Genomic DNA, 43,238 nt, shown 5'->3' on the forward strand with positions numbered 1-43,238 from the left:
GTACCGGCGTCATCGCCGGCGGTCCCGTGCGCGCCGTCCTGGAGTGCGCCGGTATCCACGACATCCTGAGCAAGTCGCTCGGGTCGTCCAACCCGCTGAACATCGTGCACGCCACGGTCGCCGCTCTCAAGGGCCTCAACCAGCCCGAGGAGATCGCCGCCCGTCGTGGCCTGCCGATCGAGGACGTCGCCCCGGCCGCCATGCTGCGCGCTCGCGCTGAGGCGAAGGCAGGAGCCTGACCATGGCCAAGCTCAAGATCACGCAGACCCGTTCCAAGATCGGCGGCAAGAAGAAGCAGCACGCTGCTCTCCAGTCGCTCGGCCTTGGCCGGATCGGCAAGTCCACCGTCCGTGAGGACCGTCCCGAGGTGCGCGGCCAGCTCACGATCGTCTCGCACCTGGTCACTGTCGAGGAGGTCGCGGAATGAGCGACTACAACCCCGACGAGCTGCTCAAGCTGCACCACCTGCGGCCCGCCCCGGGCGCCAACAAGGCCAAGATCCGCAAGGGTCGCGGCGAGGCGTCCAAGGGCAAGACCGCCGGTCGCGGCACCAAGGGCACCAAGGCTCGTAACACCGTCCGTCCCGGCTTCGAGGGCGGGCAGATGCCCCTCATCCGCCGGGTCCCCAAGCTCAAGGGCTTCAGCAACGCCCGGTTCAGGAAGACCTACCAGGTCGTCAACCTGGACCGCCTGAGCGAGCTGTTCCCCGAGGGCGGCGAGGTCACCGTGCAGACGCTGGTGGCCAAGGGCGCCGTTCGCAAGAACGAGCTCGTCAAGGTGCTGGGCACCGGTGAGATCACCGTCGCCGTGCAGGTGAGCGTTGACGCGTTCTCCGCCTCGGCGAAGGAGAAGATCACCGCGGCCGGTGGCACCGTCACCGAGCTGTAGGGGTCAACCCGCATGCGCACACAGGGGCGCCCGTCCGGGCCGATCGGCGAACGATCGGACCGGCGGGCGCCCCGCGTGCTTGCGAGTGGTGATCGTTATGACTCACGAACTCAATAGCACGGTGATGGCTGTTACAGTGCCATCTGTTTGACCTCACCGCTTGACGTAGTGTGAGTACTTCCGAGCACCGGGCCACCGCCCGGGGCTGCCGTTCAACGACGATTCAGGATCGGCCGCGATGTCTGGAATCCGTTCCGCCGCCGAAGCCGCGCAGGAGGAGACGTGCTAGGTGCGTTCGTTCGTGCATTCCGCACGCCCGACCTGCGTAACAAGTTGCTGTTCACACTGTTCATCCTGACGCTGTTCCGTCTGGGTTCGGTGATCCCCGCGCCGGGTATCGACTCGGCCGCGATCCGGGACCAGATGGAGATCATCACGTCGGGCGACCAGTCCGGTGTGTACGCGCTCGTCAACCTGTTCAGTGGTGGCGCCCTCCTGCAACTGGCGGTGTTCGCGCTCGGTGTGATGCCCTATATCACCGCGAGCATCATCATCAACCTGCTGACGGTGGTCATTCCCCGCCTGGAGGCCCTCAAGAAGGAGGGCCAGGCCGGGCAGAGCAAGATCACCCAGTACACCCGTTACCTGACGCTGATGCTCGCGGTCCTCCAGGCCACCAGCATCGTCGCCATGGCCCGGACGGGCGCCCTGTTCCAGGGGGCCATCCCGGTCAGCTCCTACATGCCCAACCAGGACATCCTCACCCTGGTGACGATCGTCTTCGTGATGACCGCCGGCACCTGCATCATCATGTGGTTCGGTGAGCTCATCACCGAGCGCGGCGTGGGCAACGGCATGTCGCTCCTGATCTTCACCCAGGTCGTCGCGATGTTCCCCGCCTCGATCATGAGCCTCTTCCAGGAGCGCTCGATCTGGATCTTCACGGTCATCTGCATCGCCGGCCTGGCCCTGATCGCCGCCGTGGTGTTCATGGAGCAGGCCCAGCGCCGCATCCCGGTCCAGTACGCCAAGCGCATGGTGGGCCGCCGGATGTACGGGGGCAGCTCGACCTACATCCCGCTCAAGGTGAACCAGGCGGGCATCATCCCCGTCATCTTCGCCTCCTCGCTGCTGTACCTCCCCCAGCTCCTGGTCGGCCTCCTGGGCCAGGACTCGGACAACCGCGTGGTGAACTTCGTCTCCACGTACTTCCTCACGGGTACGCACCCCGTGTACATGGTCACCTTCTTCGTGATGATCGTCGGTTTCGCGTTCTTCTACGTCGCGATTACCTTCAACCCCACTGAAGTGGCCGACAACATGAAGAAGTACGGTGGTTTCATCCCGGGTATCCGACCAGGGCGTCCGACCGCCGAGTACCTCGACTTCGTGCTCACCCGGCTGACGACTCCCGGATCTCTGTACCTGGGTGTGATCGCTCTGCTGCCGATGGTCGCCCTGGGCGCCACCGGCGCCGCCAGCGCGAACTTCCCGTTCGGCGGTACGAGCATCCTGATCATGGTCGGTGTCGGGCTGGACACGGTGAAGCAGATCGAGAGTCACCTCCAGCAGAGGAACTACGAAGGTTTTCTGCGATAAATGCGCGCTGTATTGGTGGGGCCGCCTGGGGCCGGCAAGGGCACCCAGGCCCAGATCCTCGCGGCCGAGCTGTCGATCCCGAAGGTGTCCACCGGTGACATCTTCCGGGCCAACGTCAGCGGTGGCACGGAACTCGGCAAGAAGGCCAAGGAGTACATGGACCGCGGTGACCTCGTCCCCGACGAGGTCACCAACGCCATGGTCAAGGACCGCCTCGCCCAGGAGGACGCGGTCGGTGGGTTCCTGCTCGACGGGTTCCCCCGCAACGTCCCCCAGGCGGAGACGCTCAAGGGCATGCTCCGCGACCTGGACACCCGGCTCGACGTCGTCCTGGAACTGCGGGTCGACGAGGACGAGGTCGTCCGCCGGCTCTCGGGCCGCCGCTCGTGTCCGCAGTGCGGCCGCGTCTACCACGTCGAGTACGACCCCCCCAAGGCGGAGGGCCGCTGCGACGACGACGGCGCCGCGCTGTACCAGCGCGACGACGACCGCGAGGAGACCATCCGCCACCGGCTGAAGGTCTACCGGGAGCAGACCGCCCCGCTCGTGGAGTACTACGAGAAGGAGGGCCTGCTGGCCACCATCGCGGCCACGGGTCCCGTGGCCGAGGTGTCCGGCCGGGCCATGGCCGCCATCGAGGGCAAGGCCGGGGCCGGGTCCTGATGTTCGGCAAGGCGAACGGCGTGCAGGTCAAGACGCCGGAGCAGATCGCCCTGATGCGGGAGGCGGGCCGGGTCGTGGCCCGCGCGCTGGACACCCTCCGGGCCGCGGTGCGGCCCGGGGTGTCCACCCTCGACCTCGACGCGATGGCCGAGAAGGTCATCCGCGACGCGGGTGCGACCCCCTCGTTCAAGGGCTACCACGGCTTCACCGGCTCCATCTGCGCCTCGGTCAACGAGGAGGTCGTCCACGGCATCCCCCGGGCCGACCGGGTGCTGGCCGAGGGCGACGTCGTCTCCATCGACTGCGGCGCCGTCCTGAACGGCTGGCACGGCGACTCCGCGATCACCGTCGCGGTCGGCGAGGCCCGCCCCGAGGACCTGCGGATGATGGAGGTCTGCGAGGAGTCGATGTGGCGGGGCATCGCCGAGCTGCGGCCCGGCAGGCGCCTGGGCGACATCGGCCACGCGATCGACCACTACATCTCCTCCAACGGCGGCTACGGCAACGTGCGCGAGTACGGGGGCCACGGCATCGGCACCGAGATGCACATGGAGCCGCACGTCCTCAACCACGGGCGCCGGGGCAAGGGCCTGCGGCTCGTGGAGGGCATGTGCCTGGCCATCGAGCCCATGGCCACCCTGGGCCGCGAGGACGTCGTCCAGCTCGACGACGGCTGGACGGTCGTGACCCGGGACGGCAAGCGGGCCGCGCATTTCGAACATTCCGTGGCGATCACCGCGGAGGGGCCGCTCGTGCTCACCGCGCGCGAATCGGACCGGGATAAGATCTCCAGCATGGGGTTCGTCCAGCCCGACCGGTAGGCCGGGCCCGGCTTCCGCCGCACGGCGCGGGGGACGGCAGCACTCACGGGATGCGAGGTGCGCAGTGTCCGACCCGGTTCCGTCGACCCGTACGTCCGACGCCGACCGCGATCGTGTCGCGCAGCTCCTCCAGGAGCACTTCGCGCAGGGCCGCCTGGACCACGAGGAGTTCACCGAGCGGCTGGGCCGCGCGTACAAGGCGCGGACCGTGGACGAGCTCCAGGTGGTCACGCGGGACCTCCCCGAGCGCGACCTGGCGGAGGTCCGCGGCGCGGCCCCCCGCCGGGACGAGGGGGCCCCGGTCCCGGTGCTGACCCTGCGCGACCCCGCTCTGATGGTGCCCTGGATGCTCTACGCCGGGGTCAACGTGCTGTGCTTCGTGATCTGGCTCATCCTGTTCCTGACCACCGACTACCAGTACCCGTGGTTCCTGTGGGTCCTGGGGCCCTGGGGGATCGTGATGGGCGTCGCCACCGTCGGCGTGCTGGCCTCGGGCCGGGGCCGCCGGGACGAGCTGGAAGAGGGCTGACCCGGGCCGCGGGCGCCGGGGCCGGAGCGGGCCCGGGGAAGAGAACGGCCGGCCGGGGCGTTGAGCCGGGGGGCCGCGCGGATCGCCGGTCCGGAGTGGTTGCCGCGAGGGGATAGACTGTCCTTGCCCATACGCGGGCTGTTGGGTCAGTCTGCCTTCTTCGCGCCACGTCCCTCCAGAGACGTACCGCTCCTTGCAGTTGGCCCGAACTTCCAGTGTCCTCGGTGTCGGCGACGCGGGTTCCCCCCGTCGTCGGTGCCTTCACGTCGTGTGAAGGGGCACCGGGGTCGCGTCGGGTTGTCATGATCGACCAGTTGATGAGCGAGGCGTGGAGGACATGGCCAAGAAAGACGGCGCCATCGAGATCGAGGGCTCCGTTGTCGAGTCCCTACCCAACGCGATGTTCAAGGTAGAGCTCGACAACGGGCACCAAGTCCTTGCCCACATCAGCGGCAAGATGCGGATGAACTACATCCGCATTCTCCCCGACGACCGCGTCGTCGTGGAGCTGAGCCCGTACGACCTCACGCGCGGGCGCATCGTTTACCGCTACAAGTAGACCGTCCGGGCCTCACGGCCGGGACGGCTCCGAGTTCGGAGTCACCATGAAGGTCAAGCCGAGCGTCAAGAAGATCTGCGCGAAGTGCCGCGTGATCCGTCGCAACCGTCGGATCATGGTCATCTGCGCGGACCCGCGGCACAAGCAGCGCCAGGGCTAACACCCGGCCCGCCGGCCGCGGCGCACGCCGCATGGACCCGATCGGGGGAGTTCTTCCCCGGTGCGGGGCCGAGTTTTCTCAAGTGAACAACCTGCTCCGATCTCCGGGTGCCGCGCGACGCGGCCGGCCCGGGGAGAACCCCCGGTCGGAGGCCGGGGCCTCGTCGATTGGGCGACGAGAGGGTGGAGCGGGTCAGACCTCCGCGAAGGCATGGATGGAGTTTCGCCCACATGGCACGTATTGAAGGCGTCGACCTTCCCCGCGACAAGCGGGTGGAGATCGCTCTCACGTACATCTTCGGGATCGGCCGCACCCGCGCGCTCGAGACCCTGAAGGAAACCGGTGTCGACGGCAACACCCGCGTCTACCAGCTGTCCGAAGAGGACCTGGTCAAGCTGCGCGAGTGGATCGGCGCGAACTACCAGGTCGAGGGTGACCTGCGCCGCGAGGTGCAGGGCGACATCCGTCGCAAGATGGAGATCGGCAGCTACCAGGGCATCCGCCACCGCCGCGGCCTCCCGGTCCGCGGCCAGCGCACCCAGACCAACGCGCGCACCCGCAAGGGCAAGAAGAAGACCGTGGCCGGTAAGAAGAAGGCCGGTAAGAAGTAGTCCGCTCGGACCATTCGACCGCGTCCGAGAAGAACAACGGACCGATGATCTCTGGGAGTTTCGCTCATGCCGCCTAAGGGCCGTCAGGGTGCCGCGCGCAAGGTGCGCCGCAAGGAAAAGAAGAACATTGTCCACGGACACGCTCACATCAAGAGCACGTTCAACAACACGATCGTGAGCATCACGGACCCGACCGGTGCCGTGATCTCGTGGGCCAGCTCCGGCCAGGTGGGCTTCAAGGGTTCGCGCAAGTCGACCCCCTACGCCGCGCAGATGGCCGCCGAGGCCGCCGCCCGCCGCGCGCAGGAGCACGGCGTCCGCAAGGTGGACGTCTTCGTGAAGGGTCCGGGCTCGGGCCGCGAGACCGCCATCCGCTCGCTCCAGGCGACCGGGCTGGAGGTCGGCTCGATCCAGGACGTCACCCCGGTGCCGCACAACGGCTGCCGTCCGCCCAAGCGCCGCCGGGTCTGATCCCGGCCGAGGCGCCCGCGGTCCTATCCGCGCGGGCGCCCCGCCGCGCTTGAACCCGCGCCGGGCCCGGAGATGATCCGGGACCGCGCGGGCCGGGTAGGAATCCGAGTGGGAACACGGGCACCCCGCGGGTGCCCGTCCGGTGGCCGTCAAATAGCGGGCGGCCATGTGGAAGGGAAATACGGACCATGCTGATCGCACAGCGACCCACGCTGACCGAGGAGCCGATCTCCGACCTGCGCTCGAAGTTCGTCATCGAGCCGCTGGAGCCGGGCTTCGGCTACACCATCGGAAACTCTCTGCGCAGGACCCTCCTCTCCTCCATCCCGGGTGCGGCCGTCACCAGCATCCGGATCGAGGGCGTCGAGCACGAGTTCACCACCGTGCCCGGCGTCAAGGAGGACGTCACGGAGATGATCCTCAACCTCAAGGGCCTGGTCGTCAGCTCCGAGCACGACGAGCCGGTGCTGATGTACCTGCGCAAGCAGGGCCCGGGTGTGGTGACCGCCGCGGACATCGCTCCGCCGGCCGGTGTCGAGGTGCACAACCCCGACCTGCACATCGCCACGCTCAACGGCAAGGGCAAGCTGGAGATGGAGCTGACGGTCGAGCGCGGCCGCGGCTACGTCTCGGCGACGCAGAACAAGCAGGCCGGGCAGGAGATCGGTCGGATCCCGATCGACTCCATCTACTCCCCGGTCCTGCGTGTGACCTACAAGGTCGAGGCCACCCGAGTCGAGCAGCGCACCGACTTCGACCGCCTGATCGTCGACATCGAGACCAAGCCCGCCATCCGTCCCCGCGACGCCGTGGCGAGCGCCGGTAAGACGCTGGTGGAGCTGTTCGGTCTGGCCCGCGAGCTCAACGTCGACGCCGAGGGCATCGACATGGGCCCGTCGCCGACGGACGCCGCCCTGGCGGCCGACCTGGCGCTGCCGATCGAGGACCTCAACCTCACGGTCCGTTCCTACAACTGCCTCAAGCGTGAGGGCATCCACAGCGTTGGCGAGCTGGTTGCCCGATCCGAGCAGGACCTGTTGGACATCCGCAACTTCGGTGCCAAGTCCATCGACGAGGTGAAGCAGAAGCTCGTCGACATGGGCCTGTCGCTGAAGGACTCCCCGCCCGGATTCGACCCCGGCACCGCGGCCGACTCCTTCGGCTCCGAGGACGACGAGGGCGAGTCCTTCGTCGAGACGGAGCAGTACTGACCTTCGTCGCCCCATGGTCCCCGGCCGAGTGCGGCCGTGGACCGCATCACTAGGAGAACGACACCATGCCCACGCCTACCAAGGGCGCCCGTCTGGGTTCCGGGCCCGCGCACGAGCGGCACATCCTGGCGAACCTCGCCACCTCGCTGTTCCAGCACGGCCGCATCCGCACCACGGAGGCCAAGGCCAAGCGCCTTCGCCCCTACGCGGAGAAGCTCATCACCCTCGGCAAGCGCGGCGACCTGCACGCCCGCCGCCAGGTGCTGACCAAGATCACGGACAAGTCCGTGGTGCACGAGCTGTTCACCGAGATCGGCCCGCGCTTCGAGAACCGCCCCGGCGGCTACACCCGCATCACCAAGATCGGTCCGCGCAAGGGTGACAACGCCCCGATGGCGGTCATCGAGCTGGTCGACGCCCTGGCCGCCAGGCCGGCCGCCGCTCCGGCCGAGCCGGTCGAGGAGACCAAGGCCGAGGAGACCGAGGTCCAGGAGACCGCGGAGGCCACCGAGGCCGCCGAGGCCCCGGCCGAGGAGAGCTCCGAGAGCAAGTAGGTCGGGCGTGACGCACGCGGGCGCATCCCGGGTGCACACCGACCGGACGAGTGCCCGATCCCGCTGGGGTCGGGCACTCGTGTTCTCTCCCGAGGTGTCGAGGGGACCGAAGTGACGGACGAGATGAACGAGGTGCCGGAGCCGGTGATCCGGATCCGGTTCGACGTGGCCTACGACGGCACGGACTTCTCCGGGTGGGCGGTGCAGCCGACCCGGCGCACCGTGCAGGGGGAGCTGGAGTCGGCGCTGGCCCGGGTGCTGCGCCTGCCCGCGGTCTCCCTGACCTGCGCCGGGCGCACCGACGCCGGGGTGCACGCGCGCGGCCAGGTCGCCCAGGCCGACGTCCCCGCGGGGACGTGGGAGCGCGAGGGGGAGCGGGTGCTGCGGCGCCTGGCCGGGGTGCTGCCGCCGGACGTGCGGGTGTCCGCCGCCCGCCCGGCGCCCCCCGGGTTCGACGCGCGCTTCTCCCCGCTGTTCCGCCGCTACCTGTACCGGGTGAGCGACGCCCCCTACGGAGTGGACCCGCTGCTGCGCCGGGACGTGCTCTGGCACAAGAACCCCCTGGACGCGGACCGCATGAACGAGGCGGCCCGGCTGCTGCGCGGGGAGCACGACTTCGCGGCGTTCTGCAAGAAGCGCGAGGGCGCCACCACCATCCGGGAGCTGCTGCGCCTGGAGTGGGAGCGGGTGGACGACCACCTGCTGCACGGCACGATCCAGGCGGACGCCTTCTGCCACAACATGGTCCGGGCCCTGGTCGGCGCGCTGCTGGCCGTCGGGGACGGCCGCCGCGGGGTCGACTGGCCCGCCCGGGTGCTGGGCGCCGGGGTGCGCGAGCCGGCCGTGCACGTGGTCGGCCCCCAGGGGCTGAGCCTGGAAGAGGTGCGCTACCCGGCCGACGCGGAGCTCGCCGCCCGCGCCTCCGCCACCCGCCGGGTCCGCGAGCTGCCCTGCGCCGGCCACTCGGCCTGAGGGCGGCGCCGCGGGGCCGTGCGGTCGGGTGCTGCCCGGCGCGGCCGAGGAGCCGTCCTGCGGGGGTCGTCCGGTCCGGGGGTCGTCCGGCCGGGGCGCGAGGCCGGGTGCGGCCGTCCGCAGAGCCCGCCCCGGCCGGGGAACGGAGAAGGGGACGTCCGGCCGGACGTCCCCTTCTGCGTGCGTACGGGTCAGCCGCGGTCCTCGGTCAGCCTCGTGTGGGCCTCCTCCAGGAAGCCCTCGCTGACCGGGGCCAGTCCCTCGGCCCCCTCCGCCCCGCCGTCGCTGTTGGTGGCGAGGGAGAAGAGGAGGTAGCGGCCCCACTGGCCGCCGCTGCCGTGGCCGCCCGCGTGGCCCAGGCGCTCGGCGGGGGTGCCCTCCTCGCCGGGCAGCCCGGCGAACCACTGGGCGTCCTCCAGGCTCTGCGCCCCCAGGGCGGCGGCGGCGCCGTCGGCGTCGTCCATCGCGGCGACGCCCACGGTGACGGCCTGCCCCTCGTCCTCGCTGAGGTAGGAGGCGCGGACCAGCTGGCCGCAGCCGTTGTCCGCCAGCACGGCGCCGTAGTCGCCGTGGGCGCCGGCGGCGCAGTCCTCGACGTCGTCGACGGCCACCCGGGTGAACGAGCCCTGGCCCTCGATCTCCAGGGTCTCCGGGAAGAGGGCGTCGGAGGCCAGCGCCCCCGGGTCGTCCTCCTCGCTGGCGACCGTGGCGGCGTTGTCCTGGGAGCCGCCCAGGCCGCCGCTGGCGAAGAGGAAGGTCCCGCCGCCGACGACCACGAGGGCGGCGGCGAAGCCGCCGATCATCAGGGCCCTGCGGCGCTTGCCCTTGGAGTCGTCGTAGCGGTCGTAGTCCTCGTCGTAGCCGCCGTCGTCGTACCCGTCGTAGTCGTTCATCGCCCGGACGTCGAACTGGGCGGTGTCCGCGCCGGCGTCCTCGGGCACCTCGTCCCGGAACATCGGCCGGTTGTCGCCGCGCCCCGCGGGGACGGCGGCGATGTGCTGGGTGGCGCCCATGGCGTCGGGCGGGAACACCGGCTCGGGAGCGGGCGGGGGCAGGGGAGCGCCCGGCATCGGCGCCAGGGGCGGCTGCCCGCCGGTCGGCGCGTTGTAGGGAGGGGCCGGGGGGAGCTGGCCCGGGCCGGGGCCCATCGGCTGCCCCTGGGGGACCTGGGGGCCCTGCGGCCCCGGTGGGCGCGGGGCCATCGACGGCTGGCCGCCGGTGGGCGCGGCGTACGGGGGCGCCGGGGGGAGCTGCTGGGGCTGGTGGCCGGGCGGACGGCCGCCCGGGACCTGGCCGGGCAGGGGGCCGCCCTGGGTCTGGTGGGGCGGCAGCGGGGCGCCCTGCGGCTGGCCGGGCAGCGGTCCGCCCTGGGTCTGGTGCGGCGGCAGCGGGGCGCCCTGCGGATGGCCGGGCAGCGGTCCGCCCTGCGTCTGGCCGGGCGGCTGCGGCGCGCCGGGGGGCAGCGGGCGGGGGGCCCCGCCCGGGAACTGTCCGGGCCGGGCGCCCGGGGGCGCGCCGTACGGGGGCTGGGGCGCCTGGGGGCCCGAGTGCGGGCCGGGGGCTCCGGGCGGCCCCTGCGGCGGCCCCTGCGGCGTCTGCGGGACCGGGGCGGCCTGGTGGCCGGGGAAGCCCTGCTGCGGTCCGCTCGGGGGGTAGGGGGGGTTCTGCGCCTGCGGCCCGGAGGGGGCGGCGTGTCCGGGGAGGGGCCGTCCGCCCTGCGGCGCCTGCGGTCCGGACGGGTAGTGGTGGGGGGAGCCGAGAAGGTCTTGGCCGTCACCGGGCTCCGGACCGTCGGGACCGTACTGAGGCGGGTTCGGATGGGTACTGATGGGAGTCTCCGGAGGCGTTGGGGATGGGACGTGACCAAAGCCCGTGCCCGCGGTGTATCCGCCGGCGTGCCGGGGTGACGGTCATCTCGTCGGCGCCCGTCGTACCGGGCGGATACCGGCCTTTCGGTGCAAGGGTAGCCAACCCCCGGGCACGGAAAGGACGAAGCACTCCGCGCAACGGGCATAATGAAAGGCGGAGAGGTCACGGATGTGACCCCGTGCCGGCGCTTTCCCCGCCGAGCGTGGTCCTGCCGGTCTGCCCCAACCGCTGGCTTTGACCTGCGCGACGGTGGCCAGTAGGATATTCCGTCGTGCGTCTGAGTTGCCGTGGGCCCCGGGATATCCACTGATTCCCGGTGCCGATACACGCACCATCGTCTGCGCACTCACCACCGGATCGTCCTGACGATGTGGCACGGGACGTCCGGTCCAAACGCCCCGCGCCCGCGGGTGTGTTTCGTAATACGAGTCCACCATCCCGAACCAGGGGGATGGGGCAGCCGACTGAAGAGCGAAGGCAAACGATCGTGCGCACCTACAGCCCCAAACCAAACGATGTTCAGCGTCAGTGGCACGTCGTCGACGCCACCGATCTCGTGCTCGGGCGTATGGCGAGCCAGGTTGCCACGCTTCTCCGGGGCAAGCACAAGCCGTACTACGCGCCCCACATCGACACCGGCGACTTCGTGATCGTCGTGAACGCCGACAAGGTCGCCCTGACGGGCAAGAAGCTGGAGCAGAAGCGGGCCTACCGGCACTCCGGCTACCCCGGCGGCCTCCGTTCCGTCGGCTACGCCGAGCTGCTGGAGAAGAACCCCGAGCGGGCCATCGAGAAGGCCGTCAAGGGCATGCTGCCCAAGGGCTCTCTCGGCCGCCAGATGGCCAAGAAGCTGAAGGTGTACTCCGGTTCGGAGCACCCGCACCAGGCCCAGCAGCCGGTTCCGTTCGAAATCAGCAAGATCCAGCAGCCCGCCTAGGCGTTCGCGAGCTTCACAGAAACACGAGGAGAACCGTGGTCGAGCCCACCGGTATCGAAGACATCGAGCAGGAGTACGCCGAGAACCCGGAGGAGTTCCCCTCCGAGTACACGAGCGAGTCCGATGAGACGGTCGCGGCCTACGTGCCGACCGCTTCCGGCCCCAGCGCCGGCACCGGCCGCCGCAAGACGGCCATCGCCCGCGTGCGCATCGCGCCCGGCGCGGGTGAGTGGAAGATCAACGGCAAGCCGCTCGAGGTCTACTTCCCGGACAAGGTCCACCAGCAGACCATCAAGGAGCCCTTCGTCTCGCTCGGGTTCGAGGGCGCCTACGACGTCTTCGCCCGGATGAGCGGCGGCGGCCCCAGCGGCCAGGCCGGCGCCCTGCGCCACGGCATCGCCCGTGCGCTGGCGTCCCTGGACCCGGAGAACAACCGCCCGACCCTGAAGAAGGCCGGCTTCCTCACCCGCGACGCCCGCGAGGTGGAGCGCAAGAAGGCCGGTCTCAAGAAGGCCCGCAAGGCGCCGCAGTTCTCCAAGCGCTAAGGCTCATGCGCCGGCCCGTGCTCGGCTGAGCCCCGACCCGTACGTCGTCCCCGCCACCGGGGGCGTCGTACGGGTCTTTCCTTTTCACGTGGCTTGTCGGTCACACTGATCTTCTCGGCGCCGGACGCGGCGCCACTGCCTGAAGGGGGCTGTCGCCTGTGGGACGGCTGTTCGGTACGGATGGTGTACGCGGGGTCGCCGGGCGCGACCTGACCGCCACGCTCGCCCTGGAGTTGTCCATCGCCGCGGCGAGGGTGCTCGCGGCGGGGATCGAGGGGCGCCGCCCCAAGGCCGTCGTGGGCCGCGACCCGCGCGCCTCGGGGGAGTTCCTGGAGGCCGCCGTGGTGGCCGGGCTCGCGAGCACGGGCGTGGACGTGGTGCGGGTGGGGGTCCTGCCCACCCCGGCGGTGGCCTACCTCACCGGCGAGCTGGGCGCCGACTTCGGCGTGATGCTCTCGGCGAGCCACAACCCGGCTCCCGACAACGGGATCAAGTTCTTCGCCCGGGGCGGCCACAAGCTGGAGGACTCCCTGGAGGACGAGATCGAGGGCCTGCTCGACGTGCCCTCGACCCCGGCGGTCGGCCGGGCCGTGGGCCGGGTCACCGACGCCGACGACGGGGCCGAGCGCTACATCGGCCACGTGCTGGCCTCGGCCCCGCACTCCCTGGCCGGGCTCAAGGTCGTGGTGGACTGCGCCCACGGCGCGTCCTCGCTCGTGGCGCCCGAGGTGCTGCGCCGGGCGGGCGCCGAGGTGGTCGCCATCGGCGACGCGCCCGACGGCCACAACATCAACGAGGGCTGCGGCTCCACCCACCTAGAGGTGCTCCAGGAGGCGGTGCGGCTGCACGGCGCGGACGCGGGCATCGCCAACGACGGCGACGCCGACCGCTGCCTGGCCGTGGACGCCGGGGGAGAGGTGGTCGACGGGGACCACATCCTCGCGATCCTGGCCTCCGAGGCCAAGGAGGCGGGACGCCTGGCCGGGGACACCCTCGTGGTGACGGTCATGTCCAACCTCGGCCTCAAGCTGGCCATGGAGCGGGAGGGCATCACCGTGGCGGAGACCGCCGTCGGCGACCGCTACGTGCTGGAGGAGATGCGGCGCGGCGGGTTCTCCCTGGGCGGGGAGCAGTCCGGGCACGTCATCCTGCTGGACCACGCCACCACCGGCGACGGGGTGCTCACCGGCCTGCACCTGCTGGCCGCGATGGCGCACCGCGGGCAGGGGCTGGCGGAGCTGGCCAAGGTGATGACCCGCCTGCCGCAGGTGCTCATCAACGTCCCCGACGTGGACAAGGCGCGCGCCGGCGACTCCCGGGAGCTGTGGGACGCGGTGCGCGAGGCCGAGAAGGAGCTGGGCGAGACCGGCCGGGTCCTCATCCGGCCCAGCGGCACCGAGCCCAAGGTCCGCGTCATGGTGGAGGCACCCGAGCAGGCGCAGGCGACCGCGGTCGCCGAACGCCTCGCCGGGGTGGTGCGCTCCGCGCTGGGCTGACCGGAGGAACACGGCTTCATGAACCGGGTGCGGTACGGGCACGCCCTGACGGTCGGGGTGGACATCGGCGGGACGAAGGTCGCCGCGGGAGTGGTCACCCCGAGCGGGCGGGTGCTGGCCCGGGTGCGCACGGAGACGCCCGAGCGCAGCAAGAGCCCCGCGGTCGTGGAGGACACGATCGTGTCGGTGGTCGAGGAGCTGCGCGCGGGGTACCCCGTGCGGGCCGTCGGCGTGGGCGCGGCGGGGTTCGTCGACGAGCGCCGCGCCAACGTGCTGTTCGCGCCCCACCTGTCCTGGCGGGAGGAGCCGCTGCGCGAGGCGCTGTCCTCCCGCCTGGGCCTGCCGGTGGTGGTGGAGAACGACGCCAACGCCGCGGCCTGGGCCGAGGTGGGCTTCGGCGCCGCCCAGGGGGTCGACGACGTGGTCGTGGTCAACCTGGGCACCGGGATCGGCGGTGCGATCGTCCTGAACGGGCGCCTGTACCGGGGCCGGTACGGGCTGGCCGGTGAGTTCGGCCACATGGCGGTGGTGCCCGGCGGGCACCGCTGCGAGTGCGGCAACCGCGGCTGCTGGGAGCAGTACGCCAGCGGGAACGCGCTCACCCGCGAGGCCCGCGAGCTGGTGGCCTCGGAGTCCCCGGTGGCCCGCGCCCTGCACCAGGCGGTGGCCGGCGACGCGGCGCGGATCACCGGGCCGCTGGTGAGCGAGCTGGCCCGCAAGGGCGACCGCGCGTGCACGGAGCTGATGCGCGATGCCGGCCAGTGGCTGGGCGCGGGGCTGGCCAACCTGGCGGCGGCCTTCGACCCGGAGCTGTTCGTGGTCGGCGGAGGGGTCTCGGAGGCGGGCGACCTGCTGCTGGGACCCGCCCGGGAGGCGCTCGAACGCGGCCTCACCGGCCGGGGCTACCGTCCCGAGGCCCGTGTGGTGCCGGCGGCCCTGGGCAACGAGGCGGGGCTGGTCGGCGCGGCGGCCCTGGCCAGGGACGCGCTGCCGTCCCGGATGCGGCGTCCGACCCGGCGCCGCTGACCGGGGGAGTGCCGGGGGCGGGAACCGTTCGGCGGTCGTTATATCCGTTGTGTACGGTGCAAACCCACGTGTCCGGTGAATGTGAGAAAGTCACTTCGTGAAACCTCTTCCCACGGACGTGCCCTGGGCCTTCGAGGGGCAGGGGTCCGCGTGGGTGGAATCCCCGCTCCAGTTCCTGTCCGCCGTGGAGGCCTACACGGCGCACCGGCTGTCCACCCAGGGCTGCATCCTGCTCCGCCAGGACGCGCCCGGCCTCCCCGAGGTCCACGCGGCCCTGCGCCGGCTGTTCCCGGCCGCCCCGCCCGCCGCGCTCGCCCGCAGGCCCACGCGCCCCCGCTCCACCGACTTCACCTGGGTCGTCGGCGACGCCTTCTCCGGCCGGGTGCAGCGGATGCTCCTGCGCGCGCCCCGCTGCCGCCTGGTGGTGGTGGACGACGGGCTGGCCGTGTGGCACCTGCTGCGGCTGCTCACCGCCCCCGCCCCCCGGCCGCTGCTGCGCGCCGGGGCGCGGCGCACCCCGGCCCGCCTGGCCCTGGGGAAGGCGGCGGCGCGCGTCCTGCGCCGCGCCGCGCAGGAGGGCCGCCTCACCGTCTTCACCGTGCTGCCGCTGCCCCCGGGGCTGGCGGGGGCGACGGCGGACGCTGGTATCCGGGTGATCCGCCACGGCTTCCCCCTGCTGCGCGCCCTGCCCGCGCAGGACCCGCCCGCCGAGCGGCGGATCCTCCTGGGGACCGCCCTGGTCAACGACGGCCTGGTCCGGCTGCCCGAGTACCTGGGCTGGCTGGACCGGCGGCTGGCCCAGGGCCCGGTGGCCTACCGCCCGCACCGGCGCGAGGACCCCCGGGTCCTGGAGCGGCTGGCGGCCGACCCGCGGGCGCGGCTGGTGCGCACCGGGCTCCCCGCGGAGCTGGAGCTGCGCAGGCTGGGAGCCGGGTACGCCGTGCGCGGCCTCCCCTCCACCGCCCTGGTCTCCCTGGGCCTGCTGGCCCGCGGGGCGTCGGTCGGCGCGGACGCGGTGCCCGCGCACTGGTGGACGGACGCGGCCCCCGCGGGGCTGCGCGAGGACCTCGCGGCGACCGCGGATCTGATCAACGGGGAGGGGCGCGGGGCGGGGGCGTGAGGGCGGTCCCCGGGCCCCTGCCCTGCGCGGGGCTGCGCGAGGACGCCGTGGCGACCGCGGCCCTGGTCGGCGCGGAGGTGCGGGCGGTCCCCCGCGGCCCTGTCCCCAGGGGGCCGCGCGGGGATCTCGCGGCGACCGCGGATCCGGTCGGCGGGAAGGGGTGTGCGGGCCGTTCCCCGCGGTCCGCATCCTGCCGCCGTCGCGGGCCCGGCGGGGCCGGGAACACCGTCCGCGCGATTTACCGAACCCGGTTCTAGTGTGCGGGTCCCTTCGTCTGTAGAGTGCGGCCCATGGATCTGAACGGAATCTCCGCCCTCGTCTCGGGCGGCGCGAGTGGCCTCGGTGAGGCCACCGCAAGGGAACTCGCCTCCGCCGGCGCCACCGTCGTCGTCGCCGACCTCAACGCCGAGCGAGGCGAGGCCGTCGCCAAGGAGATCGGCGGGGTCTTCGTCTCCACCGACGTCTCGGACGAGGAACAGGTCGGGGCCGCCGTCCGGGCCGCCGTCGACACCGGCGCCCCGCTGCGGGTCGCGGTGTCCTGCGCCGGCATCGGCTGGGCCACCCGCACCGTCGACAAGTTCGGCAACCCCCACGACCTGGCCAGCTACCAGAAGGTCATCCAGGTCAACCTCATCGGCACCTTCAACGTGCTGCGCCTGGCCGCGGCCGAGATCGCCAGGACCGAGCCGGTCAACGAGGACGGCGAGCGCGGCTCCATCGTCAACACCGCCTCCCTCGCGGGCATCGAGGGCCAGATCGGCCAGATCGCCTACTCCTCCTCCAAGGGCGGCGTCATCGGCATGACCCTGCCGGCGGCCCGCGACCTGGCCGCCGCGGGCATCACGGTCAACACGATCGCCCCCGGCATCCTGGAGACCCCGATCTACGGCGAGGGCGAGGCGTCCGAGCAGTTCAAGCAGCGCCTGGCCGCCCCGGTGCCCTTCCCCAAGCGCCTGGGCACCGCCGCCGAGTTCGCCAAGCTGGCCCGCACCCTGCTGGAGGTCAGCTACATCAACGGCGAGGTCGTCCGCATCGACGGCGCCCTCCGCATGCCTCCCAAGTAAAGGGGACACCGTGTCCGACGAGGTTCTCTACACGGCCCGGGACGGCGTCGCCGTCATCACCATCAACCGCCCCCGGGCCAGGAACGCGGTGAACGCCGCCGTCGCCCGGGGCATCGCCGAGGCGCTCGACGACCTGGACGCGCGCACGGACCTGGCGGTGGGGATCATCACCGGCGCCGGCGGCACGTTCTGCGCCGGGATGGACCTGAAGGCCTTCATGCAGGGCGAGGTCCCGCTGGTCGAGGGCCGCGGCTTCGGCGGCTTCGCCGAGGCCCCGCCCCGCAAGCCGCTGATCGCCGCCGTCGAGGGCTACGCCCTGGCCGGCGGGTTCGAGGCGGTGCTCGCCTGCGACCTGGTCGTGGCCGCCGAGGACGCCAGGTTCGGCATCCCCGAGGTCAAGCGGGGCCTGGTCGCCGGGGCGGGCGGCCTGATGCGCCTCCAGCACCGCATCCCGCGCAACCTGGCGATGGAGTTCGCCCTCACCGGCGACTTCGTCGAGGCCCCGCGCCTGGCGGAGCTGGGCCTGGTCAACAGGCTCACCGCCCCGGGGGGCGCCCTGGAGGGCGCCGGGGAGCTGGCCGCCCGGGTCGCCGCCAACGGCCCGCTCGCGGTCCGGGTCTCCAAACAGATCATGACCGAGTCGCAGGACTGGTCCACCGCGCAGATGTGGGAGAGACAGAACGAGCTGGCGGGCCCGGTGTTCGTCAGCCGGGACGCCATGGAGGGCGCGGCGGCCTTCGCCGAGAAGCGCGACCCCGTGTGGCGGGGCGAGTAGCCCGGCCGCCGGCACGGCGCCGGGGAGGCCGCCCCGCCCGGGGCGGCCTCCGCCGTGTCAGGCGGTCGGCCCGACCGCCTTCGCCCCCTCCGGCGGCGCGGCGGACCGGTCGCGCACGGTCCACCGGGCGACCGCCTTCGAGGCCGCGGTGACCGGGCGCTCCATCGGCCCGGCGCCCAGGGTGAGCCGCCACACCGTGGCGAACACCAGCGAGAAGGCCACGACCGCCTCCACGGTGTAGGTCTGCGCCCAGGAGGCCCACCCGGGCAGGAGCCCGCCGTACACCGCCCACAGCAGGACCCCGTGCGCGGTGTACAGGGTGAGGGTCATCGCGCCCATGGCCGCCACCGGGTAGAGCAGGACCCGGGCCGGCCGCGTCCCGCACAGCAGCAGGCACAGGCCGACCACCGCCATGGCCGCCCCGGTGTTGCCCACCACCTCGAAGGAGGTGTTGCTGTGCGCGTAGGCCTCCAGCGGCGCCCGCCACGGGGAGAACTCGTCCTCGCCCGGCAGGAACCGGACCAGCGGGCCCCTGAGCAGCCAGGACGTCCCGTACCCGAGGACGGCCAGGCCGGCGCCGCCGCCCACGGTCCACCACCGGGCCCGGCGCCCGCGCAGCCCGGCGCGGGCGACCGCCATCCCCGCCAGGACGTAGGCCGTGAACACCGTCGCCGGGTACAGGCCGAACACCAGCAGGTCCAGCGGGCCCTCCACCGTTTCCGGGGAGAACAGCGCCTCCCCGCCCGCGGGCTCGCCCGCCGTCACGGGGAGCGCGGACCCTCCCGACTCCTCCGCCGCCTCCCAGGAGGCCTCCTTCTCCCGCACCCACTCCGGGTCGCCCCAGGTGGCCTCCCACGCGGCGTCGTCCGCGGACGTCCACCCCGCCTCCTCGACGGAGCCCGCGGCGTGGCCGACCGGCAGGGACTGGGCGGCCAGCGTGGCCTGCGGGCCGATGAGGGCCACAGCGACGGCGAGCGCCGCCAGGTGCCGGGTGCGCAGCCACAGCAGGGGGACCGCCAGCAGGAAGTACACCCCGTAGAAGTGCAGGATGACCGCCAGGGAGCCCAGGGTGGCCAGGGCGTACCCGACGGCGATGAGCAGCAGGGCCCGCACCGCCAGCCGCACCCGGACCCGGTTGCGCTCCACCCGGGTCCCCGGCCGGTCGCTCCCGGCCAGCAGCACCAGGGACACTCCCGCCAGGAAGGCGAACAGCGCCGCCGACCGGCCGCCGACCGCCTCCGACACCAGCTCGGCCAGGGCCGCGCCGTGCCCGGTGGCGCCGCCCCATCCCGTGGGGCCGGGGTCGCCGGTCGCCAGCACGGCCAGCGGCACCCCCATGTGGGCGATGAAGACCCCGAGCAGCGCGACGCCCCGCGCCGCGTCCACCCCGGCGAGGCGCTCGCGCGGCCCCCGGCGCCCCGTCCCCGCGGCACCCGGGTCCGGCGGCGGCTCCCGCCGCCCGTCCCCGGCGGTCCCCAGGCCCTCGGCCACCGCCATGAGCGTCCCCCCGTACGTCGTTCGTTCCTTCGCACAGCGGTCAACGCGGACCGGGCGGGCGGCGGTTCACCGTGGGCCCGATTTCTCCGGGGACGATGATGACCGCTCCGGCGAACAGGCATTACTCCGAAGCGTGTCCGAACGAATACTTTGGGTGTGTAGTCTGGCGGCGTACCCCGAATCCACCGCGGCCCGTCGGCGTTCCCGGTGCCGCGCGGACACCTCAAGGAGGACCGACGTGACCGATCCCGACCTCGGCGGCATGGACCTGACGGTCGTGGCCGTCGCGGACTCCGAGCCCTACGTTCGCCTGTCCGCGGCCATGTTCGACGCCCTGCCCGGCCGGGGTCACACCGTCGGCCTCGCCGTCGTGCGCTCCCCCCTCACCCCGGCGCCCGCCCGGCTGCGCCGTGCCGTGGCCGGGACCGGCCTGGCGGACCGCCGGGTCCCGGTCCTGACCCTGCCGGAGCTGCGCAGGCTGGTCCGCCGCCGGGTGCCCGACGCCGTCATGCTCAACTGCACCGCCCGGGTCGCCGACGCCCTGGCCGACATCCTGCCGACGGGCCGTCGCCGGCCCGTGGTGGTCTCCGCCCTGGCCGGGCCGGCGCTGCCCGCGGGGGAGCACGAGTGGCTGCACCGGGCCCGTGCCGACCTGCTGGTCCTGCACAGCCTGCGCGAGGTCGCCGCGTTCTCCGAACTCGGTGAGAAGGTCGGCGCGGGCTCCGCCGTCGCCCTGGCCGGACTGCCGCTGCCCGCCGCCCGCGAACGCCGCGGGGGGCGTCCGCACCGGGTCGTCTTCGCCGCCCAGGACGGGGTCCCGGGCACCGCCCGCATGCGCGAGCGCGTCCTGGAGGCGCTGGCCGGCCTCGCCGAGAGCCGCCCCGACCTGGAGGTCGTGGTGTGCCCGGGAGAGCGGCGCTCCCCGGCGCCGGGCGGCGACTACGCCGAGCTGTGGCGCGGCCTGGTCGGTGCCGGGCGCGTCCACGACCACACCGTGCTCTTCCGCCCCGGCCCGGTCGCCGACCAGCTGGACCGGGCCCGCGGCCTGGTCACCGTCGGCTCCCCGGCGGCACTGGAGGCCATCGCCCTGGACGTCCCGGTCATCGTCCTGGGCGACGTGGGCGAGGACCCGGGCGCCACGGTGTTCGAGGACGGCGGGATCTTCGGGACCCTCGACGACCTGCGCGCCCTGCGCTTCCGTGCGCCCACCCCGGAGTGGGCGCGGGAGAACCACTTCCACCCGCCGGAGCTGGAGGACTGGACCCGCCGCCTGGCCGCCCTGGTCCGCCGCGCCCGCCGCGGGGACCTGCCGGCCCGGCCCGCCCTGCTCGACGCGGGGGCGCACCGCCGGGCCCGCCGCCGCGTTCTGGCCGATCTGGGCGGTGCTCCGTCGCTGTTGCGCCAGGGGCCGCGTGTGTCCTGGCCCGAGCCCTGAGGCGCGTTATACGGGTTTGTCGGTCGGGCGGAGCGCGACCGGCGGCCGGAACGTGTGCGCGCCGTGCCGGGCCGATCCCGTGGTCCGGGTGATCTCGCCGTTGGCAGCCCCGATCCGGTGGCGGTGTGGCGCTCGGCCCGGGGCGGGGCGGGCGCGACCCGTGTCCCCCCGCCCGGCCCGCGCGGTCCCCGGCCCGCGGCGCCTGCGCCGCCGGGGACCGCCCGTCAGATCCCGTCCGCGCCGGGCTCCCCGGCCGCCTCCCCGCCCCCGATGACGGAGGAGGCGCGGTCGGCCAGGGTGGTGTCCGCGACCGGCGCGTCGGGCAGGGCCTCCAGCAGCAGCGGCTCCAGCAGGACCGACAGCGACGACGAGAACGAGTACGAGAAGTGGTTGTCGTCGTAGTAGGCCAGCTGGTTGCCGATCACCCCGGGGCACTCCTGCTCGCCGCACAGGTACCCCGTGAGGTCCACGGTCCGCACGTTGCCCGGCAGCTCCCCGGCCGCCTCCTCCAGCGGGGAGGCCGCCGCCATGGTGTACCCCCGGTCCTGCGAGCAGCGCCCGCCCCGGTCGACGCAGTCGGCCACGTCGAACGCGAACCGGGGGGTGTCGCGGACCGCGACCACGTCCACCCCGAGCCCGTCCAGCCACCGCCAGTGCTCCACGAACCCGTCGGGCACGTGTTCCAGGCTCCCGTCCCCCTGCTGGGTCAGCGTGCCCAGGCCGAACACCGCGTCCGGCACCATCAGCTCGATCTCCGCGGCGACCTGCGCGTTCCAGGCCGTGCACTCGTCGTACACCTCGCCGCCGAACACCTGCTCCTCGGCGCTGAACTGGCAGGCGTTCTTGGTCATGGTCACCAGCCGCCACCCGTGGTGCTCGGCGATCGGCCGCAGCGCCTGGAACCAGTGCCGCGCGTGCGAGCTGCCGGTGAGGACCAGGGTGTACTCCGAGTCCACGTCGCCGAACTCGCAGGAGATCAGCTCCGTGGACGGGATGGTCACGTTGCACTCGCTGGTCTGCGCGATGGTGTCCCGCTTGACCGTGGTGGTGTCCGGGTACACCGGCAGCGCCGGCAGGTTCGCGGCCAGCTCCGGGCTCAGGTGCACGGCCGCGCCGGGGTAGGCGGTGGGGTCCTGGCTCAGCCGGGCGCGGGTCTCCCGCTGCTGCTCGATGCCCGCGCCCCAGGCCAGGGAGCCGACCAGTACCGGGACCGCGAACAGTACCCCGGCGGCCAGGGACCACGACGGCGTCCGCCGGTCGCGCAGCACCCGGTCGATGCCGCCCTCCAGGAGCCACGAGGTGGCCAGGGCCGCGGCGAAGGAGACGCCCAGGACCAGGAGGCCGCCGGTCAGGGACGGCTCCACCCGGTCGGTGACCTCCAGGTAGAAGACGAGCACCGGCCAGTGCCACAGGAAGAGCGGGAAGGAGTGCCTGCCCAGCCGCACCAGCGGGCGCAGGCCCAGCAGCCGGTTGGCGGACCATTGGCCGGGTTCGCCCTCGGCGCCGGCGACCAGGACGAGGACGGCGGCCAGCACCGGCCACAGCGAGGCGTACCCGGGGTAGGGGAGCGAGTCCCCGATGACCGCGCCGCACGCGACCAGGGCGGCCAGCCCCGCCCAGCCCGCGGCCGGGCGCAGGGCGCGGGGCAGGCGCAGGTACGGCAGGAGCAGGGCGAGCAGGCCGCCCAGGGCGGGTTCCCACAGGCGCGCGCCCGTGTCGAAGTAGGCCCAGGCCGGCTCGGCGGAGGTGATCCACAGCGAGTATCCGAACGACAGGGCGAACACCGCGGCGACGGCGACCGCCGCGGCGGCCCGCACCCGGCGGCCCGCCCCCGCGGCGGCCAGGGCCGCGAGGGTGAGCAGCAGCGGCCACAGCAGGTAGAACTGCCCCTGCACGCCCAGCGACCAGAAGTGCTGCACCGGGCTGGAGGCGGAGTCCCGCGCCATGTAGTCGACCGAGCCCAGGGCCAGGTGCCAGTTGGCGTGGTACAGGGCGGCGGCCTGGACGTCGGCGATGACGGCGGTCCAGGACGACCGGGGCAGGAACGCGAACGCCCCGGCCAGCACCGCGCCCAGCACCACCGCCCCGGCGGGGAAGAGGCGGCGGACGGTACGGCTCCAGAACGCGCCGATACCGATGCGGCCGTCGCGCTCCAGCGTCCGCACCATCGACCCCGTGACGAGGAAGCCGGTGAGCAGCAGGAAGACGTCGACGCCGCCGGAGACCGTGCCGAACCAGATGTGGTAGACGGCGATGAGCACCGCGGCCACCGCCCGGAGCCCTTCGATGTCGTCGCGGCGTCGGGACACGGGCGCGCGCGGCGTGGCGGGCACGGGGCTCGGGACAGGAGGGGGCAAGGGTGCGCCTAGCACTCGGCGAAGGTGGGGGGCAGGGGGCGGCGGCCCGGGACGGGCGCACGGCGGAGCACCGGAGGGATGACGGTACTCGGGGAATGCCCTGCCGTTTCAGTATCCGTGGGGCTTTGTCCTGCTTCCGCGCGCAAGGCGGTGAAGTTGTCCAGTTGAGATGGAATCTGTGTGAAGGCGTAGCCCTGACCTGGGGGGAAGTGGTCGACCTCACACCGGGGGTGCGTGACCGGTTCCGAACATCAGATGTCTTTTGTATGTATATGGGCTATTTATGCCAACGTGTTTGCCCGAAGCGGCGTCCTCACGCGGGATGACCCGATGACAGGGGGAGAGCACGTATGGGGCCGCACTTCGAGGAGGACGAGTACGAGGAGGGCGAGGAGCACTTCTACGACGACGAGGGCACCTTCGGGGTCCTCGCGCCGCTGGAGGCCGAGGAGCACGACGGCGGCTGGTGACCCCGGCGAACGGGGCGGCCCCGGACCCACCGGGTCCGGGGCCGCCCCGTTCGCACCTCAGCCGCGCAGTCCCAGGCGCCGTAGCGCCCGGCCGCCGGACCGGCGCAGCCGGCGGTACGGTGTCTCGGCCGCCGCCCTCTCCAGCCCCTCCAGCCGCTTCGACGTCCGGGCCAGCTCCTCGGCCAGGTCCCGTGTCCGCTTCGCCTCGCCCTCCAGGGCCGCCACCCTGCGGGTCAGCTTCCGGACTTCGGCCTCGGCGGCGGCGGCCCGGGCGCGCCCGCGCTTGTCCGCCTCCCGCAGCCACGCCATCCGGTACCCGAGGTCGCCGTCGTCCCCGCCCCGCCAGGCGCCCACCCCGGGGTGGTGCCGCACCTGTGCCAGCCGGGCCTCGAACGCCAGGCCGCCGTCCCGGTCGGGGCGGTGGACGTGGTCAAGCCCGTGCCGGTCCAGGAAGGAGACGAGCCGGTCGAACCTCTCCCCGTGGCCGTCGGCCATCGCGGAGAAGTCCGCCTCCTCGTACAGCCGGGCCGGCAGCCCGCCGAGGTCCTCCTCCGGGAGGTCGTCGACGATCCGGTGCGGGATGTCGAAGTACCGGCACAGTTCGAGGGTGCGCGAGTCGTGGCACAGGACCACGGCCGGGGTGCCGGCCAGCAGTGCCGCCACGTTGCCGTGGATGCGGGTGCCGAAGGCGAAGTCGCGCTCCCGGAGCGCGTCGACCCACACCGGGCTGTCGTAGTACAGCCGCGTCCGGTCCTCGGAGAGCAGCCGGTGCGTCCGCAGCGAGGGGACCGGGTCGCTCTCCCCGGCCGCCTCCGACACGTCCCCCCAGTAGAGGAGTTCGAGGTCCTTCAGCTCCTGGGCCATGTACACCAGGTCCGGGTACCGGTCCAGGGCGGCGTCCACCAGGCGGTTGATCACCCCGTCGCCGATGGTGCTGCCCGGGATGTTCCCGGACGGGAAGGACACGTTGACCGCGATCCGCGCGGACGCGTCCAGGGTCCCGCCCTTTTTGTGGACGACCAGGTCGCGCCCGTTCATGAACATGGACGGGCAGCCGATGACCTCGACGTCGTTGAAGCCCAGGCCCTTGAGGTACCGCTCGGTGAACTCGCCGCGCACGCCGATGGACGGCGACCGGTCGAGCACGAGGGAGCAGAACCTGCGCACCTCCTCCTCGACCGGGGCCATCGGGGCGGGGTCGTAGTCCACCCCGGACTGGGCACCCACGCCGAAGACCACCACCGGGATGGTGAGCCGCTCGACCAGGTCGCCCAGGTTTTTGAGGTGGCGCCGGAACGAGGGCCGGAAGGCGTTGGCCAGCGGGACGACGAAGACGTCGTACTCGTCGTTGATCCGCTCGGCCTCCCCCGGGTCGACCCGGTACCGGTTGGGCGTGATCTCGGTGCCCGGTGTGGACAGGAACTTCCACACCGCATCGCTGAACAGGAGGTTGCCCGTGTTCGTGGCGATCAGGTTGCGCTGCACGACCTCGCTGGGCGAGGCCGGGGTGAAGGGGCTGCGGCCTGCGCGCAGCAGAACACGGGTCATGGCCGTCCTCGTCGTCTCGGGGGGTTCAGCGGCGCAGGCCGGTCTTGCGCAGGATCCGTCCGACGGGCCTGCGCACCCTGCCCATGAGCGACTGCACCGCGGCCTTCTCGGCCTTGGCCGCCGTCTTCTCGGCGCTCTTCAGGCGCTTCTCCACCGACTGGAACCTGCGCTCGGTCTCCTTCTCCAGGGCCTTCAGCCGCTTGGCCAGGTCCGCGCGGGCGGCCTCGCTCGCCTCGTGCCGGGAGCGCAGCCACCCGATACGGTGGCCCACCCCCGCCTCCGCGCTGGTCCAGGCGTCCACGGCGGGGGGGTAGGCGGTCGCGCGCACGCGCTCCTCGAACGCGGCGCCGCCGTCCTCCCCGGGCTGGTGCACGTGGGCGAGCCCGTTCTTCTCCAGGAAGGCGGTGAAACGGGTGAACCGCTCGGCGTGCCCGGAGTGCATGGCCGAGAAGTCGGCCTCCCGGTACAGGTCGGCGGCGTCCACGTCCGCGGACAGCTCCCTGATCTGCCGGTGCGGGATGTCGAAGTACCGGCACAGTTCGAGGGTGCGCGAGTCGTGGCACAGGACCACGGCCGGGGTGCCGGCCAGCAGCGCGGCGATGTTGCCGTGGATGCGGGTGCCGAAGGAGAAGTCGTACTCGCGCAGGGCGCCGATCCAGGTGGCCGGGTCCAGGTGGACGTTGACCTTGTTCTCCAGGAACAGGGGGTGGGTCCGGTGCACGGGCATGGGGTTGTGCCGGTCCTCCACCGCGGAGGCGTCGCCCCAGTAGAGCAGCGCCAGGTCCTTCGTCTCCTGGGCGAAGTAGCGCATGTTCGGGTAGCGGGCGAAGTTCGAGCTGACGATGCCGCCCACGTCGCCGGCGCCCAGCGCGCTGCGCGAGGCGTTGACGGCCACGGCCGAGTCCGGTCCGAGCCCGTCCGCCTCCCGGGTGGCGGTGAGGCGGTCCCCGTCCATGAACATGGAGGGGCAGCCGATGACCTCGACGTCGTTGAAGCCGAGGCCCCTCAGGTACTTCTCGGTGAACTCGCCGCGTACGCCGATGCTCGCGGACCGGTCCAGGACCGCCGAGACGAAGCGCTGGACGGGCTTGTTCAGCGCCTCCATGCGGTCCATGCCGTAGTCCAGGTCGGACTGGGCCCCCACACCCACGACCACCACCGGGATGGTCAGTTTCTCGATGAGGGCGCTGAGCTTGTTCAGGTGGGGCACGAAGGAGGTGCGGAAGGCGTTGGCCAGCGGGATCACGAACGCGTCGTACTCGTCGTTGATCCGTGCGGCCTCCGAGGCCTCGGCGCGGAAGCCGTTCGCGACGACCTCCGTGCCCGAGGTCTCCAGGGTCTTGTGGGAGGCCTGGCTGAAGATCAGGTTCCCGACGTTGTTGCCGAAGATGTTCTCCTCGATGGCCGCACCCGCGTGGACGATGCGGAACGGGTCCTTGCGGGACCTCAGGAGGATGCGCTTCATGGTCTTCGCCTTCGTCAGGGCCGGTCAGGGGCGGCTGAGTTCGGCGGGGGACTCCCCGCCGAGGGGTGACAGCGGCCGGAGTGCGGCGGCGCGGTCGTAGAGGTCGTCCACGGCCGCGGCGAAGCGGCTCATGGAACTGGTGTCCGACGGGCCCAGCAGGTAGGTGCGCAGCTCGCGGCGCAGGCCGGCGAGCTCGTCGCCCTCGCGCAGGTGCACGGCGGCCAGGGCGGTGTCCAGCCCCTCCCCGTCGGGGAGGAGGAGGTACGCCGCACTCGACGTCGGGTGCTTGACCCGGAACTCCTCGTGCGTGATGCCCTCGCAGTTGGTGATCGCGTAGGGCTTCTCGGTGGCGACGAAGTCGGCCACCACGCTGGAGATGTCGCTGATGAGCAGGTCCGCCTGGTTGAAGCAGGAGTACAGCGAGGGCCGCGGGCCCTGGATCACCAGGTGCGCGGTGTCGGGCCGGCCCTCCCAGTAGACCCGGTGCCACTCCTCGGTGAGGATCGCCACCTCGCGGACGGCCCCGGGGTCGGCGCCGCTCTCCTCACGCGAGTTGTGGGCCTCGTCGGTGGCGCCGCGGTCGTCGTCGAAGGCGGCCAGGCGCCGGTCCAGCGCGGCCAGCGCCGGGTCCTCCCGGTCGCCGTGTCCCGCGGCCCGGTTCGCCTCCTCCAGCAGGGCGACGATGCGCCGGTGGGCCGTGCGCGCCAGGGGCGAGCGCAGCCCGGTGAACGGGTGCGGCTTGTACAGCACGCGCACGCCGGGCCGGGCCTTCAGCAGCTGGGCGATCAGGGTGGGGCCCGCGTCCATCAGGGAGGTGTTGCCGGGCTCGTCGGTCCAGCCCTCCCATGTCGGGGCGTACAGCACGGTCCGCACGGAGTTGGGCGCGGAGTCGGTGCGGATGGAGTCCAGCTGGGGCCGGCCCACCTCGACGATTTCGTCGGGGCGCACGCCCACCTGGGCGCGCACGTACCGGTCCAGCCCGGCCCGGCCCGCGGTCCACACCTCGTCGTAGACCTTGCTGAACGGGTTGACGCTGGCGATCTTGTCGCTGTCGCCGTGTCCGATGAACACGTGCTTGAGCATCGGGTTGCGCAGCATGTGGATGTTCTTGCCGGTGTTGGCCGGGTACAGGGCCACCCGCGCCGGGCCGAAGTCCAGCGCCATCAGGTCGGTGGAGGCCGGGACGCACAGGACGGGAACGGGCGTCGGCGCCAGCTGGGCGGCGATGACGCGCTCGCGCAGGACGATGATCCCGCGGCGCCCGAGCCCGGCCATGGTCTCCAGCCACATGTTCGCCTGGTAGGCGGAGTCGGCCGAGCCGGAGAAGTACAGGACGACCTCGGGCCGGTAGGAGTCCAGCCAGGACTGGGTGAACTCCATGACCCGGTCGGCGGACGGGATGGTCCGGGCGCGCCGGATGTGCCACACCAGCATCAGCAGACCCAGGACGGTGACGCCGACGGTCAGGAGGGCGCCCGCCGCCACGACCCAGGCCGAGCCGAACCACACGTAGCCCACGACGCCGAACACCAGGAAGGCGTCCAGCGGCAGCAGTCGGCTCATCGGCTCGCGCACGAGCGGCATGGGCGGGCTGTCGGGGATGTTCAGCGGTGCCAGGTCGATGTTGCGGGTGACGATCGGCAGCTTGCGCGAGACGCGCAGCATCCGCGCGGCGATGCCCGCCATGAGCTGGAGGCAGAAGAGCAGCAGGAACACCAGCAGGACCATGCCGATGCCGGTGGAGGTCGCGGTGGTCGTGGTGATGAGCAGGCCCAGCACGAGCAGCTGGCGCAGCAGGCCGCGCGGGGTGATCCCCAGGCGGATCTGCTGGATGAGCTTGGCCAGGTTGTGGAGCCGGTGCAGCAGCAGGGCGTCCATGGCGTAGCTGCCCGCCGCGCCGAGGGCGAACACCCACCAGGAGCCCGCGATGACGCCGGCGAGCATCACCAGGTAGGAGAGGGTGAGCAGGGCCGCCCCCAGGAGCGTGGCCCGGCCCAGGCCGCGGAGCTTGGTCACTTGGAGCCCCCCGCCGCGCCGGTGCCGGGCAGGTCCTCGCGGCGGACGTCGACGACGTGTCCGGTGAGGTCGGAGAGCAGCACGTCCAGGGAGGTCGTGGCGACCTTCTCCGCGCTGAGCAGGGTGCCCGCGGGCTCCTCGCCGAAGGCCTTGGTGCGCATCGGCGTCTGGGTGCGCTCGGGGTTGATGCAGTTGATGCGGATGCCGTCCTCGGACCACTCGTCGGCCAGGGCCTGGGTCAGGTTGACGGTCGCCGCCTTGGTGGAGGAGTAGAGGCTGTACTCGCCGCGCCCGCGGGTGTAGGAGCTGGAGGTGTAGAGCAGCAGCTGGCCGCCGGTCTGGGCCAGGTACGGGAACGAGGCGCGGGCGATGTGCACCGGGGCCAGGTAGTTGACCCGCAGGGCCTCCTCGATGACCGTGTCCTCGGTCTGGTCGAGGCGGCCGATGCGCAGGACGCCGGCGGTGTTGACGACGAAGTCGACGCGCCCCGTCGCGGAGTGCGCCTGCTCCAGCGCGGCGGCGATGTCGGCCGGGTTGGCCACGTCGGTGCGGGTGGCGCTGCGCGAGTAGCGGAAGACCCGGGCGCCGTACTTCTCGGCGAGGTCGGCGACCCCGGAGCCGATCCCGTAGCTGCCGCCGAACACCACCACGGTCCTGCCGGTGAGCCGTTCCGTGTAGTCCCCGTCGGTGAACTCGGGGGTGGCGGAGGAGGAGAGCTGGAAGAGCTTGTCGGCGATGAAGATGTCGACCGGCTGGGTCACCTTCATGTTCTGCTCTTCGCCCGCGACCACGTGGATCGGGGTGTCGGGGGAGTAGCGCAGGACGACGGTGCAGTCGTCGGTGGCCTCGAACCCCGGGTCGTTCCACGCCTTGGCGTAGGCGTTGCGGATGGTGGAGAGGCGGAACCCCTGGGGGGTCTGGCCGCGGCGCAGCCGGGAACGGGTGGGGACGTCGGTGATGACGTCGTCGTCGACCTCGATGATCGTGTCGGAGGACGGGATCGCCACGTCGACCGCCTGGAAGGTCTCCAGGGCGGTGACGCAGTCGTCGATGACGCGCTGGGAGAGCAGCGGGCGCACCGCGTCGTGGAAGAGCACGTTGGTGTTCTCCGCCGAGTAGTGCGACAGGGCGTCCAGGGCCAGCTGCGTGGTGGCGTTGCGGGAGGTGCCGCCCGGCAGCACCCGGGTCACCTTGCCGAGCCCCGCCTTGCGCACGATGGCCTCGGCGTCGTTGACGAAACCGGGGTTCATCATCACGATGACCTCGTCCACGCGCGGAGCCTGCTCGAACAGCTCCAAGGTGTGCTCCAGGATCGTCTTCCCGGCGATCTTCAGCAGCTGCTTGGGCGTCGCCAGTCCGATGCGCTGGCCGCTGCCGCCGGCGAGGACCACGGCGACGGTTCGGGTCACGGATCGGGCTACGGGCTCGGTGACATGGCTGGGCAAGACTGGACTCCGAAAAGGGGAGGAAGGGCGGGCCGTACCGCGGGGCAGTGCTCGGGGGGTGGTCGCCGTGCGACCTCACCCTGCTCAACGAGACTTCACCGGGCGGACATGAAGACGTTTTAACAGGATATGAGGTTTACCAGTAGTTTGTGAGTTAGATGACTCACGGTCCGTTTCGGGTGGTGAAGGCGTCAGCGGCCCGGAACCCCGGTACGAAGCGGTGGGGGCCGCGCGCACGGCGCGCGGCCCCCACCGCCCCACGACCCCGGAACGGGTCTCAGCCCGCGTCCTCCGTGCCCGGCACGGTCACCGGGGCCATGCCGTCCGGCCGGTCGTCCGCCCCGTCCTCGCGGAAGGGGTCCGCGGGGACCGGCTCGGCGAAGGTGCCGGGCGGGAAGTCCCGGAGCCCGCGCTCGTACAGGTCGTCCACGGCCGCCGAGAAGCGGCTCTGGGCGTCGGGCTCGTCCGGGCCCAGCAGGTACTCCTTGAGGATCTCCCGGCGCCGCGCCATCGCGTCGTCCTCCGGCCGCCTCGCGGCGGCCAGGACCTCCTCCAGCCCGGCCAGGCCGGGGCGGAGCACGTACCCGGCCCCCGCGGACGGGTACTGGCGCCGGAACTCGTCGTCTCCGGTGTCCCACAGGTCCGCGATGGCGTAGGGCTTGCCGCTGGCGATGAAGTCGGCGACCACGCTGGAGATGTCGCTGACCATCGCGTCCGACTCGTTGAAGCACGAGAACAGCGTCGGGAACGGATCGGTGACCACGTGGTGGCGCAGCGGCCCCGCGGAGGTCCAGTACAGGTCGTGCCACTGCCGCAGCAGGTCCCGGTACCCCTCCAGGTCGGCCCCGGTCAGGTTCCGCTCCGAGGACTCCTCGCGGAACCGCTCGATCCGTCCGCGCAGCTCCGCCAGCCGCCGCTCGGACTCCGGCGGGACGGGCTCCAGCCCGCGGTTGTGCGCGGTGACCGCCTCGACGATCCTGCGGTGCGCCGCGGCGGCGCGCGGGGAGCGCTTGCCCAGCAGCGGGTGCGGCTTGTAGATGAGCCGGACCGGCTCCGCGCCGCCCAGCAGCCGCTCCACCAGCTCCGCGCCGACGGTGTCCGCGGAGGTCAGGTAGTTGTTGTCGTCCACACCCTCCCAGGTGGGCGCGTAGATCACCGTGGGCACCGACCGCTCGGCCGCGGTCCGGGGACCGGAGACCGCGTCCAGCTGGGGGCGGCCCACCTCGACCACGTCGCGGTCGTCGATGGCGTGCCGGACCCGGCGGTAGCGCTCGCGCCCGCCGCGGCCGGCCACCCAGATCTCGTCGAAGATCCGGCTGACGCGGTTGCTGCTGGGCAGCTTGTCGCTGTCGCCGTGCCCGATGAAGACGTGCTTGATCTCGGCGCGCTGCACCAGGTGGATGTTCTTGCCGGCGTTGCCCGGGTACAGGGCCACGCGGACCGTGGACAGGTCCAGGGCGGCCAGGTCGTCGGCGCGCGGCACGCTCACGACCGGCAGCGAGGTCGGCTCCAGGTACGGCAGGTTGGCGTGCTCGCGGAACACCACCAGGGCCCGCCGGTCCAGCCGCTCCATCGCCTCCAGCCACATGTTGGCCTGGTAGACGCCGTTCTGGCTCCCCACGCCGAACGTGAAGTACAGGACCACCTCGGGGCGGTAGGCGCGCAGCCGCTCGCCGACCTCCTCGATGACCTGGGCGTCGGAGGGGAAGCGCAGGTGCGCCAGGAAGGTCGGAACGGAGGCCAGCGCCAGCACCAGCACCGCGCCCGTGCTCAGCGCCGCACCGCCGATCGCGAGCCACTCGGGCCCGCCCGCCAGGTGCGCCACCCCGCCCAGGACCAGCGCGATGTCGGCGAGGAAGACGCGGTTCATCGGCAGCTCGCGCACGAACCCGGGCGGTTGCGGCAGGTTCAGCGCGGACAGGTCCAGGTTGCGGGTGCGCACCGGCAGCCGGGAGCGGCGCATGATCTGCAGCCGCATGAGGTCGTAGCCCAGGGACAGCACGAAGAAGGCGCCCATCCCCGCGAACGTCGACCAGTAGGCGGCGGTGCCGATCGCGCCCACGGACACGTACAGGGCGATGAGCAGGATCTGGCGCAGCAGCATCCGCACGGTGAGTCCGACGCGGATGCGGCTGAGCACCTTGGTGAGCACGGTGACCCGCTGGGCGACCAGCCATTCCGTGGTGTACAGGACCAGCGCCAGCAGCCCGAACACCCAGACCTGCGCCATGGCCACCTCGATGGCCTGGAGCAGGAAGGAGAGTCCCATGGCCGCCAGGACGGCCAGCGCCGGGCCGTCGACGCCCAGGTGGCGCAGCCGGTTCATCTCCCCTCCTCCGTCCCGCGTGTGCGGACGGCGGCCACCGGGTCCTCGCGGCGGACGTCGACGACGTGTCCGGTGAGGTCGGAGAGCAGCACGTCCAGCGAGGTGCGGGCCACCTTCCCGGCGCTGAGCAGGGTGCCCGCGGGCTCCTCGCCGAAGGCCTTGGTGCGCATCGGCGTGCGCGTGCGCTCGGGGTTGATGCAGTTGATCCGCACACCGTCCCCGGACCACTCGTCGGCCAGGGCCTGGGTCAGGTTGACGGTCGCCGCCTTGGTGGAGGAGTACAGGCTGTACTCGGCCCTGCCCCGGGTGTAGGAGCTGGAGGTGTAGAGCAGCAGCTGCCCCCCGGTCTGGGCCAGGTACGGGAACGAGGCGCGGGCGATGTGCACCGGGGCCAGGTAGTTGACCCGCAGGGCCTCCTCGATCGTCGCCGGGTCGGTGCCGTCCAGCCGCCCGATGCGCAGCACCCCGGCGGTGTTGACGACGAAGTCGACGCGTCCCGTCGCGGAGTGCGCCTGCTCCAGGGCCGCGGCGATCTGCGCGGGATCGGACACGTCGGTGCGGGTGGCGCTGCGCGAGTAGCGGAAGACCCGGGCGCCGTGCTTCTCGGCGAGGTCGGCGACCTCGGCCCCGATGCCGTGGCTGCCGCCGAACACCACCGCGGTCCGCCCCTCCAGCAGCCGGTCGCGGTCCCGGTCGGTGAACTCGGGGGTGGCCGCGGAGGAGAGCTGGAAGAGCTTGTCGGCGATGAAGATGTCGACCGGCTGGGTCACCTTCATGTTCTGCTCCTCGCCGGCGACCACGTGGATCGGTGTGCCGGGGGAGTAGCGCAGGACGACGGTGCAGTCGTCGGTGGCCTCGAACCCCGGGTCGGCCCAGGCGCGCTCGTACGCCTCGCGGATGGTGGAGAGGCGGAACCCCTGGGGGGTCTGGCCGCGGCGCAGCCGGGAGCGGGTGGGGACGTCGGTGATGACGTCGTCGTCGACCTCGATGATCGTGTCGGAGGACGGGATCGCCACGTCGACCGCGGCGTAGCGGTCCAGGGAGTCCACGCAGTCGTCGACGACCCGCTGGGAGAGCAGCGGGCGCACCGCGTCGTGGAAGAGCACGTTGGTGGTGTCCGCGGGGAGGTGGGACAGGGCGTCCAGGGCCAGCTGCGTGGTGGCGTTGCGGGAGGTGCCGCCCGGGAGCACCCGGGTCACCTTGGCGAGCCCGGCCCGCTGCACGACGGCCTCGGCGTCGCTGACGAAACCGGGGTTCATCATCACGAGGACCTCGTCCACGCGCGGAGCCTGCTCGAACACGTCGAGCGTGTGCTCCAGGATCGTCTTCCCGGCGATCTTCAGCAGCTGCTTGGGCGTCGCCAGGCCGATGCGCTGGCCGCTGCCGCCGGCGAGGACGACCGCGACCGTCCTCGTGGCGGGCGCGGGCCGTGGAAAGGTACTGCTCTCAGGCAAGGTCGTCTCCCTCTTCGCGAAGAGTTGGGGGATGTACTGCCCGACCTTGGGGGAAACGTGCGGGTTCCGGGCACGAGAGGCCGAGAGGCGCGTCACACTCCGGAAGGAGGAACATGCGCCATTCGTATCGAATCGGTTCTCTGTTCTTATCGCCGTCGCCTGTTGTTCAGGTTCCGGTGTGAATGGGACGAAGATCTCCGTTGTCGGGTTGTCCGCCTCCGAAGGGAGTTTTCGCCACCCCGAGCGGCCCGTGTCGGGCGCCTTCCGAGGAGGGGCATCGTGACCTGGTTCGATGCTCGCGAGGATGGTCCGGTTGTTCGACGCTACCCGCAGCCCGGTACCGGTCACGACGGAATAACGCCCGGACCATGTCCCGGTGACGGGAAACGGCCGGGGGCCGCACCTTTCGGTGCGGCCCCCGGCGGGTGCGGCCCGGCCGTCCGGGCGCGGGTCAGGACCGTGCCGCCTCCGGGGTGTCCGCGGCCGGCCGGGCGCGGACCGGCGCCACCAGGTTCAGCACCCAGTACACGAGGAAGGCGCTCACCAGGCCGACGACCCAGCCGTAGTCCGCGAGCGGGGCCAGCGGCGGGATGAGGCCGTCCGCGGGGAACGGGCCCAGCTTGGCGCCGGTGTCCGCGTCGACGGCCGAGTAGGAGCCGCCCACCGCCAGCAGGGCGCCCGAGCCGAACGCGGCCAGGGCCCGCCAGTTCCAGCCGCCGCGGTACCAGTACTCCGACCCGCGCGTGTACAGGCCCGGCAGGTCCAGCCGGGTCCGGCGCACCACCCAGTAGTCGGCGAGCAGGATGCCCGCCACCGTGCCCAGGACGCCGCCGACGGTGCCCAGCCAGGTGAAGATGTAGACGCTCTCGTTCTCCAGGAGCTTCCAGGGGAAGATGAGCACGCCCAGGAAGCACGTGATGATCGCCCCGGTGCGGAAGCTGATCAGGCGCGGCGCCAGGTTGGCCAGGTCGTAGGCCGGGCCCACCAGGTTCGCGGCGATGTTGGTGGAGACCGTCGCCAGCAGCACGATGAAGATCGCGAACAGCAGGCCCAGGCCGCTGCCCATCCGCGCCACGATGTCGATCGGGTTCCACAGCGGCTCGCCGTACACCGCGGCGGTGCCCGCCGTGACCATGACCGCCAGCAGCGAGAACAGGGTCATCGTGGTGGGCAGGCCCAGGGACTGGCCCATCACCTGGGCGCGCTGTGAGGCGGAGAAGCGGGTGAAGTCGCTGATGTTGAGGGTCAGGGTCGCCCAGTAGCCGATGACGCCCATGAGCGAGGGGAAGAACAGGGCCCAGAACGACGGGCCCCAGTCCAGGCCCCCGGGGTCGCCCGCGAGCATGGCGCCGGGGCCGCCGGCCTCGGCGGCCATCCACACCAGCAGGGCCGCGCCGCCGACGATCATCATCGGGGCCGCCCACACCTGCACCTTGCGGACGCCCTCCATGCCCCACAGGATGATGACCACCTGCACCACCCAGAACACGGCGAAGGACAGCCACAGGGTCCACGGGTTGCCGCCGACCGCGGGGGCGTCGAGCCACGCGTCGCCGAACAGGCGGCCGGCGAGCACGTACACGCCCTGGCCGCCCACCCAGGTCTGGATGCCGAACCAGCCGCAGGCCACCGCGCCGCGCAGCAGCGCCGGGAGGTTGGCGCCGCGCAGGCCGAAGGAGGCGCGCGCGAACACCGGGAAGGGGATGCCGTACTTGGCGCCCGCGTGGCCGGTCAGCACCATCGGCAGCAGCACGACGAGGTTGCCCAGCACCACGGCGAGCATCGCCTGGCGCCAGTCCATGCCGGCGGCGATCAGGCCGCTGGCCAGGGTCCAGGCGGGGATGCTCACCGACATGCTCACCCACAGGGCGGTGAAGCTCCCGGTGCCCCAGGTGCGGCGGGCCATCGGCACCGGCTGGAGGTCGCCGTTGACGTAGGGGCTCTCGGGCATGGACGCGCCCTCGGCCAGGGAGACGCGGCCGTCGGGGTGGGTGACGGCGCTCGGTTCCGGGGAGGGTGGGGCTTGGGTCACGGGGCACCTGATTCTCGGGTGATGCGGGGAGCCGGTGTGGCGGGCGGGCACGGCGTCGGGCCCGGCATGGTCGCGTAGAAATGTGGGGATATGCCCGATCTGTTGCGGGCCACCGAATATCTTCGCACGTCACCCGGGGTAGGCGGGCGGCCACCGGGGCCCGCCCCCGCGCCCGCACCGGCAGTGTGCGCTTTTCTTGTGACCGCGCTGTTCCGGGCAGGGCACCCGCCGGTGAACCCCCGTGCCTCCTGGCCCCGTGCGGCCCCCTGGCCCCGTGCGCTCCCTCGGCATCTTGCGCCCCTCGGGCCCCGCGCCCCCGCCCCTTGTGGACCCCGGGCCTCTGGCGCCCCCGGGCCCCGCGTCCCCGGGCCCCGCGTCCCCGGGCCCGTCCGGGCCCGGGGACGCGGGCGGGGCGGCGGGTCAGATCCCGGCCACGGCGGGGACCACGTCGCGCCCGTAGGCGTCGATGACCCCGTCCACGTCGTCGTGCATGGCGTAGACCGCGAACTGGTCGACGCCCGCCTCGCGCAGCCGTTCCAGCTTGGCCACGTGCTCCTCCACCGTGCCCAGCAGGCAGAACCGGTCCACCACGCCGTCGGGCACGAACGCGGTGTCGGGGTTGTCGGCCCGGCCGTGGTGGCTGTAGTCGTAGCCCTGCCGTGCCTCGATGTAGTCGGTCAGCTCCTGCGGGACCGCCCCCGAGTGCCCGTACCTCGCCACCAGGTCGGCGACGTGGTTGCCCACCATGCCGCCGAACCAGCGGCACTGCTCGCGGGCGTGCGCCAGCCCCCGCGCCGACCCGTCGGTGACGTAGGCGGGCGCGGCGGCGCACACCGTGATCTCCGCCGGGTCGCGGCCCGCGTCGGCCGCCGCCGCCCGCACCGCCCTGACCATCCACTCCGTCAGGTACGGGTCGGCCAGCTGGAGGATGAACCCGTCGGCCTGCCGCCCCGCCAGCTCCAGGGCCCTGGGCCCGTAGGCGCCCATCCAGACGGGCAGCGCCCCGTCGCGCACCCACGGCAGGCGCAGGGACGCCCCGTCCACGTCCGCCTCCCGGCCCTCGGCCAGGTCCTTGATCGCGGCCATGGCCAGGGAGAGCCGGGCCAGGGTGGCGGGGCTGCGCCCGGCCACCCGCATCGCCGAGTCCCCGCGGCCGATCCCGCACACCGTCCGGTTGCCGAACATGTCGTTCAGGGTCGCGAACAGGGAGGCGGTCACCTCCCAGGCGCGGGTGCCCGGGTTGGTCACCATGGGGCCCACCACGAGGTTCTCGGTGCGCTCCAGGACACGGCTGTAGACGACGAACGGCTCCTGCCACAGCACGACCGAGTCGAACGTCCACCCGTGGGTGAAGCCGAGCCGGTCGGCGCGCGCCATGCGGTCCACCAGCAGGTCGGCCGGCGGGTCGGTCTGGAGGACGAGTCCGATGTCCATGTGCTCCCCTCTCAGATCAGGTACTGGCAGGTGCCGCGGGTCAGGTAGCGGCCGTGCCCGGCCGAGCCGAGGTACTCGCCCCGGTCCACGACGACCCGGCCGCGCGAGAGCACGGTGCGGGCGCGGCCCCTCACCCGCCTGCCCTCGTACGCGGAGTAGTCGACGTTCATGTGGTGGGTCCGGGCCGAGATCACGTGCTCGGCCCCGGGGTCGTAGACGACGATGTCGGCGTCGGCGCCCGGCGCGATGGTGCCCTTGCGCGGGTAGAGCCCGAACATGCGGGCCGGGGCGGCGCAGGCCAGCTCGATCCACCGGCGCCGGGAGATGCGGCCGTCCAGCACCGCCTGGTGCAGCAGGTCCATCCGGTTCTCCACCCCCGGCATGCCGTTGGGGATCTTGGAGAAGTCGCCCCGGCCCCGCTCCTTCTGCCCGTTGAAGCAGAACGGGCAGTGGTCGGTGGAGACCACGGACAGGTCGTCGGTGCGCAGCGCCCGCCACAGGTGCTCCTGGTGCTCCCGGGGCCGCAGCGGTGTCGAGCACACGTACTTGGCGCCCTCGAAGTCCGGCGCCGCCAGGTCCTCCGCCGACAGGAACAGGTACTGCGGGCAGGTCTCGCCGAACACGTTGACCCCGAGGTCGCGCGCGCGGGACAGCTCCTCCACCGCCTCGCCCGCGGACACGTGCACCACGTACAGCGGGGCCCCGGCCACCCGGGCCAGCTGGATGGCGCGGTGGGTGGCCTCCGACTCCAGCAGGGCCCTGCGGACCTCGCCGTGGTGGCGGGGGTCGGTCCTCCCGGCCGCCAGCGCCTGCTCGACGAGCACGTCGATGGCGATGCCGTTCTCGGCGTGCACCATGCTCAGCGCGCCGTTGGTCGCGCCGCGCTGCATGGCCCGCAGGATCCGCCCGTCGTCGCTGTAGAAGACGCCCGGGTAGGCCATGAACATCTTGAACGAGGTGATGCCCTCGTCCACCAGCGCGTCCATCTCCTTGAGCGAGGACTCGTCGATGTCGGACAGGATCGCGTGGAACCCGTAGTCGATCGCGCAGTTGCCCTCGGCCTTGGCCAGCCAGGCGTCCACCCCGGCCCGCACCGGGCTCCCCGGTGTCTGGATCGCGAAGTCGATGATCGTCGTGGTGCCGCCCCAGGCGGCGGCGCGGGTCCCCGTCTCGAAGGTGTCGGAGGCGAAGGTGCCGCCGAACGGCATCTCCATGTGGGTGTGCGCGTCCACCCCGCCCGGGATGACGTAGTGCCCCGCGGCGTCGACGACCTCGGCGCCGCTGCGGGCCCAGGAGCGGGCGGTGTCGCCGCCGCGCAGGGCCAGGGCGGCCACGGTCCCGTCCTCGACGAGGACCTCGGCCTCCAGTTCGTCGGCGGCCGTCAGGACCAGGCCGCCGGTGATGAGGGTGCGTCCCATGGCCGTCCCCTATCCCTCGGTCAGCGGGCCGTAGGCGTCCGGGCGGCGGTCGCGGTAGAAGGCCCACTGGGTGCGGACCTCGTCGATCAGGCCGAAGTCGAGGTCGCGCACGACCAGCTCGGGCGCGGTGTCGGAGGCGGTGTCGCCGACGAACCGCCCGCGCGGGTCCACGAAGTAGCTGGTGCCGTAGAAGTCGTTGTCGCCGTACTCCTCCCGGCCCACCCGGTTGATGGCCGCGACGAAGTACTCGTTGGCCACGGCGGCGGCGGGCTGCTCCAGCTTCCACAGGTACGCCGACAGGCCCCGGCTGGTCGCCGACGGGTTGTACACGAGCTGCGCCCCGGCCAGGCCCAGCGCCCGCCAGCCCTCGGGGAAGTGGCGGTCGTAGCAGATGTAGACGCCGATCCGGCCGACGGCGGTGTCGAACACCGGCCAGCCCAGGTTGCCGGGCCGGAAGTAGTACTTCTCCCAGAACCCCTCGACCTGCGGGAGGTGGTGCTTGCGGTACTTGCCCAGGTACGTGCCGTCGGCGTCGATGACGGCGGCGGTGTTGTAGTGGAACCCGGGCCCCTCGGCCTCGAACACGGGCAGCACCATCACCATGCCCAGCTCCCGGGCCAGGGCCCGGAAGCGGGTGACGGTGGGGCCGTCGGGGACGCTCTCGGCCCACCGGTGGTGCGCGGCGTCCTGCACCTGGCAGAAGTAGGGCGCGTTGAACACCTCCTGGAAGCCGATGACCCGCGCCCCCCGGGCGGCGGCCTCGCGCGCGTATTCCTCGTGGACGTCGAGCATGGAATCGGTGTCGCCGGTCCACTCTGTCTGGACGAGTGCGGCACGGACGGTGTGCGGCATGGTTCCCCTCGTTCCTCCGTGGCCGTCGCGGTCGGCCCGGAACGGTCGGCGCGTCCGCGTAGGCCCTGTTGGCAGGCGGGTGCGGGCGGAGCGGCGCGCGATGAGAATCGCACGATAGAGAGAGGGGAATGGCAGGTCAATATCCGACATCCCGGCGAACGGGATTCCTTCGTGTTGTGCGATTTCACAAAGACGGCCAATGGCGTCCGATGTCCTTTTTTCAGGGCACCGCCATTCAGAGGAAGAACCAGGTTTCGCCGTGTTCCGGGGCGCGGATTTCGTGCTCCCCTCCACACCCTCCCCGCCGCGCCGGGCGGGGCCGCGCCCGCGGCCGGTCCTAGGGTGGGGGGCATGGCGCGACTGCTCATCGTTCACCACACCGTCTCCCCGGCCACCCAGGAGCTGCTGGAGGCCGTGCTGGAGGGGGCCCGCGACGACGCGATCGAGGGTGTGGAGGCCGTCGCCCGCCCCGCGCTGTCGGCCTCCGCCGCCGACGCCCTGGAGGCGGACGCCGTGGTCCTGGGGACGCCGGCCAACATCGGGTACATGTCGGGCGCCCTCAAGTACTGGTTCGACCTCGTGTACTACCCGGCGCTGTCCGCCGGCCGGGCGGTGCCCTACTCCCTGTACGTGCACGGCAACGACGACACCGCGGGCGCGGTCCGCGCGGTGGAGGGCATCGCCGGGGGCATGGGCTGGCGGCGCCACCGCCCCCCGGTCCGCGTGACGGGAGCCCCCGGCGCCCCCGACCGGGACGCCTGCCGCGAACTCGGGGCCGTCACCGCGCTGGCCGCCCTGGACATGTGAGGGCCCCGCCCCGCGCGGCGCGCGGAACGGGGCCCGGGAACGGGGAGGGCGCTACTGCACCTGCGCCACGATCGGCTCGTCGGGGCCGATGATGGGGGTGTAGTGCACCTCGACCACGGTCACCTCGCCGAGGATGGCGACCTGCCCGCTGGCCTCCTGGCCGGACGCCAGCTCCGACACCTCGATGCCCTGGATGTCGGCGAACAGCTCCCAGTCGGTGACCTCGGTGCCGTCGTCCAGCACGTAGCTGAAGTACAGCGGGTTGATCGACAGGGTCTCGTCCCAGTTGTTGGCGATCGTCACGTCGAGGACCGTGTAGGTCTCGCTCGGCTCGATCGTCCCGCTCGCGGTGCCCGCGTTGGTCGCGGTCATGGTCACCGCGCCGCTCGGGGCCGCCGGGGCCTCCTCGGTGGTGCCGCCCGGCTCGGTGGTCTGCGAGGAGGTGGGGGCGCTGGCCGGGGCCTCGCTGCTGCCGCCGCCGGCGGACATCGCGATGACCACGATGATCACGACCACGATCACGATCAGGCCCAGGCAGCCCGCACCCACACCGATGCCGACCTTGGCGCCGGTCGACATGCCCTGCTTCTGCGGCTGTCCGCCGGGGACGCCGTACGGGTCGTACTGCTGCCCGCCGGGAGCGCCGTAGGACTGCTGGCCGCCGCTGGGGTCCCCGTAGGGCTGCTGCCCTCCGGAGGGGTCCCCGTAGGGCGGCTGCCCGCCGGGGGGACCGTACGGGGGCTGCCCGCCGGGAGGACCGTAGGGCGGCTGGCCGCCGGTCGGGCCGTAGGGGGGCTGTCCGCCGGGGGGACCGCCGTAGGGGGGCTGGGGGCCGGAGGGGTCGTTGGGGTAAGACATGGTGAGTGCTCCGGTCTCGGTGCGGGACGGCGTGTGTGCGCCGGTGAAGGGTGCGCGGTGCGCCTCGGACGGAGCACGCGCGGCGGTGGAGGCCGCCGTCCGCCGGTCGGCGGTGGCGGCGGAGCCGCCATGGCGACCGTACCTCTACCGTCCGATCGGATGATGCGGAGGCCCGGACGGTTCGCACAAGGGCCCGGTGGCCTTCGCCACGAAGCCCCCTGCGCCCGCGGCCCCGCCTTGGTACGTTGCGCCTATGCGCACGGACTACCACCCGACCCCCACCGAGGTCGTGGCCTCCTGGATCCCCCACGACGCCCGCTGGCACGCCGCCGCCCGGACGGCCGCCGCCGCGGGTTCCGACGAACTGCGCCGCTACGTCTCCGGACTCGTCCACGAGCAGCGGGACGGGGACCGCGAACTCGCCGACGAGTACGACCTGCTCTCCATCGGCGCCGTCGTGGAGGACCTGGGTGTGGGCGGCCTGGCCGCGGTCGAGTGGAGCAAGGTCCGCGACGCCCTCCTGCTGCCCCTGACCAAGAGGATGTAGGTACCGAGGGGGTCCGGGTGAGCCGTCCCGGGAGGCGGAGAGGGCGGGAGCGCGGGAAGCGGGAGGGCCGCTGATCGGGGTGCGGAACCGGTGGCGGCCGTAGCGGGCCGCCCCGCGGACGCTTCCCGTCTTCCGGACTGGGGTCGGCGGGGGCGCGGGCGGGCACGGGCCCGTTCCCCGGCCGGGGCCGGGGAGAACCGCTCGGCCCCGCCGTTGTACCGGCCGTCCGCCGGGGGCCGCGTCGTCTGCGGAGGGCAGCGGGGGGCGGGCGTCTCCGCGCGGCGCGGGCGCGCGGGGGAGCGCGGCTCAGTCCTCCTCGGGGTGGCACTCCAGGCAGTCCGGGCCGCAGGGGTAGTTGATCATCGACATCGACCGGCAGAGCACGCACATCCGGCGCCGGCCGTCCGGCGGGTCGTGCCGCCACTGGTGGCGGCCGGCCCGGCAGATCCCCGAGGGCTTCATGGCGGTCTCATCGCGGGCTGCGCTCATGCACGCACCGTAGCGGAACCGGTCCCCGCCCGGAAGGCGTTCGGGCGGTGCCGTGCGGCCCTGGTGGAACCGGCAGCGCCCCCGAGGGGGCGCCCGGTCTGCTCTCCGGGTGCGCCGGTCCGGCCACCGGGCCGGGGACGGGGTCGTCGAGGGGCGGGAGGCCGGAAGGTGTGTCCGTTCGGTGCTGGTCGGCCCGGTCACCACGGCGGCCCCGGCGGTCCTGGTGGGTCCGGCAATCCCGGCAGACCGGTTGGTCCCGGTGGTGTCGGGTGGGGTGTCCGGGTGGTCTGTGCGAGGTCGGGGCGCAGGGCCAGCAGGGCGCGGACGGCGGCGGCCAGGTCGGCCAGGTCGGTGAAGTCGGTGGTGTTGTGTGAGGGCGGGAGCGGCGGTTCCCCGTGGTGGCGACTGCTCTGTGTCGGTAGTGGGACGGGTGGGTTCCAGGGGTGGGTGGGGTGCCCGGTGTGGGTGTTGCCCATGGGCTCGGTCTCTTCTCCGGTCGTTGTGTGTGCGGGGGCGGGATGCGGGTGTCCCGGTCGGCTGTCGGTGTGTGGTCGTCGCGGGGTGGGCCCGCCCGGCGGGGGTCGCCGGGCGGGCGTGCGGGTCAGCCCGTCTCGGGCCGGGTGGCCCTGACGGTCTCGGGGACCAGGAGGGCTTCGACTTCGGCGCGGTGGAAGCGGCGGTGGCCGCCCAGGGTGCGGAAGGAGGTGAGTTTGCCGGTGTCGGCCCAGCGGGCGACGGTGACGGAGGTGACGCGCATCATCTGCGCGACCTCGCCGGAGGTGAGGGGTTCGGGGACCTGCTGTGGGCGGTTCACGGGGTGGCTCCTGCCTGGCGGAGGAGGCGGTCGACGTCGGTGCGCAGGAAGCGGTGGTGTCCGCTGGGGGTGCGCACGCCGGGGAGTTTGCCGCGCAGGACCCA

Annotated in this window: 40 protein-coding genes (1 of these 40 only partly in view); 24 read left to right on the forward strand and 16 right to left on the reverse strand. The window is 72.7% G+C overall.

The window, feature by feature from the left end; genetic code table 11:
* From rpsE to truA, 14 genes are all read left to right on the forward strand, one after another.
* Positions 1 to 239, forward strand: the 3' portion of a protein-coding gene (gene rpsE, locus BUE45_RS24725) for a 30S ribosomal protein S5 (RefSeq protein WP_073382340.1). It extends 364 nt beyond the left edge of the window; the window shows 239 of its 603 coding nt (coding positions 365–603); its start codon lies beyond the left edge, outside the window; the stop codon is at positions 237 to 239.
* Positions 240 to 241: 2 nt separating this feature from the next.
* Positions 242 to 427: a 50S ribosomal protein L30 gene (rpmD, locus tag BUE45_RS24730; RefSeq protein ID WP_073382342.1), complete on the forward strand. Its 186-nt coding sequence runs from the start codon at positions 242 to 244 to the stop codon at positions 425 to 427.
* A complete protein-coding gene (gene rplO / locus BUE45_RS24735; protein ID WP_073382345.1) occupies positions 424 to 888 on the forward strand; it encodes a 50S ribosomal protein L15 in 465 nt (154 codons plus the stop codon). Before rpmD ends, rplO begins: the two co-directional genes overlap by 4 nt.
* 282 nt (positions 889 to 1,170) lie before the next feature.
* Positions 1,171 to 2,487, forward strand: a complete 1,317-nt coding sequence (secY, locus tag BUE45_RS24740; RefSeq protein WP_073382347.1) for a preprotein translocase subunit SecY — start codon at positions 1,171 to 1,173, stop codon at positions 2,485 to 2,487.
* Positions 2,488 to 3,150: an adenylate kinase gene (locus BUE45_RS24745; protein WP_178378644.1), complete on the forward strand. Its 663-nt coding sequence runs from the start codon at positions 2,488 to 2,490 to the stop codon at positions 3,148 to 3,150.
* Positions 3,150 to 3,971, forward strand: a complete 822-nt coding sequence (gene map, locus BUE45_RS24750; RefSeq protein WP_073382351.1) for a type I methionyl aminopeptidase — start codon at positions 3,150 to 3,152, stop codon at positions 3,969 to 3,971. Before BUE45_RS24745 ends, map begins: the two co-directional genes overlap by 1 nt.
* A 64-nt stretch (positions 3,972 to 4,035) precedes the next feature.
* Positions 4,036 to 4,500 carry a DUF1707 domain-containing protein gene (locus tag BUE45_RS24755; RefSeq protein ID WP_073382353.1) on the forward strand — a complete coding sequence of 155 codons (465 nt, stop codon included), beginning with the start codon at positions 4,036 to 4,038 and terminating at the stop codon, positions 4,498 to 4,500.
* A gap of 337 nt (positions 4,501 to 4,837) precedes the next feature.
* On the forward strand, positions 4,838 to 5,059 hold the full coding sequence (gene infA, locus BUE45_RS24760) for a translation initiation factor IF-1 (protein WP_013156135.1): 222 nt from the start codon (positions 4,838 to 4,840) through the stop codon (positions 5,057 to 5,059).
* Between the two features lie 46 nt (positions 5,060 to 5,105).
* Positions 5,106 to 5,219 (forward strand): 50S ribosomal protein L36, encoded by a 114-nt coding sequence (gene rpmJ, locus BUE45_RS24765; protein ID WP_073382354.1) that lies wholly within the window; start codon positions 5,106 to 5,108, stop codon positions 5,217 to 5,219.
* A gap of 230 nt (positions 5,220 to 5,449) precedes the next feature.
* Positions 5,450 to 5,830, forward strand: a complete 381-nt coding sequence (gene rpsM, locus BUE45_RS24770; protein ID WP_073382356.1) for a 30S ribosomal protein S13 — start codon at positions 5,450 to 5,452, stop codon at positions 5,828 to 5,830.
* A 66-nt stretch (positions 5,831 to 5,896) separates the two neighbouring features.
* Positions 5,897 to 6,301, forward strand: a complete 405-nt coding sequence (rpsK, locus tag BUE45_RS24775; protein ID WP_013156138.1) for a 30S ribosomal protein S11 — start codon at positions 5,897 to 5,899, stop codon at positions 6,299 to 6,301.
* Between the two features lie 188 nt (positions 6,302 to 6,489).
* Complete coding sequence (locus tag BUE45_RS24780; RefSeq protein WP_073382357.1) at positions 6,490 to 7,512, forward strand: DNA-directed RNA polymerase subunit alpha; 1,023 nt, start codon at positions 6,490 to 6,492, stop codon at positions 7,510 to 7,512.
* 65 nt (positions 7,513 to 7,577) lie between these two features.
* Entirely contained in the window at positions 7,578 to 8,066 is a 489-nt protein-coding gene (gene rplQ, locus BUE45_RS24785) for a 50S ribosomal protein L17 (protein WP_073382360.1), read from the forward strand.
* Between the two features lie 123 nt (positions 8,067 to 8,189).
* A complete protein-coding gene (truA, locus tag BUE45_RS24790; protein WP_073382442.1) occupies positions 8,190 to 9,038 on the forward strand; it encodes a tRNA pseudouridine(38-40) synthase TruA in 849 nt (282 codons plus the stop codon).
* A gap of 191 nt (positions 9,039 to 9,229) precedes the next feature.
* Here truA and BUE45_RS24795 read toward each other — a convergent pair whose 3' ends face one another.
* Entirely contained in the window at positions 9,230 to 10,186 is a 957-nt protein-coding gene (locus BUE45_RS24795) for a hypothetical protein (protein WP_073382362.1), read from the reverse strand.
* A 1,208-nt stretch (positions 10,187 to 11,394) separates the two neighbouring features.
* On the opposite strand from BUE45_RS24795, the gene rplM reads away from it, so the two are divergent.
* From rplM to BUE45_RS24835, 7 genes are all read left to right on the forward strand, one after another.
* On the forward strand, positions 11,395 to 11,844 hold the full coding sequence (gene rplM / locus BUE45_RS24805; RefSeq protein ID WP_073382445.1) for a 50S ribosomal protein L13: 450 nt from the start codon (positions 11,395 to 11,397) through the stop codon (positions 11,842 to 11,844).
* 35 nt (positions 11,845 to 11,879) lie between these two features.
* Positions 11,880 to 12,389 carry a 30S ribosomal protein S9 gene (rpsI, locus tag BUE45_RS24810; RefSeq protein WP_073382370.1) on the forward strand — a complete coding sequence of 170 codons (510 nt, stop codon included), beginning with the start codon at positions 11,880 to 11,882 and terminating at the stop codon, positions 12,387 to 12,389.
* A 158-nt stretch (positions 12,390 to 12,547) separates the two neighbouring features.
* Positions 12,548 to 13,885, forward strand: coding sequence for a phosphoglucosamine mutase (gene glmM, locus BUE45_RS24815; protein WP_073382373.1), 1,338 nt, complete (start codon positions 12,548 to 12,550; stop codon positions 13,883 to 13,885).
* Positions 13,886 to 13,903: 18 nt separating this feature from the next.
* On the forward strand, positions 13,904 to 14,911 hold the full coding sequence (locus BUE45_RS24820; protein WP_073382376.1) for an ROK family glucokinase: 1,008 nt from the start codon (positions 13,904 to 13,906) through the stop codon (positions 14,909 to 14,911).
* A 97-nt stretch (positions 14,912 to 15,008) separates the two neighbouring features.
* Entirely contained in the window at positions 15,009 to 16,031 is a 1,023-nt protein-coding gene (locus tag BUE45_RS24825) for a hypothetical protein (protein WP_073382378.1), read from the forward strand.
* A gap of 290 nt (positions 16,032 to 16,321) precedes the next feature.
* Positions 16,322 to 17,095, forward strand: coding sequence for an SDR family NAD(P)-dependent oxidoreductase (locus BUE45_RS24830; RefSeq protein ID WP_073382381.1), 774 nt, complete (start codon positions 16,322 to 16,324; stop codon positions 17,093 to 17,095).
* A gap of 10 nt (positions 17,096 to 17,105) precedes the next feature.
* Positions 17,106 to 17,870 carry a crotonase/enoyl-CoA hydratase family protein gene (locus tag BUE45_RS24835; RefSeq protein WP_073382385.1) on the forward strand — a complete coding sequence of 255 codons (765 nt, stop codon included), beginning with the start codon at positions 17,106 to 17,108 and terminating at the stop codon, positions 17,868 to 17,870.
* A 57-nt stretch (positions 17,871 to 17,927) separates the two neighbouring features.
* Here BUE45_RS24835 and BUE45_RS24840 read toward each other — a convergent pair whose 3' ends face one another.
* Entirely contained in the window at positions 17,928 to 19,367 is a 1,440-nt protein-coding gene (locus tag BUE45_RS24840; protein WP_073382389.1) for a DUF418 domain-containing protein, read from the reverse strand.
* Positions 19,368 to 19,605: 238 nt separating this feature from the next.
* On the opposite strand from BUE45_RS24840, the gene BUE45_RS24845 reads away from it, so the two are divergent.
* Positions 19,606 to 20,802, forward strand: coding sequence for a DUF6716 putative glycosyltransferase (locus BUE45_RS24845; RefSeq protein ID WP_084737793.1), 1,197 nt, complete (start codon positions 19,606 to 19,608; stop codon positions 20,800 to 20,802).
* 224 nt (positions 20,803 to 21,026) lie between these two features.
* Here the strand turns inward: BUE45_RS24845 and BUE45_RS24850 are convergent, their stop codons facing one another.
* The 11 genes from BUE45_RS24850 to BUE45_RS24900 form a co-directional block, all read right to left on the reverse strand.
* Positions 21,027 to 23,111 carry an acyltransferase family protein gene (locus tag BUE45_RS24850; RefSeq protein ID WP_245833455.1) on the reverse strand — a complete coding sequence of 695 codons (2,085 nt, stop codon included), beginning with the start codon at positions 23,109 to 23,111 and terminating at the stop codon, positions 21,027 to 21,029.
* A gap of 575 nt (positions 23,112 to 23,686) precedes the next feature.
* Positions 23,687 to 25,177, reverse strand: a complete 1,491-nt coding sequence (locus BUE45_RS24855) for a polysaccharide pyruvyl transferase family protein (RefSeq protein WP_073382397.1) — start codon at positions 25,175 to 25,177, stop codon at positions 23,687 to 23,689.
* 25 nt (positions 25,178 to 25,202) lie between these two features.
* Positions 25,203 to 26,642: a polysaccharide pyruvyl transferase family protein gene (locus BUE45_RS24860; RefSeq protein WP_073382400.1), complete on the reverse strand. Its 1,440-nt coding sequence runs from the start codon at positions 26,640 to 26,642 to the stop codon at positions 25,203 to 25,205.
* Positions 26,643 to 26,666: 24 nt separating this feature from the next.
* Positions 26,667 to 28,658 (reverse strand): glycerophosphotransferase, encoded by a 1,992-nt coding sequence (locus BUE45_RS24865; protein ID WP_073382403.1) that lies wholly within the window; start codon positions 28,656 to 28,658, stop codon positions 26,667 to 26,669.
* Positions 28,655 to 30,067, reverse strand: a complete 1,413-nt coding sequence (locus BUE45_RS24870; RefSeq protein WP_084737796.1) for a bifunctional cytidylyltransferase/SDR family oxidoreductase — start codon at positions 30,065 to 30,067, stop codon at positions 28,655 to 28,657. Before BUE45_RS24870 ends, BUE45_RS24865 begins: the two co-directional genes overlap by 4 nt.
* Before the next feature lie 313 nt (positions 30,068 to 30,380).
* A complete protein-coding gene (locus tag BUE45_RS24875) occupies positions 30,381 to 32,429 on the reverse strand; it encodes a glycerophosphotransferase (protein WP_178378645.1) in 2,049 nt (682 codons plus the stop codon).
* A complete protein-coding gene (locus BUE45_RS24880) occupies positions 32,426 to 33,883 on the reverse strand; it encodes a bifunctional cytidylyltransferase/SDR family oxidoreductase (RefSeq protein WP_073382408.1) in 1,458 nt (485 codons plus the stop codon). Before BUE45_RS24880 ends, BUE45_RS24875 begins: the two co-directional genes overlap by 4 nt.
* A gap of 451 nt (positions 33,884 to 34,334) precedes the next feature.
* Positions 34,335 to 35,915 (reverse strand): NCS1 family nucleobase:cation symporter-1, encoded by a 1,581-nt coding sequence (locus BUE45_RS24885; RefSeq protein ID WP_073382411.1) that lies wholly within the window; start codon positions 35,913 to 35,915, stop codon positions 34,335 to 34,337.
* A gap of 420 nt (positions 35,916 to 36,335) precedes the next feature.
* Positions 36,336 to 37,349 (reverse strand): TIGR03842 family LLM class F420-dependent oxidoreductase, encoded by a 1,014-nt coding sequence (locus BUE45_RS24890; protein ID WP_073382414.1) that lies wholly within the window; start codon positions 37,347 to 37,349, stop codon positions 36,336 to 36,338.
* Between the two features lie 11 nt (positions 37,350 to 37,360).
* The gene (gene hydA, locus BUE45_RS24895) at positions 37,361 to 38,767 is read right to left on the reverse strand and encodes a dihydropyrimidinase (protein ID WP_073382416.1); all 1,407 of its coding nucleotides are present in this window, start codon (positions 38,765 to 38,767) and stop codon (positions 37,361 to 37,363) included.
* A 9-nt stretch (positions 38,768 to 38,776) separates the two neighbouring features.
* On the reverse strand, positions 38,777 to 39,619 hold the full coding sequence (locus BUE45_RS24900) for a nitrilase-related carbon-nitrogen hydrolase (RefSeq protein ID WP_073382419.1): 843 nt from the start codon (positions 39,617 to 39,619) through the stop codon (positions 38,777 to 38,779).
* A gap of 351 nt (positions 39,620 to 39,970) precedes the next feature.
* Here BUE45_RS24900 and BUE45_RS24905 point away from each other — a divergent pair, with 351 nt between their 5' ends.
* Positions 39,971 to 40,426 (forward strand): flavodoxin family protein, encoded by a 456-nt coding sequence (locus tag BUE45_RS24905; RefSeq protein ID WP_073382422.1) that lies wholly within the window; start codon positions 39,971 to 39,973, stop codon positions 40,424 to 40,426.
* 51 nt (positions 40,427 to 40,477) lie between these two features.
* Here BUE45_RS24905 and BUE45_RS24910 read toward each other — a convergent pair whose 3' ends face one another.
* On the reverse strand, positions 40,478 to 41,284 hold the full coding sequence (locus tag BUE45_RS24910; protein WP_073382425.1) for a DUF4352 domain-containing protein: 807 nt from the start codon (positions 41,282 to 41,284) through the stop codon (positions 40,478 to 40,480).
* A gap of 253 nt (positions 41,285 to 41,537) precedes the next feature.
* Here BUE45_RS24910 and BUE45_RS24915 point away from each other — a divergent pair, with 253 nt between their 5' ends.
* Positions 41,538 to 41,831 carry a hypothetical protein gene (locus tag BUE45_RS24915; protein WP_073382428.1) on the forward strand — a complete coding sequence of 98 codons (294 nt, stop codon included), beginning with the start codon at positions 41,538 to 41,540 and terminating at the stop codon, positions 41,829 to 41,831.
* Positions 41,832 to 42,137: 306 nt separating this feature from the next.
* Here BUE45_RS24915 and BUE45_RS24920 read toward each other — a convergent pair whose 3' ends face one another.
* Both BUE45_RS24920 and BUE45_RS24925 read right to left on the reverse strand, forming a co-directional pair.
* Complete coding sequence (locus tag BUE45_RS24920; protein WP_073382430.1) at positions 42,138 to 42,320, reverse strand: hypothetical protein; 183 nt, start codon at positions 42,318 to 42,320, stop codon at positions 42,138 to 42,140.
* Between the two features lie 601 nt (positions 42,321 to 42,921).
* Positions 42,922 to 43,134, reverse strand: coding sequence for a BldC family transcriptional regulator (locus BUE45_RS24925; RefSeq protein WP_073382433.1), 213 nt, complete (start codon positions 43,132 to 43,134; stop codon positions 42,922 to 42,924).
* Positions 43,135 to 43,238: the final 104 nt, after the last annotated feature.

Origin of the sequence: Nocardiopsis flavescens, assembly GCF_900141985.1 — a bacterium.
Classification (GTDB): Bacteria; Actinomycetota; Actinomycetes; order Streptosporangiales; family Streptosporangiaceae; genus Nocardiopsis; species Nocardiopsis flavescens.

Coding starts and splice junctions, on each gene's coding strand:
- BUE45_RS24855 (WP_073382397.1), bottom strand. CDS start 25,177: ATGACCCGTGTTCTGCTGCGCGCAGGCCGCAGCCCCTTCACCCCGGCC.
- BUE45_RS24900 (WP_073382419.1), bottom strand. CDS start 39,619: ATGCCGCACACCGTCCGTGCCGCACTCGTCCAGACAGAGTGGACCGGC.
- rpmD (WP_073382342.1), top strand. CDS start 242: ATGGCCAAGCTCAAGATCACGCAGACCCGTTCCAAGATCGGCGGCAAG.
- rpmJ (WP_073382354.1), top strand. CDS start 5,106: ATGAAGGTCAAGCCGAGCGTCAAGAAGATCTGCGCGAAGTGCCGCGTG.
- BUE45_RS24875 (WP_178378645.1), bottom strand. CDS start 32,429: ATGAACCGGCTGCGCCACCTGGGCGTCGACGGCCCGGCGCTGGCCGTC.
- BUE45_RS24905 (WP_073382422.1), top strand. CDS start 39,971: ATGGCGCGACTGCTCATCGTTCACCACACCGTCTCCCCGGCCACCCAG.
- BUE45_RS24840 (WP_073382389.1), bottom strand. CDS start 19,367: ATGGCGGTGGCCGAGGGCCTGGGGACCGCCGGGGACGGGCGGCGGGAG.
- BUE45_RS24920 (WP_073382430.1), bottom strand. CDS start 42,320: ATGAGCGCAGCCCGCGATGAGACCGCCATGAAGCCCTCGGGGATCTGC.
- infA (WP_013156135.1), top strand. CDS start 4,838: ATGGCCAAGAAAGACGGCGCCATCGAGATCGAGGGCTCCGTTGTCGAG.
- map (WP_073382351.1), top strand. CDS start 3,150: ATGTTCGGCAAGGCGAACGGCGTGCAGGTCAAGACGCCGGAGCAGATC.
- BUE45_RS24795 (WP_073382362.1), bottom strand. CDS start 10,186: ATGGGCCCCGGCCCGGGCCAGCTCCCCCCGGCCCCTCCCTACAACGCG.
- BUE45_RS24890 (WP_073382414.1), bottom strand. CDS start 37,349: ATGGACATCGGACTCGTCCTCCAGACCGACCCGCCGGCCGACCTGCTG.
- BUE45_RS24860 (WP_073382400.1), bottom strand. CDS start 26,642: ATGAAGCGCATCCTCCTGAGGTCCCGCAAGGACCCGTTCCGCATCGTC.
- BUE45_RS24780 (WP_073382357.1), top strand. CDS start 6,490: ATGCTGATCGCACAGCGACCCACGCTGACCGAGGAGCCGATCTCCGAC.
- hydA (WP_073382416.1), bottom strand. CDS start 38,767: ATGGGACGCACCCTCATCACCGGCGGCCTGGTCCTGACGGCCGCCGAC.
- BUE45_RS24820 (WP_073382376.1), top strand. CDS start 13,904: ATGAACCGGGTGCGGTACGGGCACGCCCTGACGGTCGGGGTGGACATC.
- BUE45_RS24915 (WP_073382428.1), top strand. CDS start 41,538: ATGCGCACGGACTACCACCCGACCCCCACCGAGGTCGTGGCCTCCTGG.
- rplQ (WP_073382360.1), top strand. CDS start 7,578: ATGCCCACGCCTACCAAGGGCGCCCGTCTGGGTTCCGGGCCCGCGCAC.
- BUE45_RS24910 (WP_073382425.1), bottom strand. CDS start 41,284: ATGTCTTACCCCAACGACCCCTCCGGCCCCCAGCCCCCCTACGGCGGT.
- truA (WP_073382442.1), top strand. CDS start 8,190: ATGAACGAGGTGCCGGAGCCGGTGATCCGGATCCGGTTCGACGTGGCC.
- rpsK (WP_013156138.1), top strand. CDS start 5,897: ATGCCGCCTAAGGGCCGTCAGGGTGCCGCGCGCAAGGTGCGCCGCAAG.
- rpsM (WP_073382356.1), top strand. CDS start 5,450: ATGGCACGTATTGAAGGCGTCGACCTTCCCCGCGACAAGCGGGTGGAG.
- BUE45_RS24745 (WP_178378644.1), top strand. CDS start 2,488: ATGCGCGCTGTATTGGTGGGGCCGCCTGGGGCCGGCAAGGGCACCCAG.
- rplO (WP_073382345.1), top strand. CDS start 424: ATGAGCGACTACAACCCCGACGAGCTGCTCAAGCTGCACCACCTGCGG.
- BUE45_RS24830 (WP_073382381.1), top strand. CDS start 16,322: ATGGATCTGAACGGAATCTCCGCCCTCGTCTCGGGCGGCGCGAGTGGC.